The sequence below is a fragment of the Romboutsia lituseburensis genome (genome assembly GCF_024723825.1).
Lineage (GTDB): Bacteria > Bacillota > Clostridia > Peptostreptococcales > Peptostreptococcaceae > Romboutsia_F > Romboutsia_F lituseburensis_A.
The window spans coordinates 1-56182 of sequence record NZ_JANQBQ010000002.1; the positions used below are offsets into that span (position 1 = coordinate 1).

Below are 56182 nucleotides of genomic sequence, written 5' to 3' on the forward strand. Positions count from 1 at the left end.
ATGGGTAAAATAAAAGAATATAAGAAGGTAAGTTTATTTTTAATTATTGCTATATTATTGATAGCTTTTTTTTATACAACTAAAAATAATAAAGAGAAGGGAACTTTAAGTAAAGATACTATACTAGCTCAAATTGAGAACAGTTACAATAAAAACGATTTAAGTAAAAACTATATATCTATGGTAAACAATTATTTGAAAGATTCAAATAAAGATAGTAAGTATTATTTTATAAAAGGTTACTTGAATTATACAGCTAAAAACTATAATTTAGCTATTGAAGATTTTACAACTGCAAAGAATGCGATTAATAAAAAAGATCCTAGCTTTATGAAAATATACTCATGCATATTATTAAATAAATCGCTAATAAAAATTAACGAAAGTTACAATTTAGTTGACAATGCTGAAGTAGCTTTTAAGTATATATCTACTGACAAAAAATATAAAAATAACAATGATTTAATATGGGAGAACATAAGCACTTTGATTTATTATGATGAAACTATAAATTCAAGCATTAGGTTATTAGATGATTATTTAAATCAAGCAAAGGGATTAAGTACTAAATGTAGGGTTGAATTAACTAGTAATTTAGGATTTCTATATAGTTTAAACTTTAAATACGCAAAAGCTATTTATAAATACTTAGAGGCAATAGATACATTGGAGGAAAATCAAAATATAAAAGGCTATGAAATATATAAAGCTAAGATAATGGTGAATATAGGTGACATCATTTTTATGATAGGAGATTATGATAATGCAATAAAATATTACAATAATGCAATAAATATAGACATAAAAGATAAACATAAAAATGCAATAGCAAAATCGATGGCTTATGTAAATCGAATGCAATTATATATAGAAATAGGGGAGTATGATAAGGTTATTAGTGATTCTAAAATAGTATATGATGAATTAAAATATCACGATAAGGATTCAGTAGATGACATTAAAATATTAATGCTTAATGGACTAGGACTAGCATATACACACAAACATGACTTCAAAAAAGCAAAAAAATTATTAGATAAATCAACAGATTTATTAAAAAAAGATAAAATAAAATGTGTAATTCACAAAGATTCATTCGTTAAATATTCATATGCTAAATACTATCAGGAAAACAAAGAATATAACAAAGCCTTAGAGTTATATAACAAATTATTAACTGAATCTAAGGAGAGAGGTTTAGGATTTGAAATTGAAATATACGAATCATTATGTGATATATATTTAAGTAAAAATGATATCCAAAATTATGATAAGTATGAAAAATTATTATTAAAAGAAGAAGATACGTTGAACAATAAATTAAAAAGAGATTATATAAAGTATGCAACTAACTTGTATGAAAGCGATAAGTTAAAAGAGCAAAATCATAGAAAGACAATAAAGGTGATAATATTAGTTTTTGGAATAATTATTATGAGTATTGATTTAATACATAAAATTAAATCTGTAAAAACTCTTAAAAAATCAAATTTTACTGAAGGTATGACAAATCTATATAACAGAACTTATTTAGATTACTACATCAAAAAAAATAAGAAAAGTATTATAGATACTAGTATTTCTATAATATTAATAGATATAGATTATTTTAAAAAATATAATGATAACTACGGGCATATAAAGGGAGACGAAGTAATAAAAAAAGTTGCAAATTCAATAAAAGAGAGCATAAAAAAAGAAGACATAGCAATTCGGTATGGAGGAGAAGAAATGGTAATTATTCTTCCGCATACTCATATAGAAGAAGCAAAAGATATAGCAAAGAATATACAAATAAATATTAAAAATAAAAACATAGAGCACAAGTACTCAGATGTTTCACAATATTTAACTATAAGTATTGGAATTTATAATGATATATATAAAGATAAAAATAATATATATTATATGATAGATAAAGCAGATAAAGCTTTATACAAAGCAAAGAATAATGGAAGAAATAGATATGAAATATATTAAATAAAAATTCCCTATATAGTATGATTATTTAATGAATTATTACTCTATAGGGATGTATTAAATATCGTATAAATGATTTATATAAAACATTAGATTTGCAAATTTAATGTTACTTACTATTTTAATTTAAATGTATCACAGCTAGTTTCTGTATAGATATTAGCATTGCCACCTGAAACAGATATTGAGTTAGCTGTACATAATTTATTATCGTTGTAATGACAGTTTATAGCATCGCAAACTAAACAATCACAACTTCCTTCAGAATTAGCGTTATTTGTTAAATTAGAATAATGCTTTTTATCTAAGAAAGATCCACAACATGTATCACAAGGGTTCTTAGCACTTCTTCCACCTACATTAACTCTATTAGCATAACAAACACTACTATTATTATGAGAACAGCTTTCTACACTACAGTTTATTTTATCCATTTAAAAGCCTCCTAGTTGTAATTTTATTTAAATGTTTTACCATGTATTGGCTTATACTTATACACTTCATGTACTATATCATGGATTTCATCTAAATTATCAGTAATAGTATTTCATTATATAGATTAATTATTCATAAAAAATTTATACTATAATGTTAAATATTTTATTACAAGAGTTATATATTGTATATGTTGGTATTACTTAGATTTAATAAATTTAAAGTAGATTAAAAAAACATTAAATATATATTTAATGTTTTTTTAATCTTTAGAGAGTTTATGAAAATATGCTTGTTATAAGCGTATATTAAAAATTATTTTATATTTAAATTAATAATATATTTATAGTCCCTAATTTGTCGTTTTTAAATTTTAACTGTAGAGTAATAATTAATATAGAAATACAGTTACTTTTACTTTATGCAACTAAACTTTATTTTTTTGAGCTATTTTTTCTGTCGTTTTTTTGTCTATTTCTTTCTTCAGATCTTTTAAATAAGATGAGAACTCTACTTTATCCGCACCATAAGTAAACTGTAAGTCATATTCTAGTGGAATCCAAGTACTAATATCTGCCTCGTTATGCTGAATGACTGCTTCTAAATTATCTAATGCTTTATAAAGTTGTGCCTCATCAGTTTTACGTTCATTCATTTCCTTTAAAAGATCTGTAAATTCATCACGATAAGGAGCAGGGAAAGTTGAAATCCACTTAAAAAATATCTCATCCTCTTTTTCACTATCTTCTTCTTTTTTTTCAAAAGTAGGAATATCACCAGTAAAGGCTTCCCCTAAATCATGAATCAGACACATACGAATTACCTTGTCCATATCAATCTCTGGAAATTCATCACGCATTAATAATGCCATTAACGCGATACGCCAGCTATGTTCTGCTACACTTTCATGTCGACCATTTGATGTCCATGAGTGCCTAGTATTGCATTTTAATTTTTCTGCTACTGTTAATATTTCTAGAAATGTTAATGTATTCATATAAAGTTCCCCCTAACAAATTCATATTTATCTATATCATACCTAAAATATCTTTACTTCGCATTATATTATAATTATGAATTTTGATTAGATTATATATTTTTTGTTTTTCATGTAACATCTGTTACTGAAATTTTTTTAGCGGGATTTTACTTTATTTTTTAGATTTTTTAGATTTTTTCTTATATTTTTCTTCATAAGCCATAAGTGCTTCTTCATTTAACTCTATTGAGTCAAAAACTTTACCGATTACATCTTCTAGCACTTCAGATACTGTCATGTTATTTTCATATGAAAAAGATTTTACCTTATCAGCTATATCTTTTTTTAACTTTATACCTATCATAGTTTTTTCTTCTTTTGGCTTAGGTTTGTTTATTAAATCTAGCACATTTAGGTTACTATTTTTGTTTTCTATAAAGTCTTCTCCAGTTGATTTTTCTTCTATTTTTTGCTTTATATTAAGTAGTCCATTTTTTTTATTTAACATTGGATTTTCAACACTCATAGTCATATCTCCTTATATTTAATATAGATTAAATATATATTTTATTTATATTAAAAAAATTAAATCTATTTTTAATAATAATTTAATATATATTTTAGAGTTATTAAATTATTATTAATCCTTCTTCTATGTATTCATTTATAAGATCTGTAATCTCATCACCTATATCTGTTTTTATCTTTCTTTCTTTGACTTTTACATACTCACTTATTGCTTCATTATATAAAATACAATTTTCATAATGTACAGATTTTCTCATAGTTTGTTTGAATGTATTTCCGATTATGCCTTTTTGATTTGCACATTCAAGCCACATTTTTATCTTATTATTTTCTTGTTTTTCAAATTTAGTTATTACAGGTTTTCTTATATCATCTTTATCAATTCTAAGAGCCTTTTTGATATCACTATAAGTTTTAACTAAAAGGTTATAACCTGTTAGAGTACTATAACATCCATAGTTCACTATTGGAATTATATCTGTACAGCATATAAATACATTTGTATTTAATACAGATATTGCTGGGTTTAAATCAAATACTATTAAATCATATTCTGATAATACATCTATGTTTTTATCATCAGTTAAATAATTTAATAATGTATATTCTTTTCCAGGCTTTGTATTAAGTATTAATTCAAGTGTAACCATGTCGATGTTACTTGCAATTATATCTAGATTTTTAAATTTATCTAATGGTGATTTTATTATTAATTTATCTAGGTCTACATTACTTTCTAGTCCATCTTTTAATGTATATATATCAGATTGAATGACGTCTTCTCCTAGTAGAAACACAGATGCATTTGATTGAGGGTCTGCATCTATAAATAATACTTTTTTTTCAGGATAATTAAGGCAAAATTGATGTATAAAATTTAAATTTAAACATGTTTTAGAGCTACCACCCTTAAAACTCATATGTGTTAGTATCGTTTGATTTTTAGCCATTTTTTTCAACTCCTTAGAATATTAAAAAAGATTAAATATACATTTAATCTTTTTTTAATGCTTATTTAATGCTTATTTTATCATATATTTAATGATAATTAAATATAATTTATTTTTTTTGCAAAAATATCTTATGATCTATAATAATTTATTATAAAAATTTTGGTATGTAGTGCTTTTATTATCTATTTTATACTTTTGATAGTAGTATACTTTTTCATTGTTAAAATCAATAGAAAAGTTATACATATATAATTGTTCATTCTTTTTTTCAACAAACTCTAAAATATTATTTTTTAGACTAGGATATTTCAAACTATTTATATTTATTCCCAATTCATCTGTAAGCGGTTTTAATATTTTTTTTAATACCTCTTCATTAGGCATATCACTATCTACCTTATTATTTACTGATTTATCATAACGAATAAAAGTAATTTCTCCATTACTAGCTAAAATATTGCAGTAATATTTTACTGGATTTGAACTTTCAGATAGTGTAATTGACCACTCATAACCATCATTTGTATTATATAAATATACATTTTCTGAAAGATTTTTTCTATCTAACTCTATTTTAAATCCATTTTTAAAAATGTCTATAGCTTTATTGATAGCTTTTTCTCTACTGATATAATCTTCTCCTACAAAACTATTAGGAATATCTTTAATAGCAGATTTTTCTGAGTAAAGTTTATTAATTTCATATTTATTAGGAATTGATATAATAGTAATAAATACTATTAAGACTATACCTATCAATACTAATATCTTATATTTTATATTCATATATTGTTCCTACCTTCAGTATATCATAGTGTTATTAGATAACTTAATTGATTGTTTAAAATAGTAATAGCCAGAATACATCTAAAGCTACTATTTCTAGATATGAAAGTACACTACATATAGTAGTATGTTTTTATATTTTAATTTTATGAAACTACGCTTATTTAGCCGTAAAAGTCCATAAGTTTTTAGTTTCTTTCATAAATATATCTATATTCCAAGTTTGATTACTTTTTATTTTGCTGTTAGGATCATTTATTATTATTTTGTTATTTCTATCAATTCCAGATAACACTAAAAAGTGTCCTGTGCTAGTAAAAGTTCCTGGACCCATAGCTGCTATGATAGGCTGTCCATTTTTCAAAGTATTTATTATAACACTTTTACGTAGAGATAATTCTTTAGATTTTAATCCGAAATTTTTAGCTCCTTCGCTCATAAGAGTCCAAGTTGAGCCTTGTCCTTTTATTACATATCCATTACGTTCACTAAAATCTGCTACATATTTTGGATTTATTTGTATATTTCCAGTTAAACCTACAGCTACCATTGCTAAAGATGTCGGCCCACAGCCATTAATAGCCATAAACTCTGAACCATATTTATCATATCCCCATCGATCATCCCATTGTATAAAATGTGGAATTTCACCTTTTATATACTCATTGGTTATAGATATAGGTTCACTTGATTTTAAATCATGCTTTGGGTAATTTGCTACATAATCTATAAGTTCATCTTTTTTAGATGCTAATTCTAAAAGTTCTTTTGGGTATAAATCTATATTACTTAAAATCATAGCAACTTTAGGATTGTTATTTGCTTTTTCTAATAAAGCTTGTATTATTGGATCATTTGAGTTTACTGTGTCATCTGAGATTTTATTTAAATAATTGTCGTTATCATTTTTTTGTGTTAATTTATGATTTATAGTTAAATTGTATATACTATTAACTGATTTAAAAATTGAGTATCCAACTAAGCATAAAGCTATAAAAATTATAATACATTTTCCATACCTAACTCTTTTTTTATGTGTCCTTCTACTTGTATAAATTCCTTTCGATGTCATATCATCTCTCCTTATTTTTTATATGTACTATTTATTTGTTTTAACATTTGAAAGTTTTTTAAACAAATATATTTAAATTTGTTTAAAAAACTTTTACTATTTAAATTTACTATTTATTTTTTTCAAGGATTCATATTATTTGTTTCTTAGTTGTAAACTTTGATTTTAGAGAATTTACAAGAACTGTTTGTAATTAATTTGGATTGGAAAAAATAGATAGTATAGTCATTTATTTAATGAAATAAAAAAAGACTGTTTCCGTTACAGTCTTTTTTAAAGGGGATAAATATAGCATTCATTACATTAAATTTGTCAATTGGAGATTATTATGAGGATCTTTAAAAGCTCCTCTATTTACGTCTATTCCTATTGTCTATCAAAATATGTCATTTTTTGCTGTCTATATAATATAATGTCATTTCTTAAAATTGTCTATAATATAAACTAAACTTTATAAAAAAACAACATTATATCTCATAAATTTATTTTTTTATATACTTTAAACTTTAAAATAAAATGGTTTTGAAAAATATTTAAAACTAATACTGTTATAAAAATCGATACTCATTATTTGTTAATCATATAGAAAATATAAAATAAGCATTAAATAAATTAGTATTTAATGCTTATTTTATATTTGTTTTATCATATATTTAATGTTGATTAATATAGAATTTATTTTTCTTTTAATATATGTTCAAGTTTAATAAGATCATCATTATTTTTTGTGTCGTGGATTTTTTTATCTTCATAAGTTATTCGATTAGAGTTATGTACATCATTTTCTTTTGAGTTTAACATACTTAATAAAAGTGTTTCAGGATCTGGAATCACTATGTTGTTATTTTTAAATTCTTGTTCTTCTTCAGTAAGCTTTTCACCTTTTGCTTCTTTTTCAGTGATACTTTTTGTTAATAGCATTTTCTTTATAGCCTCTAATATAGGATCCTTATTTTCTTTTTTTGATGTAAAAAGACCGTTGTTACTTGATAAACTAAAAAGGTTACTATTTGTTGATATATTAGTAATCATTATCATATTTCTCCTGTTCTTTAAGATTATATATATTTTAATATCTGTAGCAGATAATATTAATGTTTTTTATCTTAGATATTTTACTTCTTTATATCTAAATTATTTGAGTAGTTACTTTCACTAAAATCATTAGAATAAGTCTCAGAGAGAGATTTTTTTTTAGTCATAAATGTTCCAGGAACAACTATTCCTCTAGTATTTTTAAATTCTTGCTCTTCATTTGTAAGTTTTTCTCCGCTAGATACCTTTTGTGATACTTTAAAATGCTTTAGTATTTCATCCATTACCTTTGAAATAAAGTCTAGTTTTTCTATTTCTTCATGCTTAACAAGGAGATCATACTCTTCTTTTGGTAAATCTTCTGCCTTTACTCCTTGTGATAGTTTTTTGTTAATCTCATCAATTGATAATGGCTTATTATTTGCATTTAAATGAGGTTTTTTGCTGGTTTTACTATCTTTATTATTTTCATCTGATGAAGATATCTCTGTATTTTGTTGAGAGGGTTGTTTTTTATCAATTTTATTAATAGTTATATTTTGTCTATAAGTATTATTATTTAAAGTATTAATCACATCAATTCCTCCATTAAATTTATTATTGCCTATAAATTTAATTATCGGCATATACATAGATGTTTTGATAGTAATTAAGGAATTTAGAACTTCTTGCTTAGTTTTAAATTATTTAAGAAGTGACGTTATAAAAAATACATGAGGGATATCAATAGTTAAGTATAACTGAGCATTGTTAGAGGTGGAGATTAATGTTTAAAAATGATACTATAAATTTAAAGATTATATTTATAGCAAAGATAATAAAGGGAGGGAATTATATGACTGCACAAGTTAAGGAAAGTATAAATATTGATTTACTGAATAAGATTGATATTAGGGTAGGGACTATAAAATTAGTTGAAGATGTTGAAAAGTCAGACAAGCTAGTTAAGCTTTCTGTTGATTTTGGAGAGTTTACAAGAACTATATTAGTAGGTATGAAGGGTGAAAGAGATAATCCTAAGGAAATTGAAGGACAACAAGCACTATTTGTAGTTAACTTAGCTCCAAAGAAAATGGCAGGTGAAATCTCTGAAGGAATGCTTTTTGATATTGGATATGCTGATGATATTGTGCCTGTTTTAGCTCAGCCAGAGAAACCAGTACAAAATGGCACGAGAGTTGGATAGTTATAGATAATATGGGTTATATATCCATTTGATTGATGAAATAAAAAAAGACTGTTTCCGTTACAGTCTTTTTTTAGGGGATATATAGTATTTGTTATATTCATCAATTGGAAAGTATTATGAGGAGCTTTAAAAGCTCCTCTATTTATGTCAATTCCTATTGTCTATCAAATTATGTCATTTCTTACTGTCTACATATATAATATAATGTCATTTATTAAATTTGTCTATAATATAAAATAAATTTTATAAAAAAATAACGTTATATCTCATGATTTTATTTTTTAGTATGTTTTCAATAATGAAATAAAATAAATTGTAAAATATTTTTAAAAATATTATTCAATAAATATTGTTATAAAATATACAAACTTATAAATTAAACTAATACTATTGTACTAATTATAGATAAATCCTATTTTATTTTTATATCAAAACCTGATGAAATTGCTCCTTTTGAACATGATTTTTTACAGTCACCGCATCGTATACATTCAGCAGAGTTGCAATTCTTTGTTACTTCTATATCCATTTTACAAGCTCTTTAACAAGCTTTGCATCCATTGCATTTAGTATTGTCTATGTCCATATTATAGAAACTTGGTTTATTAAAAAATGAATAAAATGCTCCTAGTGGACAAATCCACTGACAAAAATGTGGTTGAGCAGTTCCAAACTCATTAGTTAAAAATATAGGTAATATAATAACTGGTATAATTAAAACAATATATTTAAGATATCTTATCTTTATTATCTGCACTATCTGTACTGATGCAAATGAAAGCAATGAATCTTTAAACTTAGCCAAAGAAATTAAGAAAAAATCAAATTTAGAATTTATGACATTAATTCCAGATGATATTTTATTTAACTTCTCTAAAAGTCTTTCATAAAACTCTTTTTATTTATATTTAATTATTATATTACTAAAATAAAACTATCTAAATTTGGATATAGTCATTGTATTACAACGTTTATTATTATAATATTAAAAATAATAGTCGAATAAAGTTGTATTTATTTGAAACACTGGATGCATTAAACTTAAAAATGTTATTTTAATTATATAGTGTATAACTATATGAGTTGATAAATAATAAGGAGGAATATATTTAAATGAGTAAAAATTTTATAGATGCCCTGTTAGAAACAAAGGATTTTAAAAACTCCTTATACAGTATTTTAAAGCATAGCTTTTTATATCACTCAAATAAAATAGAAGGAAGTACTTTTACAACAGAAGCATTAGCGCTTTTATTAGATAAAAATGTAGTAACAGGAAAGCATACTTTAGATGATGTACAAGAAACTGTAAATTCTAGTTATGTTTTTGATAGAATAGTTGAAACATTAGATAAAAAAATTGATGATCAATTTTTAAAGGATCTTCATGCAAGGCTTATGTTTAATACTACTATGCATCAAAGAGGATATGCAGGTGTATATAAAACAATACCTAATATGATTATAGGAACTAAAGTAAAAATAGCTCAACCTTTTGAGGTACAATCTAGACTTGATGAATTACTTGAATGGTACTATAGCTTAGATAAGATAACACTAGCAGATATAGCTAGTTTCCACTATAAATTTGAAATAATACATCCTTTTCAAGATGGTAATGGCCGTATTGGAAGATTTCTTATGCTAAAGCAAATGCTTGAAAATAATTTACAGATAAAAATAGTTTCTTGGGATAGTGAAGATTTATATAGAGAAAGTTTAAATTTATGTGACTTAGATACTCAAGAACCTTTAAGTAAGTACCTAGAAACATTTGAAGATTTTAGAGAAGAATACAAAGAGCTTTGGGAATCAATGTAAATCAAGTAAGTTAATATCAAAAGGGGCATTATTATATTATAGTATTAAAAATTAGTTTAGTAAGATGCTTTTACTATATTTAAAATTCTAGTTTTTTAATAAAAAGCTATACATCTAATTAACATTAGTATGTATAGCTTTTTTCAATTTAACTACGGTATCATCATAGCTATTTAGTATTTTTAAAGTATATCTATAATTTTAGTAGCTATATTATTACCAAAATATTTATCATGTTCAACAAATAGCATAGTGATGCTTTCTTCAATAATCATATTTTCTATTTGTATACGAGAAATTACATCTATAAAGTTTAGTGGTTCATCCCAAATGTAAAGTTCTGCTTTCTCAGATAAACTAGCTGCAATTAGCAACTTTTTCTTTTGTCCTTCACTCCACTCTTCTATGTTTTTTTCAAATTGTATATCTATCAATCCTAGCTGAATTAAACTACTTTTTAATACTGTTCATCTATATCTTTATTCTTTGCAAATTCCTTAATTTTTCCATTTAAAAATCCAGTATCTTGTGAAACATATGATATTCTTTCTATCTTATCAATATGGCCTGTGTGGCAAATTTCTTCGCCCATTAGGAGCTTTATTATGCTAGATTTACCACATCCATTTTTACCTCTAAGCCAAATTCGCCCTCCTTGTTTAATTTTAAAACTTATTGGTTTTTCAAATATTTCATTTTTATATTTTATCTGCAAATCTATCACGTTTATCAAGGTATCATAATTTGATGTTATATTATTTATATCCAATTTATCTACTGTTTCTATATTTTTTAGTAATTTTGTTTTTTCTTCTATTGCTTTATTTTGACGCTTTTCTAAGCATTTAGATCTTTTCATCATTTTTGCTGCTTTATGTCCAATATAACCTCTATCTTATCAGACCAGCTAGATTTTTGTTTGGCTGTTGTTTTTAACCTTTTTATTTCTTTCAACAATTTTTCATTTTCACCTTTTTCAAAATCATCTCTTCTATCATTATTTAGTTGCCAAGTTGAGTAGTTTCCTTTTTGGATATCAATATTACTTTTATTTATAGATAAAACATGATCAATAATTTTGTCTAAGAAATCTCTATCATGAGAAACCAGTATAAAACCTGTATTCTTATTTAAATATTTTGCCACGCATTCTCTACCTTCTGCATCTAAGTGATTAGTAGGCTCATCTATTAGCAAGAAGTTATTTTTTTTTAGAAATAATGCTGATAGTAATAACTTAGTCTGTTCACCAGAGCTTAAAATATTGAACGCTTTATCTAATATTTCTGGATCTAGGCCTATTTTTCTAACTTCTTTTTCTATTAGTTCATTGATAATATATCCATCATAACTTAGATATTTATCTAGCACTTCACCATACTCTTTTATATATCTAGTATCTTTAGAATATACATCTAGCTCTTGTTCCCACTTGGCAAATGGTGCAATTGTTTCTCTTATTACTTCTATAGCTATTTTTGTATTGTCCTCAACTTACATAGGAAAATAATCAAAGTTAACAGTGCTTAATATTTGACCACTATATTTATAATCTCCTTTTAGGATTTTAAGAAAAGTAGTCTTTCCACGGCCATTTCTACCGATTAGTCCTAATTTCCATTCTGTGTCTATATTTATTGATACATTTTTAAATATATCATATCCATAAGAATCGTATTGAAAACTTAAGTTATTTATTTTAATTTGTGCCATAATTGTCATCTCCTTTGGTTAAGGGCATAAAAAAACTCCCTTAATCTTAAATAGTATTTTTTACTACCAAAAGATAAGAAAGTTATTATATACAAAATTATGGTACATAAATAAAGCAACGCATGCCTTTGTTTACATAATTAATATAGTTATAACATATAATCTTATTCTTAACTTCAAGTAGTTTTTAGGTTCGATTAATAAGGCATCTATTTAGATGCTAAAAATCGTCTTAAACTAATTTTGTTTTTTTGAATAAGATTAATTGTTCATTTCTATACATTCACCTCTTTTTATTTAATAAAAACATTGTACTCCAATTTAGCCTTTTTAGCAACCCAGGGAATAAGTCCCAGATATTTAGATACATTCTCTATTCATTTATGGCTAGTATTACTATTATTAACATCTTATGATTTTTTTATAAAAAATTTAAAAAATATTATATAAAATGGACTATATATGTCCTATTTTAGGTTTATGATAATTAAATAAATTTGATTTAAATAAGCAACTTATATATTTGTAATATGCAAAGAGTAAATTAACTTAAGATTTGAAGTAATTATTTTACTATAAATAAGAAAAAATATAAAATAACTAAAAATTTTACTAAGATTAGTCAAGAGGTGTAGACATGAAAAATTTTATAAAACAAGCTGAATTAATAAAAGATGATATATTAAGTTATAGAAGAACAATTCATAATAACCCAGAAGTTGGAGATAAATTACCAAAAACGAAAGCTTACGTAATGAATAAATTGAGAGAATTTGGATATGAGCCAACAGAAATTTGTGAAAGTGGTATAGTAGCAACTATAGAAGGTAATAAGCCTGGAAAAGTATTTTTATTAAGAGCAGATATGGATGCATTACCAATGAAAGAGGCTACTGAGTGTGATTTTAAATCAACTAATGGATGTATGCATTCTTGTGGTCATGATATGCACACAGCAATGCATGCTTATTGTGCAATTCAGTGGCTAAAGAATAATAAGTAAATAAAGATCAGTGACTTAAAAGGAGAATGAGATGAGATTATTGGAAATACTATTTTATCTATTAAAGACTAATTCAAAGACTACAATCAAAAAATTAGCAGAGATGTTTAATGTATCTGATAAAACTATACAACGGGATTTAGATAAACTATCTCTTCTGGGAATTCCTATAATTTCATATAGAGGTGTAAATGGAGGGATAGAGTTAGATAGAAATTATATAATAGCTAAATATATATTAACTGAAAATGATTATAAAGACCTCATATTATCACTATATATATCTGAACATATAAACTCTGATTTAAAAAAGACAGACCTTATTAAAAAATTCAAGATGGTTGGCTATGATAGGTGTAATGAAATATTAGAAAAACTAGAGGAAAGATTTATAATAGACTTGTATGAAGTGCCTATAAGCACTAAAAAAGATGTATATAAAGTTATTGAAGATGCCATGGATAATAAGTTTTTTGTAAATATAAAACTTGAAGATAATATTATAGATGTGTTTCCTGTTTCTTATGTTTAAAAAAAGAAGGGCTACATTTATATTATTATGATGATGAATATAAATTAATATTAATGAATATGGTGATTGACGTTTGGGAATGTGATAGACGTTATGATGGACCAATAATTAAATATAATAGGACTAAATAAGATTTTATCTATATTAAATCTATATTAAAAATAGATTTAATATAGATTTAATTCTAATTATATTGATATGATTCTCTTTTTGATTTTATAGTTAATAAAATCATAGAAACTAAAAATAATATTGGTAATTCGATTAACGGACCGATTATAAGAGCTAATGATATTAAAGGCTTATCTGGAAATGTAGCAACAGCAATTGCCAACGCTATAGGCGAATTTCTAGCAAGCGTAGTTAAACTTAAAGAAACACTGTCTTGATAATTAAGCTTGATAGCCTTACCTACGAATCTGCCGACTATAAAGTTAATTGCAAAGAATAATAATATTGGTACTAATAGAATTAATAATACCTGATAGTTTTCAAGTAATACCTTACCTTGAGAAGCAAACATAGCTATTATAGCTATATTTAAAAAATATCCTTGATAATCACACGCCTTTGGAGATATCTTTTCATCAAATTTACTATTTCCTATTTTATCTATGATAAGTTTTCTAGCTATTATTGAGCATAAAAGAGGAATCATTAAACTAAATACAACCCCTTTGCCTAGACTTAAAATATCTATATCTACACTAGTCCCACCTATTAACAATATGTATACAGGCAACAGTAGTAATTGAAGTATTAAATTTAATGGAAGTATCGAAGATCCTAAAGCTACATTACCCTTAGCAATTCCTGTAAATATTAAATACCAATCAGTACAAGGCGTAACCATAAGCATAATAAACCCTATTAAAAGTTCTGGATGGTTACTTAAAAATAATCTACCTAAAACAAATACTATTATCGGTGTCCACACAAAATTTATGATAATTGATACTGATGTAAATTTTATATTTTTAAACGAACTTCCTATCTCCTTTAAAGGAACTTGAATAAATACTAAAAATAACATTATAGTTAATGATGGCATTATTAAATATTCTGAATAAGTTTGTATAAAACCTATCTGCCCTAGTAATATCCCAAATAAGACCATACCAAAAATGATAAAACTATGAAACTTATTTACCTCTTCCATGAATTCCCTCCCGTAATTATAATTAATATCAATTGAAATAAAATATCAACAATTGAATTATAACACATAAGTTAATAGAAAATGTTAATTAATATCAATATATAATAATAATTAATATCATATAAAATTAAAAAGTATTATATATGGTGTTTTTTTAGTATCAAATAAGTAGTAAATAAATTACAAATATACTACTTATCTGATAGACTTTTTAAATATTCAACAAACCATATACAACGTTTAATACAATCATATATAAGAAATATTGATGCCATAGCACTCAATAATAAAACTAACAAACCTAATAAACTCATAATTCCTATCTCCTTATTAAAAATATATATTTATATAATACTTTTTAGTTTAAATTTGTTTATTTTTCAACTCTTACATAGATTAAAAAATTATTTAAAAATAAATTTAATATAAATTAAATAAATATTAAAAAGTTATTTAATGTTAATTTGATAATTTTTTAATATACTTAAACATAATGAATTTAAAAATTTTATATAGCATAATTCATCTAAGATAATTTATTTATATTTAAATTTTAAGATATTAAATTAATCTGTATTTATTATGTAGTACTAATTTTATCATAAACTACAATAGTATTTATTACGTAGTTAGATATAATTAAGATTTAGTATTTGAGTTTACTTTTTATATATATTAGTCCATTTTTATGAAAAGTATAGAATTTAATGATAATATTAAACTGATATAATTATAAAAAATAGTGATATAAATTTTAAAAGTAGGATGAAAGTAGGAAAATTAAATGAATTTAATAAGAAGCTTTTATAAAAATAATACTATCAATTTTAATAATATAGTTTTTACAATTTGGATTATAGGCATATTATTAACACCTATAATTGAATATTCATGGATTATATCTATGATTGCTGTTATTGTCTTAAAAGAAGATGAAATTAATTAATTTTAATTTATAAATATAGGTTTTAATAACAACGTCAGAGGTACTCTAAAGCTTAAAACTTGTATGTTAAAAGCATATTGACATTGTTAAATTTCGCTGATAGAATATAACTTAATATTTAAAATAGGATATAATAATTAAAATAGGATATAATAATTTAACCAGGCAATAAATTTATTGCTGGGCTTTTATAGCAATGGACATAGATTCATGGGAGAGTGTAAAAACTTTCCCATGGATTTTTTAATTTTTAATTTTAGGAGGAATGCTATGGAAAATACTAATTACAAGAAAGTTAAGCAAGTTTTATTAATAATATTATTTGCAAATTTAGGAGTCGCTTTATTAAAAATTATAATAGGGAATTCTATTAAAAGTGCGAGTATGACCGCTGATGGATTTCATTCGATATCAGATGGAACATCTAATATAGTAGGTCTTATAGGTATTGCTTTAGCATCAAAGCCAATAGACAAAGAGCATCCATATGGTCATAATAAATTTGAAGTTATATCGGGTCTTTTTATTGGAGGAATGCTTTTATTTTTAGGTTTTAAAATAATTATAGATGCAGTTATGAGATTTAAAAATCCAGTTACTCCAACTATAACTATGGTAAGTTTAATCGTTTTGCTTGTTACATTATTAATCAATATACTTGTATGCACGTATGAGTATAGGATTGGTAAAAAATTAAATAGCTATATTTTAGTTTCAGATTCACTTCATACAAAGAGCGATATATTTGTATCTATAGGTGTTTTAATGACATTAGTGGGAGTAAAACTTGGCCTTCCTGCTATTATTGACCCGATAGCATCTTTAGTTGTTGCTGGATTTATACTTCATGCATCTTATGAAGTGTTTAAATCAACTATTGATGTTCTTGTAGATACAGCAATAATAGATGAAGATGATATAAGAGAAGTTCTTAAAAAATTTAAAACTATAAAGAGTGTTCATGAGATAAGAAGTAGGGGCAGTGAAAGTAATGTTCATATTGATATGCATATTATGGTTGATCCTAATTTAACAGTTGAAGATTCGCATGTACTAAATCATGATATAGAGGATTTGATACGAGAGAAAATTAATAAAAGTGCTCAAGTTATAGTTCATACTGAGCCTTATTATGAATAATAAAAAATAAGTTTACTGATTTTGTAGATATTATATGTAAAATAAAGAACACTATTGTCACATTCTGAATAAGATATATAGACATGTATCATTTTAAGGGAGGGGTTTAGTTGTTTAATTATAATTATCCAACATCAAAATCATTTATAAAGTCAGTAAACTTAATTCAAGATTCTGTAGAAGGTGAAAAATCAGATGCATTATTCTATGAATGGTTAATAAATAATATACCTACAGACATTTTAACTCAAAAGCAAGCAAAATATATAAAGGATACTATTGAATCAATAAGGGAAGATGAAATGTCTCATAATAAAATGTTTAAAGCAATGTATAAACAATTGACAGGAGCAGATGCAACTCCAGTAGAAACTGAGTTTGTAGCGCCAGAAAATTTTACAGAGGGTATACTTATAGCTTTAAATGGAGAGCTTAATGCTGTTAAAAGATATAGAACAATAATGAATGGAATGCCAAATCTTTATTACAGAGATATAGTGTTTAATATATTAACAGATGAATTAAGACATGCTAATTTATATAACTATATTTATACAACAATATTAAATAATAAGAAGTAATTTTATTAAAAAAGAGACTATTAAGTTAATAGTCTCTTTTGTTGATTTTCAAATGTTTTACGGTAATTAATAACTATTTTAAATATATTTAAAATATATTTAAAATATATTAAATAATTATTTAATGTATTTTTAATGATATATTTATAAGCTTTTTTATTCTTATATTCTTAAAACTGATAATATTTTTTCCTTATACTATTTTATTTTGCAAAAATATGTTTTATAACTTCTATAGGATCATAAAATATCAGCCTAGGTCCTGAAAATTTCATAACTTCCTTTATTTTTAATTTCATATCTTTTTTATAGCAATGTATTGGACATTTAGCACAAAATGTTTTTCCTTCACCGAACTTACAAGAATCTAACCTTTTATATGCATACTCTAGAAGTTCGGTGCAATCTTGGCATAGTTCTCCTTTTTTGTGTTCATGCTTTTTATTACAATATATATGTATCATACTATTTAAAGTCTTTTTTTCCTGATCTATCCTACTCATATTACTTCCTCCCAAATAGATATATTAATATATATCATAACTATTATTGCATCCTATAAAAAATTAGTATTATTCACAATCTATTGTTATATAATTCTTTTTAATAGCCATAAACTTTAATAAATAATTTAGAATCCAAAACACAGCCATATAATAAAATACAATGGTAGTTGGCTTTTTAATATTATAAATAATAATAATGCATAAAGCTATCAAAATACTATTAACTATACAAAATGATAACTGTAAACGATAATAAGCATCGTTTACAACCTTCATATTTTTATCCTTTATAGTGTAAATAATAAATTTCTTTTTATATGACACTATACTATATATAAAAAACATAACTGGTGCAGCTATACAAATTAGAAATACAATATCTCCCATTTTAAAAATCCCCCTTTAATCCTTATTAATCCTATTAGCTTTATTATAAGTATAGTCAGTAACAATTCTAGGAACATCAAAGCTAATTTTATTTTTTTCTTTTTTACCATCATATTTATACTTCCCAGTATAAATTGGGTTTTTAATAATATAAGTTATCCTTTGCCTTGTTGTATTATACTCTTTAGCTATTTTAGCATAACTTTTTCCTTTGCATCTCATTCTAAAAATAGTTTTTATCTTATTAGCATCTTCATTATTTATAACAAGTTTCTCATTATCTATTAATGTATAACCAAGAGGAACTCTACCCCCAACATAAAGATGTTTTTCTCCTTTTGCTTTTCGGCCTGCGTGTGTTCTTTCATTTATTAGTTTTCTCTCAAACTCTGAAAAACTACCTAACATCTGAAGAAATAAAAGTCCTTGAGCTGTTGAGGTATCAAATTGTTCTGTAATACTTAAAAATGAAACTTCTATTTCATTTAAGTAGTCTATCATTATCATAAGATTTTTTAGACTTCTATGTATTCTATCTGCTTTATAAACTATTAGACCATCTATATTATTTTCTTTATCTGATACAAAGTCAATCATTTCATTATAAGCACTTCTATTTATTGTTGAAGCAGATAACCCCTCATCCTTAAATATCTTTTTAAGGTTAATATTATATAAGTTACAATACCCATGAATTTTTTCTACCTGCATATCTATCGAAGTATTATCTATTTGTGAAGCGGATGAAACTCTAACATAAGCTACTATATTTTTCATCGTCTATTAAAACTATCCCTCCATTGTAAATTATAGGGGCAAAAAAACGGAAATTTTTTTGCCTATTTATGATTAGTTTATTATCTGTTTCTATTGTAGCACAACAGGTATAGGATTTTAATTTTAAATTTTTTTTAAAATTAGCAATTTAAAAACAAGAAAAAAATCTATTTTTTTATAAAAAAATGAAATTCTTTAAAAATATTACTACTAAGTTACTACTTTGAGAAACGAATGAAGTCGTTAGCGACATGAAGTGTAGTGCTCACGAAGTGAATTAAGCAAAGTGAATTTTTTATTCTTAATGAACTACCAAAATATGTTTAAAAGTAGTTTATAATATACTTATAAATATATTTGAGGTGGAGGAATATGATTAGAAGAGATTTTGATAAATTAGAAGTTGTAAAGCAAGTAGAGTATATAAACAAAAAACTTATAGAAGGCTATACACTAACAAACCTATGCAAAGATATAGGTATCTCAAGATCAACAATAAGAGATAGATTTAAAAAGATATCTTACGAATACAATAAAGAAACTAATCAATATGAAAGCATAGTTGAAATAGTAGATGCTGACCCAAGAATATTAGCAAGATCAACTAAAATTATAAAGGATGATATTAATGAAGGTATATTATCTATGCAAAAAAGTAGTAACAAAGTAGTTGGAACGGATAGTGAGATTTTAACCAACATGATAAGCAGCTATGATGAAAACTTAAGTAAGCTAAATGAGATGTATAATTGGTATAAACTACAAAGTAGTAATAAAGTAGTTGAGACGGGAAAACTTAAAATAGAAGACTTTAAAGGTGATTTAGTAGTTAGAAGTTATAAGCTATATGAGCCTATACAAAAGGAATTTACAGATTTTTGTAAGGCAAATAATAAATATAAGGTGCAAGATATATTGTGCCAGGCTATTAAAGAGTTTTTAGAAAAATATAAATAAAATTTTTTATATTTTATAAGTAGTTTTTTTAGCTTACATTAAGGTGTAAAATAATACCAAAAGATGATGATAAAACGACTGACGGGAGATTTAAAGAAGAAAAGGAAAGTGAGAAATAATGAATACCGTACTAATGATTGATGATGACAAAGAGCTCTGTTCGCTTATAAAGAAGTGTTTAGATAATGAAGAAATGTCTACTCTTCTAGCATTCAGCGGGAGTGTGGGACTTAAAGTTTTAGACAAAAACAAAAAAAATCTTTCTCTTATCATTCTTGATGTGATGTTACCTGATTTAGATGGATTTAGTATCTTAAAAAGAGTAAGAGAAATAAGTAATGTACCTGTTTTAATGCTCACTGCAAAAAACAGCGAAGAAGATAAAATAATAGGTCTTAGAATAGGTGCCGATGATTATTTAACGAAACCATTTAGTATAAATGAGTTAACCGCGCGGGTAAACTCTCTTATACGCCGCTTTACAACACTCAACAATACACACGATACACAAAAGGGGAATTTAGCCTTCAAAGGAATGACAATAGATATAGATAATCGTATTGTTTTTGTAAATGATAAACAAATCAATTTAACAGGAAAAGAATTTGACTTGTTGATATTCTTAGCGAATAATAAAGGTCGTGTCTATACGAAAAAGCAGATTTATACGCAAGTGTGGGAGAATGACTATGCCTTTGATGACAGTAATATCATGTCATTTATAAGCAAACTTAGAAAGAAAATTGAACTAAATCTTGATAATGCTTTTTATATTCAAACTGTTAGAGGTGTTGGATATCGCTTTAATAGGGAGGTTTAGGAATGGGGATGATTGAATTTCTTATAATGTTATCTGGTGTGTTATTGATTGTTGTTTTTTATCTCGGTTCAAAGCTATACAGAACAAAGCAGCAAATCAGCGTGATACAAGAAGTGGTAACGGACATTAAAGATGGAAATTTAAACCGGAAAATACTTACAAGAGAAAATGATATGACAAGGCAGATTTGCTATGACTTAAATTCAATTACCACAGAAATGCAAGCAATGATCATAAATCATAGACAATCAGAACAGGCATATAAACGCTTGATGGCAAGTCTTTCTCACGATGTTAAAACACCATTAACATCTCTTGTAGGTTACTTAGAAGCGATAGAAAAAAACATTGTCACAGGAAAAGAAAAGGACGAATATATTGAAGTTGCAATAGGTAAAGCACATAATCTAAAAAGGTTTACAGAACGACTTTTTGAATGGGTAAAACTTGATGCAAGAGAGCAAATATTTAAATTTGAAGTATGTGATATCAACGAACTTTCTCGAAGTATTGCCGCCGATTGGATTATTATTATAGAAAATAATAATTTCGACTATGAAATCAATATCCCTGAAAAAGAATGTCTTACTCGAATTGATGCAAACTCTTATACTAGAATTTTGAATAATCTTTTTCAAAATGTTATTGCTCATAGTAAAGGCGCAAAACTTGTTTTTGATTTATATGAAGATGAAAAGCAAGTCACGATAAAAGTTTCTGATAACGGGATAGGTATGCCGAGTGATGAACAGTCACATATCTTTGAAAGAATGTATAGAGGCTATAAATCTCGAATGACTGCAGGAGCAGGACTTGGATTATCTATCACGAAAGAACTTGTATCTGTTCATAAGGGGAATATTGACGTGGAGAGTATTTTGAAAAACTCTACTACATTTACCATTACTTTGCCAAAAGCTCTATAATATTAATAGATAAAAGCTCTGTCTTATGCAGTTTTTTTTTACGCTTAATTGAAGCGAATTTTTTGGTAAACTATAAAATCAAGAAAAGAACAAGATTACGGCAAGGTTATGACAAGGTTAATATAATATAATTTAATTGTTATTATTTATACCGTCCTATTCGTTATTATATTGATAAAGTAAAGGTATTGAAAGTGAGGAGATTTTATATGAATGATTTTATAATTGAAACAAAACAGCTAACAAAAAATTATGGAGAGCAGACACCAGTTAATTCAGTCGACCTGCATGTAAGAAAAGGTAGGATTTATGGATTGTTAGGACGCAATGGAGCAGGAAAAACCACTCTTATGAAAATGATTTCAGGATTGACTTCAATCACTTCTGGAGAGGTGGATGTATTCGGGAAGAATGTCAAAGGCCGAGAAAAACGAGTATACCCTCGTATCGGTGCTATGATTGAAACACCAGGTTTTTATCCAAATTTAACAGGAACAGAAAACTTAGAAATTTTTGCAAAGCTACGTGGTACGGTTGGGCCAAATGCAGTTGAAAATGCATTGAAAGTAGTAGGATTACCTTATAAAGATAAAAAGTTGTTTGGGAAGTATTCACTTGGAATGAAGCAACGTCTTGGTATTGCTAATGCTATTATGCATGACCCTGAACTACTGATTTTGGACGAACCTACAAACGGTCTTGACCCTATTGGTATTGCAGAAATGAGAGATTTTATTAAGCATTTAAGTGTTGAACGAGGAAAAACAATCCTTATTTCCAGTCACATTCTTTCGGAAATCTCGTTATTGGCTGATGATATTGGAATTATTGACCAAGGGGTTCTTTTAGAAGAGAGTAGTATTAAGGAACTAGAAAATAAAAATCGCAACTATATCATGTTGCAAGTTTCAGATATTCCTAAAGCTGCATTGATTTTAGAACGTGAATTTAAGACTAAAGATTATTCTGTTCAAGATAATCAAACCCTGCGAGTTTATGACACTACTCTGGATATAGGTAAAATCAATAAATCTTTTGTAATGCAGAATATAACTGTTATTAGCTCTGTATTGTGTCATGATACCTTAGAAGACTACTTCAAAAAAATTACAGGAGGTGAAGGCATTGCTTAACCTTATTAAAACAGAATTTCTTAAATTACACCGTAAGAAAATTATTTGGATTATGTTGTTAGCTGCTCTTATTATGCCGTTTTTCGCACTATTTTTCGTGGATAAAGGTGTTGACCCCAGAGCGTATTATAAATGGTCAGCATTCAATTTTACTGTTTTAATTATCTTACCTGTTATTTTGGGAATACTTAGTACCATGCTTATGCACGAAGAAAATCAGAATAATACGTTAAAACAACTTTGGATTGTCCCTATCAGCAAAATAGGATACTTTTTCAGCAAATTTTTTGTGGTTTTAGTTTACTCTATTTGCTTTATGTTAGTTACATTCGTAGCTTCGGTTATGGTTAGTGTGCTTTCAGGATATGTTGTATTTGAATGGGTGAGCGTATTATATTTGCTGCAAAAATGTTTAGAGTATGGTTTTTTAACTGCTTTTGTAATGTTGCCAATTTTAGCAATAGCATCATCGCAAAAGGGATACATTCTACCAATTTGTATCACATTGGTTTATGCCTTTTTTGCATTATTTATATGGTCTGTAAATATGTATATACATCCATTAACAAGTATGGAAGTTATAGTTAATCGAAATAATGATATACCGGGCATTGTTTGGCAGCAAGAAATTAACGCTCCGTTAGCATTTCTTTGTATTTTCCTTTGGGATATTATTGCAGTATTTTTTGCAAATATCACATTGAAAAGAAGTGAGGTGTAAAGAATGGGAAATTTACTTTGGGCTGAAATTAAAAAGATTCGCCGTTTAAATATTGTTTGGATTACAATTTTTGCAACAGTTATGGTAGCAGGTATTGTTTTTATATCGGGATGGTTGACATACAATGGTTCTCGGGATATAGATAGTGCAGGATGGTATATGGAAATGGCTCAGCCCTTGGCAACACTTTTTGTTCTTCACGCTGTCATTTCTCTTTTAGGAAGTTATATGATTTGTCGTGAAGAAGATGATGATACTATAAAATCCTTGCTACTTATTCCTGTAAATGAGGCAATATTACACTTTTCTGATCTATCGGTAGGAATGGTTTTAGATTTTCTGAAAATATATTTTCTTCAAGGTGTTGGAATATTCCTTGCTATCTCGCCTATTATTGCCTTAGTATCATATATGAAAAAAGGCTATTGGATTGCATTAGTATTAACTGAAATCTACTCTTTTGTAGGAACATTTATGTGTAGGTCAAATACTCTAAAAACAATCTATCCTATTTCTGCAGTATTTGGGGTTTCTGGTTACTATGAAACTCCTTGCCAAAATCGTATTTGTAGTATTATAATTTTGTTACTGTGTGGTTGCCTTTCTGTTTTCATACTCAAAGGTTTTAAATATAGTGAAAAAAATTAGCTATATGATTAAAGTTGTAAATTAACAAAAATACCTATAAACTAGTAATTACAATGTATTTAAAATTAGGTCGCTGATTTTTAAACGTATTTAGTTGTCCTAAAAATTAAAAACAGATATTTAGGAGATTGTTTATTATGAAAATTAAAAATAAGGCTTTTTTTATATCAGGAACTATAAATTTAATTTTATTAATACCTGCACTGAGTCTATTTAAATGCAACTTTATAGAAACAAATACTAAAAATTTAGTGATAGTAGGTTCATTTCTTGTTGTTTGTGAAATTATAAAAAATAAAATAATAGAAAAAAGTATAAATTATAAATCATTTTAATCCCTATTTCATGTATTTCAGTCTAGAGTTCTTGAAATTATAAAGCATTAAATAGTATGATAAAAACGAAATGCTATGTAAATCAGGGAGAGGGATACATGAAAAATTTTATAAGTACATTAAAGTTTATTATAAATTTAGTAGTTTTAAATATTTTTAGCTCTGGAATTTCAATACTATTCACTTGTATTTTTTTTAAGAATCCTATAAAGTCTACATTGATATCAATAAGTTTATCTTATTTAATTATGTTTTCTTTACTATATTATTTTTCAACAAGTTATAAATACTTAATAAGTAAAGATGATTTTAAAAAAATCAGTATAAAAAATGTATACTATATAGCCTTATTTGGATTCGGATTCAGTGTAATCTTATCAATTTTAACAATTTTATTAGATAGTATATTCCCTAGTTATACGGAAATAAGCAATAAAATGCTTTCTCAAAGTACTTCAATAATTAATTTGATCTGTAGTGTAGTATTTATTCCTATATGTGAAGAAATAATCTTTAGAGGAATGATATTTAATTTTTTAAAGCGTTATTATAGTTTGATAGGAGCAATTTTCTTACAAGCATTGTTTTTCGGAATTTCACATGGGAATATTGTTCAAGGTATTTATACTTTTATAGGAGGTATAGCACTTGCTTTAATATATGTATACTGTGGTTCTATGATAGGGAATATTATTTTACATATGATATATAATTTATGTGGATTAGTAATAATGCCAGAGTACCTTTTTACAGATGAGTCTATAAATTATTTATTTATGATAATTGGAGTTATAGTTTTTATATTTTCATCATTTAAAATGATTTCTAATTATAAAAAAGATTCTAGAATTAGAGTATTAAATGATCAATAGAAATACTAACTGTAAAAAATTATTTATGGTATAGTAGATTTTTATAAAGTAGTATGCAGACTTAAAATTATAATAAGGAAGGAGTAAGTATCATGATTGGAGTTACAAGGGAATTATTTTTTCAAGTATTTAATACTATTTGTAGGGTACAAACTTCTTTGCTATTCTAGCGACTTTTTATGCAAAATAGTTAAAGGTACTAAAAGTAATTCTAAATAATTAGATATAAAATTAGGGAGTGATTTATTTGGAGGAGCAATATGGAAAAAAGTCATAATAAAAAAGTACCAAAAATAATTACCGTTGTATTGATAATTTTATCGATAGTTAATCTTATAAAAATATTTTATCATAAGGATAATACAGGTATATTTGGATATATAAGTTATACTGCTAATGTATTAGCAATTATTTTAATAGTGGTTGATTGGATAAAAATTAAATCAAACAAAGAAAATAAACATAATATATAGAAATAAGTTAGGAACAAGTATTTTATGAAAAAGATATTAAGGTTTACGATACCTATATTTATTATTAGTATTTTATTTTTAGGGTTAGTTTCCTACTCTTCTAAAATTAAAAATCCTTTTATACCTTTGAAAGCTCTCATTCAATTAGAGACCAGCAATGAAAATGTTATAAGGTTTTCAGATAAACCATTACGCTATATGAGTAGGAGTGTAGATGACTTTAAAAATCGTATGGAATATGATGGATATACTGTGGATCAGCTAGGCAGATGTTTTGTTTTAGAAAAAAATTCTGAAACAACATCATTAATATTTGAAGGATTCGTGGGGAGTTATGAAATATTTAGTAATGAATTTGAAACTAAAAACACCAATGAATAAAATAATTCATTGGTGTTTTTAGTTTCGCTTTATAAAATTAGGCTATTATAAGTATTTTTCTATATTAGATTTTATTGATTCCTTTGGTAAGAAACCAACCATAGTTTCTTGTTTTTCACCATTTTTAAATATCATCATTGTTGGTATAGTTGATATACTATATTCTCTAGCTATATCACCACATTGGTCAACATCAACTTTTAAGAATGTAGCTTTTCCATCCATTTCTGATGATAATTCTTCAAATACTGGAGCTAATATTTTACAAGGTCCACACCAAGTTGCGAAAAAATCTACTACTACTAATCCTTCATTTACATTACTTCTAAACTCTTCTGAATTAACTATCTTTGCCATTGTATTTCCTCCTATGCCTATGCACTTTTTCTTTTTTGTTTATCTAAATATGCAACTGCTGATAAAGCTGCTATATTACCTTCACCTGCTGCTTTTATATATTGATATGGTGCTCCAACAATATCTCCTGCTGCAAAGCATCCTTCTATATTCGTCTTCATAGATCTATCTACATCTACTTGACTTCCATCTAGCTCTAATCCTGGTACTAACTGACCTGGAGAAATACTATCTCTAAGTATGAATATTCCATCTGTTTCTATTTCTCTATTTTTAAGTATTAATTTACTTACTAAAGTTTCACCTTGTATTTCTAAAGGTATATCATTTACTATTTCAATTGAAGAATCAACTTCTACTTCTTCCTTATACATAGGCACATAGTATACTTTAGATGCAATTGATGCTATAAAATTAGCCTCTGCTTCTTCATGTTTGTTGTATGCTACTATTGTTACTACCTTGTCTCTGTATAAAGGAGCATCGCAAGTTGCACAATATCCAACTCCTTTACCTAAGAACTCTTCTTCTCCTTTAAATAGTTTTCCGAAGTTAACTCCTGTAGCTAAGATTATAGTTGTTGCCTCATAAGTTTTATCATTAGCCATTAGTGTAAAGTAATCTCCCATTGCATATATATTATTTATTTTTTCTTCTGTTATATCTATATTCATTTCTTCTAAATGTTTAGCGAACTCATCTCTTATTTCTTTTCCGCTTTTTCCATAGAATCCTAAATAATTGTTTACTTTATGAGCTTTTACTAACTTATTACTTATTTCTTTAGTTCCGAATACAATAAATTTTTTATTTCTTATACTTGCATTAAGAGCTGCTGATAAACCTGCAGGTCCACTACCTATAATTGCTATGTCGTATCTTTCGTTCATGATAATATCTCCTTTTATCTTAAGTCATTATTTATTTAGTATATCTTCTATATCGTTTTTTATTTTTAAAGGTGATACTGTTGGTGCATATCTCTTTATTACATTTCCTTGATCATCTATTAAAAACTTAGTGAAGTTCCATTTTATTTCTTTACTTAATAATCCTTTAGATTCATTTTTTAAATATTGGTATAAAGGATGTGCATTTTTTCCATTTACATCTATTTTCTCAAACATATTAAAGCTAACACCATAGTTTAATTGACAAAACTCATGTATTTCTTCATTGCTACCAGAATCTTGTTTTGCAAACTGGTTGCAAGGGAATCCTAATATTTCAACCCCTTTATCTTTATACCCTTGATATAGCTCTTCTAACTCTTTAAATTGTGGAGTTAACCCACATTTGCTTGCAGTATTTACTACTACTACTATCTTTCCTTTAAAATCTTCCATACTTACTTCTTGTCCATTTATTTTTTTTGCTTTAAAGTCATAAAATTTCATATTAATATTTCCTCTCTAATTTTGATTTATGTAAATTTAATTTAACTCAATTAATTGTAATATACTTTAAAGTTAAAACCATTACTGATTTTAACTCTAAAGTATACAGTAACTATATTATTAATCTAATATTTGTAGTAAACTATCTAACTGATTTTTTAAAGAAAGTAAATTTAAATCATTACCACCACAGATGTGATACATTTTCTCTGGCACATCTAGTACTTCTTCTTTTAATAATTTACCTTTTTCAGTTAGTTCAACTGTAACTAGTCTGTCATCTTCTTTATTTCTGTATTTTGTCACTAATTCCATAGATTCTAACTTCTTAACAACTGGTGTAAGTGTTCCAGAATCTAGATGTAACCTCTTACCTAACTCTTTAAAGATTATTTTTTCCTCTTCCCACATTACTAGCATAGCTATATATTGTGTGTATGTTAAGTTATGTCTATCTAGCAATGGCTTATACAATTTGATTATCTCTCTTGATAAAGCATATAGTGAAAAACATATCTGATTATCTAGTTTTATTTTATCATATTTATCCATATTAACTCCGATTGGCTTGCATAAATTTAATTGAACTAAATCAATTTATAAACTTATTATATATCCTAGTATTATCTTTGTCAAATACTTTTATAACTTTTTTTATTTAATTATAGCAAATTAAAATAAACGTTAATAAATGTATTTGAGTTAGGTGTAAGATAATTTAATAGATTGTATAATAGAAAAGGGGATATTATTGAAAAGTTAGTTAAATTATAAATTCTATGATATGGAGGGGGATTTATGGAAATAGCACAAGAGATGACTTCAAATGTAGCTAATACAGGCATTGATATTAACTTAATTGTATTAAGCATTATAAATATTTTAAACGTAGCTCTTAATCTTGCTATAAAGGCATTAGCTGTATATACTATGTTTTTATTAATACGTGCTTTAAAGAAATATTTAAATATGTAATTAATAAATAAAAAAACAACGTTATATTTGTAAAATATAACGTTGTTTTAATTTAAAGTAGTAAAAAAGTAGTTAAGGCGTAACAGATAAATCTATATTCTTTTTAATCTTATATCAAACTTTGTACCTAAACCGACTTTGCTACATATTTTTATATTTCCTTTTTATCTTCTTGTTGATCTGGATTTAATCTATCTTTTAATTGTGTTTCTAGTTCTATAATTTCATTAAAGGTATCTTTTAATTTTTTAATAAATGGGTTATTACGAGTATCATAAACTTGTTTTAAAACTGCTTCTTTTTCTGCCTTTTTAAAAATATCATTACCATATATCTTTTTAAACGTAGATATTTTCTCATCAATCAGCTCAGACTGTTTACTCAACTCTTTACCTAAACCTCTAATCTCCTTTAACTCACTATTAGTTTCAGATATTTTCTTGTTTATATCTTGAAGACTAATTTGTTCATCTTCACTAAGTAATGTTTCTTCTTTATCCTTAACTTCTTTTGTGTTCTTGATATAACTAATAACTTTAGTATCTTTTACTGAATCATCTATTACATCATTTTCTTTGTCTTTACTTTCAATCATACCCTTCATTTCATTAAGCTGAGATAATTTATGTTCTAAAGATTCTTGAAATTGTTTATTGATATTTGAATTGTATGTAGCATCTAAGTTTTCTCTAGCTAAAATTTTACCTTTGTTAATAGCTTTTAATTCTTTTAATGATTTGTCTATATTTTCATTATGATTAGAAGTATTGATGTGTATTTTTCTTAAAGAGCTATTATTGTAACTTCCCAATAAGCTACTACTGATTTTATTTGAAATATTCATACCTTTCCCCCCCTTTCTCAAATAAACCTCAATATAAATATACGGTTTATAAAAATGCACCTTTAACTTAAAGGAAACATAGGAATTGACGTGATATTGTTTAAACGATATGATAAGAACTCATATACTTAAACTATAGTTTCTATTTGATACGTATCAAAAGATACATTTTCAGATAACATCGTTGTGTTGAAGAAAGTATTATAAGTTTTTATTGCGTTTACACAATAAAAAAGAGCATTAAATATTTAATGCTTTTTTTTTAATATTATTTATTTTAATCTGTTATTTTCATATCATCTAATGTTTTGAGTATAGCATCTTTTGAAATATCTAGGTTTTCTTTCTTATTGTTAAATAACTCTTCTGTTAAAGGACCATATACCTTTATTTCCATAGTGTTCATTATATAATACTGATTTAAATTTGTTTTAGCTACTATATATCTATCTTTATCATGTCCGACTTCTATTACATATTCACCATCTTCATAATTATCATACGTTGGTATTAACACCTTTTCATAGCTATATTCGTGAGAACTAATACATATTTTTTCACTTGAACTTCGGTTTACTGTAAACCCATTTATAAGCTCAATTTCATAATCTCCAGCACCTTCGCACCCAACAATTGCTATAGCAGAAAATACAGTGATTAAAATAATTTTAAACTTCTTCATTTTACTTATCTCCTTATTAAATTATAAGTTATGGCTCAGAATGTAATTTTACCATATATTACAATCTATTTATTAGATAGTATTAATTACCTTGATTTACGTAAGCAACCCACTCCCTGTAGTTTTTACAATCATCATATTTTATAGCATACTCTGCATACTTTTTTGCAAGTAGCTCTGAACCAAATGGTGTCTCTATTATAAATAAGTAATAAGATATTAGATAAGATAAATAGGCAACTTCTTTGTAATTCTTTTTATCTAAATGTAAGTAATAAAGGTTTAATAAATAAAAGTATGCATTATTTATATAAAAATCATCTTCATTAGATATTTCACTTAAAGTATTTTCAGTTATCCAGTAAATATCATATATTTCATCTACATAAAATAAATCTATTGCTTTCTTTAAGTTCATATTTTTACACCTCTATTTTATTTAATCCATGCAATCAATAAAGCATCTATGTGAAATTTTTAAGTATACATCCATTTTAATAAAAATCTTGGTAATTCTGATGGCTTATGTGTGTAACAGAACTCCAATATAGCAAAGAAAATTACTATCACACAAACTATTAAAATTTTTTTGAAATTAGAATTCATTTTAAGTCTCCCTTAATATTTTTCTTTACTCGTGAGTATACCCAATAGATCTTATAAATGTCAATAGCTTTAAGTTGTCACAATCTAAACTTGAACTTGTTCTTTAACTTCTAAGCAATTATCTTCTTTTGATAATTTATTAGATAAATAAATTATCAAAAGAAGATATACATAAAATAATCTGAATAAAAGTAGACATCGGAGTAGCAAGACCAACATTAAATAATGAAACTGGCTCTAGTTTACTCATTATAAATGATACAGGGATTCTAACACAAAATGCACCTATAATTCCTTGGATCATAACGAAGGTAGTTCTACCACAACCATTGAAGTAACCAGCCATACTAAACATAATAGCAGTGAATAAGCAATCAATTATTATGATTTTATTATGAAATAACTATTCATATCTAAAATATGCCCACTAAGGCAATATGTATTGATTAAATTTTACTCCAATGATAATTTAAAAAATAAGTAATATAACCATCAAGATATAAATTTTTAACAAAATATAAATTTTCTGTAACGAAATAAGTTTTTTTCGGATATATGTCTGAAGGAGGTGATGCTGTGCATGAAATGGACTGCATATATGAAGAACATGCACAAATGGTTTTTAAATACTTAATGGTTCTTTGTAAAGAAGAACATCTGGCAGAAGAGCTTACACAAGAGACATTTTATCGTGCAATAAAATCCTCTAATAGATACGATGGTACTTGCAAAGTATCAACCTGGTTATGTCAAATTGCAAAACATATTTGGTATCAAGAAATCGATAAAAAAAAGAGAAAAGAAACATCTGAATTAAGTGAAGAGATTGTGTCTAATAATATTTGCATAGAAGAAAAAATTTGTTTAAAAGAGCGCAAAATGGAACTTATAAAACAAGTATATAAATTAGAGCAAATCTCAAAAGAAGTAGTTTTACTTCGTATCACAGGAGCGTTCTCATTTAGAGAAATTGGAGAACTATTTAATAAAAATGAAAACTGGGCTAGAGTTACCTTTTATAGAGCTAAGCAAAAAATAGGAAAGGGAGTATAAAAATGAAATGCGAAATAATAAAAGATCTTTTACCAAGCTATATAGATAATCTTACAAGTGATGAAAGTAATAAAGAAATTGAAAATCATATAATAACTTGTAGTAAATGTAAATCAGAATTAGATAATATGAATCAGGATATAAATATAGAAACGTTAGAAATTAATAAAAAAGATATTAATCCATTAAAAAAATTTGATAAAAAATACAGAAATGTATTTAAAAATATCTCTATATGCTCTTTAATCATATATTTAATAGCACTTTATTACACACAATACTCTTTTAATGACGTGTATGATACTAGAGCTAGATTAGCAATAGATTTACAGACAATATCTGAAAATCATGATATAAAAAATTCAAATTCATATTCAGCTGAATTGCAAAAATTGTTAAACCAAAATTATAAAAATGTTCTTTCTTTAGAAATACATGGAACTGATTATAAAAATATCCTATATACATATAAAAATAAATCAAATACAGATACAAATACAAATATAATCTCAACAAATATAAGTGCAGATATTTTTAATAAACAGAAAAAAAATATTGGTATGTTTCATGTAGGTATAGACTATAAACCTGTAATTATGGGAAATGCTATTTTAAAGTATAGTGCTTTAATTGGATGGATATCTTTAATAACATATATAATACTGTTATTAAAATCTAAATTTGTAAGTAAATTATAAGCAAAGATTTAATTCTAAAAATCTTATTTAAATGTATTAAACATATATTAAGAAATAAAATAATGCCTAGATAAGTCTAGGCATTATTTTATATTAATTAAGGATATCATATAGCCATTCCATATCTTTTATTATGTTCCTATTCTGAGTACCTAGGCATTTTGATTTATCCTTTTTAACTTTTTATTTGAATAACTTCCAACAATAACTGGTACTTTTTCAACACTTATTATGAAGTTATCTCACTTAGATAAATTTGTATTATTAGGAAATGTTTCTTCTAGCATTACAAATTTAAAATCCCCTACTGTGACTCTATTTTCATAGTTCATCCAGTACTTTTTAGGAGTTATCTAAATTTCATTATTTTTTAGAAATTGTGTATTAATGTATAATTTTATATATGTCATAGATTATAATTAATTAAAGCTATTTATTTACATAGAAAAGGGTGGAGTACATATGAAAAAAATTAGAAATAAATAAAGAATTGCCTATTCTAGGATATATAATAGGTGATGAAGTTAAAGGATATGATCGTAGACTTGATTTTCAAAAAGATATGAGAAGTGGAATGAACTTTTTAATAGAATCTCTACTTATGCTGCCTAAGGAAGCGATACAATATTTTAAGAAAAAAGATAAACATAAAAAATACTGATTACATTGAAATTGCATACATATTAAAACAAGAGTATTGGGGAGATGGGTACGCAACAGAAGGTATAGAGGGTTGTATATCTTACGCATTCTCTACATTTAATGCAGATAAAATTATTGCTCAAGTAATTCCTAAAAATAAAAGCTCTATTAAGGTTTTAGAGAGGCTTGGTATGAAATTTATAGATGAATATGTTAGAGATTATGGTGATAAAAAGTCACTTCACTTAATTTATGCATTAACAAAAGAACAATATATTAAAAAGCTCTGTACCAAACCTTAAATTTATATTCTATAACCCTAAATATAAATTTGCCAAAGCAAATAAAAATCCCAAAACAATTAAACTTAATTTAATATCTTTTGATTTACTTAACTTAAATCCAATAAAAGATATTATAAAAAGCAAAGTTGATAGTAAAATAGAACTATCTAGCTTAAAATATACATTTAAAAATATAATTGGGAGTATTATAATCATTAAAATTCTATGATATCTTATACTCATATTAATTCACTCCAATCTAACCTAATCTTAGTTAAGTTTTATGATTCTTTGCCAACTATATGATATTATTTATGTAAATTATTATAACAAATTTTGATGGAGGTTACATATGAAAAAGGAAAAAGAGTTTTGGGATGGCTTTAAAATTGGATTAGGTATTCCCAAAAAAGGAACAATTAATTTAACTCTAGATGAAGCATACTATAATATGGATGAACTATCTCAAAAACTAGTTGAATATTTTACTAATAAAAATCATCGATGTTCATATTTAGGTCTATCAGCAGGAAATTATATCCTATTATTAGATGGACATAAATATAATATAAAAATTTCTACTTATGGTGCTGCTTTTTCTTATATTCCTTGTCAACAGATATGCTTAATACCTGAAGATTAATAATTGATATTTTCAATATTAAATAATTAAAATAACTGTATCTTATATTTTGTATTTTAAGAATATAGATTCAGTTATTTTTTTGTTTTTGTTATTTTTTTGCACATTTTAATGTTTAAAATTATTATACATTATGGGGAGGTGATGATACGGGTGAAAACCCCATCAAATCAGTTAAAAATGGTAATTTTGCAGAATGCGTACGTTACCCAAAATAACCTTTAAATAAGAGATTGTTGGAATTATATTCCAACAATCTCTTATGCTTAGTTAGATTTTATCCGTAAGTAAATAAATAAGCGAGATAAATAGATATAAAGGAGGAGCACTATGAAAATATTACAAACTATAAACTTGAAAAAATACTACGGGGAAAAAGAAAATATAGTAAAGGCAATAGATGATACTAGTATATGTATAAATCAAGGCGAATTTGTTGTTATAGTAGGAAAAAGCGGTTCAGGAAAAAGTACTTTGATACATATGTTAGGAGGTCTAGATAACCCAACAGATGGAAAGGTATATATAAGTGACAAAGATATATCAACATTAAAAGAAGAGGAATTAGCAATATTTAGACGCAGAAATATAGGATTTATATTTCAAGACTATAACTTAATACAAAGTTTAAATGTATGGGAGAATATAGTATTACCATTGGGTCTTGACAGTAAGAAAGTAGATATAAATTTTGTAGATGAGATAATCACAACTTTAGGGTTAGAAAATAAAAAGGAAAACCTACCTAGTACATTGTCAGGAGGTCAACAACAGAGAGTAGCAATAGCTAGAGCATTAGTATCAAATCCAACTATAATACTTGCTGATGAAGCAACTGGAAATCTAGACTCTAAAACTAGTGAAGAGGTTATTAATTTAATAAAAATGATGATAAAAAAATATAGCCAAACCTTAGTAATGATAACCCATGATGAATCTATAGCACAAATGGCAGATAGAGTGATATTTATAGAAGATGGTAAAGTTGTAAAAGGTGGTGCTACAATTGATTAATATAAATAAAATTGCAATAAGCAATTTAAAGCATTCCAAATTAAAAAGTGTAGTAACTTCTATAACAATAGTATTAACAACTTGTCTTTTAGTATCTGTTGGGATAATAACCTTAAATATGGTAAATCAGTTTAAAATAGATGCAGTTAGAACAGCAGGAAACTCACACGCATCTTATACAAAACTTGATGAAAATCAAATAGATATGATTAGTAAACATAGTGAAATTGAGAGTGTAGGAGAAAATAGTTCAGATATTGGAAAAATTACTGTAGGAAAAACAGACCTTACCTTGTTTTACTCTGATGAAAATGGGTTTAAATTTTCAAATCAAAATATATTAGAAGGTAAATTACCTAAATTAAAAAATGAAATTGCATTAGATAAGGAAATGATAACAGACCTAGGAAGTGAAGCCACTTTAGGTAATAAGATTAAATTAAAATTTAATGATATAAATGGAAATATTATTGAAGAAGAATTTGTATTAAGCGGAATTATTGAAAGAAGTGAATATAACATTATTAAAAATGATTCAGAGGGTGTTATTTCAAAAGAATTTATATTACAAAAAGATTATGATACTTCATATAAAGCAATTGTAAGATTAAAAAATGAAGAAAATTTAAGTTCTCAAGAAATAGAATCTAAGGTAAATCACATAGCTAAAGAATTAAATCTTTATAATGATTCAGACAATATAAAAATGAATAAAATATATTTAATGAGTAAAAAACCTGATTTAGCAACAATAGTAGGCGGAGTAGTTACGACTTTAATAATTATACTTACATCATGTATAGTTATATATAACATATTTTATATATCTGTAATAAATAAAACTCAGGAAATAGGGAAATTGAAAGCTATTGGAGCTACAAAAAAACAAATAAAAAATATTATTTTAAAAGAAGGATTAATATTATCAATAGTATCTATTCCAATAGGACTTATATTGGGGTATATCATATCCAACTTAATACTTAAATTACTTATGTATGATATTAATATTGATATAGAGGATATTTTATTGATTATAATATCTACAACAATACTTACTATAATTACAGTATACATTGGTATTATAAGACCAATGAAATTAGCATCTAAAATATCACCAATAGAAGCTATGAAATACAATGAAAGCTTTGTACCTACAAGAAAAAATAGAAAAGGATATTTAGAAATAGATATAAAAAAATTAGCTTATTCCAATCTTTTTAGAAACAAGAAGCGAACGTATTTAACGCTAATATCAATTAGCTTAAGTGGGATATTATTTGTAAGTATATCAACAGTACTTCAAAGTGTTAACGCTGAGCAAGCTGTAAAACAATCTATGACTAATGATTTTGAATTTAAATTAAAGTATGCTACTTATGACTATCAAAATGAAAGGGCAAAAATAGCCACTAACAATCCATTGAACAGTAGCTTTATAAGTGATATTGAATCTATCAAAGGTGTAGAAAATGTAAATGTAGTTAATGTAATAACTTGTGATATGAATATATTTGGTAAAGAACACAAAGAAGGAGAGTTAGCTGGATTTGATGATGATATGTTAAATAGGGCAAATGAGAGTGTTGAATCTGGAAAAATAAACATAGAAAAAATCAAGTCAGGAGATGAAATTATAATATCGACTTTAGTTCATGATATTCTAGGATTAAATGTAGGTGATAGAATAACTTTAAAATATAATAATCTGGAAACAGCTATAACTAAAGAAGTTAATATAGGTGCTATTATACCTATATATATAGGTTCAACATTTATTACTAGTAATGACCTAATTAAAAATACAAATAACAATAACTATACACAATTAATACAAGTAGAAGCAATGGATATATACTATGATTCAGTAAATAACGTATTAAGAGATATAGCGCAAAATTACAATAATTTAGATTACAATGATTTTAAAGGCGAATTAAAATTATATACTAAAGCATTCTTTGGAGTAAAAACAATGGGTTATGGTTTAGTAGGGATAATAGGTATAATAAGTTTAGTTAACCTTGCAAATACAATAATTACAAGTGTAATATCTAGAAAAAAAGAATTCGGTATGATGCAAGCTATAGGTATGAGTAATAAGCAACTTAAAAATATGCTACAAATAGAATATTTATTTTATATAGGAATAAGTATAGTTATATCATTCGTTATAGGTAGTGTTCTTGGATACTTTATATACTTAGAAATTTACAATATGGGAATTGATTATGCAGTTTACAAATATCCACTAATACCAGTGATAGTATTAATTTTATCATCTGTATTTACTCAAATGGGAATAACATACTTTATAAAGAAGCATTTTAAGATGGAATCTTTGATAGATAGAGTTAAATATAGTTAATAATTATTTCATATAAATTTAACATTAATATATACTAAGTAGAATTAGATAAAAAACAATTACTAAACCACTTAAGGAAACTGAGGTAAAAGCTGTTTTAAGATGTATACCAAAGTCTATTGAGAAGTTTATAGCTTATGAGCAAGGTCTAAGAAGAGGAGAACGTAAAAGATTTTCTAAAGGGATGAGAGATAAAGAAGGTTATTGGTATAAAAATAAAACATTAATTGATAGATTAGAGGTTATAAGATTAGAAGAAAAGCGCTTATATTTTATAAAAACTGGAATGTGTTGCTTTTTTACATTCTACTATTTAATTTTTTAATATTTGAGCTCAAGGAATTTATACTTGAACTTAGCCCATCGAGCTTTTCTTCGGTTCGTACCAATAAATACATGGTCACGATATCAGGAAATCCTAAATTAGCCACTAATTGCATTAAATCTAGTTCCATTGATATTTTTTTACTCTTAACAACTTTTAAAATTTAAAAAATTATTTAAATAAATAAAGAAAACTCTTAATTAGATTAAAAAATTATTAGGTTGACTTAAATTTAAGAAAGTAAAGTTTAGAAAAAACATGCCAATAAAAAAGATTGAATCTGCTATGAACAAGTAATTTCAATAGATTCAATCTTTTTATTTTTAATTATACTTTAAATAGCAATTTAATGATTAGTTATTTATATTTTTTATTAGGTTGATAGGGGCCAGTTTAATACTATCTTTAGGTAGAATCAATTTTATTCTAACTGCCTTATTTTTTATAATTTAAAATATTGTTATTATTTTTATGTATCCATCTTCAATAAGTTGTTTAAAAAAAATATCGTTAATCTTTGAATTACTTAAAAATAAATCTACATCGTTATAATATGTTGTTATGGATTCATTTTTATTATCAAAAATACATCTACCTTCATCGTAACTACCAATAAAATATACTTTGTTAGCATACTCAAATTCAATTTCTCTTCCAGTTTCTAATACTTTTATCCATGTATACATAATAATGTAACCTCCTATTTAAACCATTTCCATCTTTTTTCATTAGCCAACTTGTTACAACAATCCCAGCAGCAGTTATAACTACTTCTCCTACTCACGGGATAGCTAGCAGTCCCGGATAATCTACTAGTTAAAATCTTTATTATACTGATATACAGATGCAACAACTCCTGAAAGAAGAGTTAAAGATATAACTAGGCTTAGATGTTGCCTAAAGTAAGACCCATCTGACCAATTCATAAGAACTGCTAATAAGAAAAATATGGTAACAAACATTACCCTGTATATCTTTAAATGAATTATATATGTTCTTTCATCTGGGTTACCGATTTTGTATGCAAAATAAAATATAACAATAAGTGACAATATCACTATACCCATTGTAATACCTACAAACGTATTGAAGTTACTTATACTACTACCTAACCAATTGTTTAACATATCAATCATTGCTTTCATCCTTTCCTACATAAGTAAAAATTTCTTTAATATCAACTTCAAAAAAATTAGCAATTCTATAAGCTAAAATTAATGATGGAGAATAGTTATTCTTTTCCATTACAAATATCGTTTGTTTGGATACTCCAACGGCTTCAGCAAGTTCACTTTGACTCATTCTCTTAAGAACTCGAAACTCATAAACCTTATTTGTTATAGAATCACCAAAGGTATCTTTTTTCACTTTAGTACCTCCTAAATTGTATTCCATTTATATTTATAATATTAAACTATTATTAGCAAAAAGTAAATTAAACTTATATTTTTTACATATCAACTTATACTGTATATTATATGAAATACTACAACTTTTCTCTAAAAACTTGTTTAAAGAGTACTAGTAAAAAAGCCCTTAGAATCTAATTAAATGGATTCTAAGGGCTTTAACTTTTTATTTTTAGTATTGTAAGCATCTTATATTTCATAAGCAAGTACCTATATATGTAATTTTAACGAGATAGATTTCCTTATAAAGTAGGTATATAATCACTATAAGTGCAAATATTTTAGATAAAGTAGTTTTGTTTATAAAAGACATAAAATATTACTTCTCTTTAGATACCTTAGCAGCTCCAGATATAGAACCTAAGATGAAAATTCCACCTGCTATCGCATAACCAGCTTTAATAAGACCATAAACAAGCTGTGGTGGAATTTCACAACCATTTATATTTTCAAATTCGTAATTTACTAGTGCACAATAGATGCGATATTCTAATTAACATATCTTCTTCAGTAAAAAGAACTGCAAAAAAACTTTCTCCGGAAGCTAAAAGAGGCTATGATAAAGCTATAGAAGGACTTGCAACAGGAAATTTAACAGGCACATGGAAAGGACATAGGGCTGTAGATATAAGAGGAATGGGATAATTTACTTGAAAAATTTAAATATTGGATTAAAGATATTATGAAAAGCTAGTCATAAATGCGCAGCACCCTAATCTGAATATATAGCGTATGCAGTTATACCTAATATAACAAATGTTTCTATATCATAAGCACATGATTTTGATTTTTCTACTAACATGATATTTCTTTCATCTTTAAATTCAATTTGTTCATTAGTATATGTTTCTGATCTTTTGATAAAAGTAAAGATTCTTTTTACTTGGAACAGCGAAAGTCCAAGAGATGATGCTGAATCCCCTAATAGGGTCGATGAAATATAAGTTTCGCTTTTTCTTTATGTAACTTTACAGTTTTCATTTTTAATCCTCCTCATAAATAAATATTTCTTCAATAGACATTCCAAAATATCTGGCAATTTTAAATGCCAATATTATAGATGGATTATATCTACCATTTTCTAACGACCCTATGGTCTGTCTTGATACTTCTAGCGCAGCTGCTAATTCCTCTTGAGTTACTTTATTTTGTTTTCTAACTTCTTCTAAACGATTCTTCAAAATCTTCTCTCCTTTTCTTTAAGAAAAGTTAGCTATCCATTTCTTATTAAATTCATATGTAAAGGTTACTTTCCATTAAATTGTATAGTTGTATTTATATATTGTCAAGTTTACTTTCCTTTTTTCTATATAAATATAAAGTAATATGTATAAACTTAATTATATTTGAACAAAAAAATAAACTATACACTCTACATGGCTACTTGTAGGAATGTTAGTTTATTAAAAAATATTTTAAGATTTAGTTTAAACCACAGATATTGATTTACCTTAATTATAGCACAGTGAGATTAGAATTTGGGTATATTCATAATTAATATTGATATCAATAAAAAGTATAGATTATAGCTTATAAATTTATTTATGTGTTTCTATTATTGTACGTGTACTAAGTGCTAATTTAATTAATATCTAAATGCTAATTATCTTATCAAAATAGATAATTAGCATTTAGATATTAGGAATGTCACCATATAGATCATATGACTTTCGAAAGGGAGTAAAGCTAAATTCTGAAATAGATAGAATGAATATACTCGATTTATAATAAAACTGGTAATAAATAAAAACTAATAATTTAAATAAAAGACTATCTATTATTTCTAATATGTGATATAGTATTATTTGTAGCAATACACAAATAAATTTAAGAAGACCTATTAATAGGTTACAGGAGTATTTTTAATGAATAACGGAATAGTAAAATGGTTTAACAATGAAAAAGGATTTGGTTTCATATCAGTAGAAGGTGGAGATGACGTATTCGTACATTTCTCAGCTATACAAACTGATGGTTTTAAATCATTAGAAGAAGGACAAAAAGTAAACTTTGATATAGTTAAAGGTGCTAGAGGTCCTCAAGCAGAAAACGTAACTGTATTATAATATATATATAAGTTCGTAAAAAAGACACATTTTGTGTCTTTTTTTATTGCAATAAAACTCTTACTAATCAAACAAAGGAATTTTGTAAAATTTTTTATTATATTTTTCACTCTATAGTGGGCTACTATCATCTTAAATAAATTAAAAACCAAGGAAGAATTTAAAATGGCTGTAGTAGCAACTAAAAATCCAAGTGGATTAAAATTAAGACTTTCAGCAGGCAAAGATCCTGAAACTGATAAGTTAATAGTAAAATCAAGAACTTATGGAAATGTTAATCCATCTGCTTCTAATGATGTACTATATGAAGTTGGAGAGATAATATTTAATCTAATGGATAACACTAAGTTCTCATTATTAGAGGTTTCAAGAGTAGATAATACAGTATTGTCAGCTTAATTTTAAATAAGGAGGAAAATGTAAATGGAAACTAAAAAGAGATTAGTTATGAGTTTTAAAACAGAATTAGGTAAAAAGGTTTCAATATCAGTTGATGAACCTAGAGAGGATATAAGCCAAGGTGAAATCAAAAATGCTATGCAAGTAATAGTTGATAAAAAAGTCTTCTCTGATAATGGAGATGATTTAACAGCTTGTATTGATGCTAGAGTAGTTGAAACTAATACACAAGAATTTGATTTAGCTTAATATAAAATAAATGTGAGAGGAGATGAAAAGCTTAATAAATAAACCTCTCACATAAAAACATAAAAAAGGACTTTAATATTAAAGTCCTTTTTTGCGTGTATTTCTATAAATCTCTTGACTTTATATTTCTAGGCCAAGATAATAATAGTTTTCTATCTATTTTTAAATCTTTTTCACCAGGGAAATTTATATCGCAAAAATAATTATGATAATTTGCAGTCCATACATATTTATCCCATACTCTCATATTAGTACTATGATCACATAGCATTTCTTCTAACTTATTTTTATGTCTCAATAGTAAAGCATATTGTACTCTTTCAAATTCATACTCATTGCTACATTGCGTATAGTACTTGAATATAGTATTTAAATAATTTAAGAACCATCTACCATCAGTATCTATCAGAACTTTTGCAGTCTGAGGTGCCACATCATAGTATTTAATATGTTTTTTTAATAGATTGGTTGTCTTATCGTCTATTACAATCCTTGGATAGCATGCTAGTTTACTTTCTACATTGTGCGCCTCAAGTAATGCCGGTCCAAATACTATATCCTCATTTATATAGAAATCACCTGTACTAATTCCACCTCTTACAAATAATCCTTCTAAAGCTAAGTTGAATTGATATTCTGATACATTATCTAGTATTTCATCTAACTCTTGTTCTGCATCCCCTGATATTGGGTATGCCACTACCATATTATCAGTAAATATTTTTATCCTACCTTTGCTATATTTATTCGGTATTATACAACTTTTATTTTTATTTATTAGGTAGTTTATTTCTGCTAATAAATTATTACCATATCCTTGTTCACATGATTCTTGTATCATTTGTGAAAATCCTAGTATATCTATTGCACATACTATTGAATTTATTAATGCTGGTTTTTCTTCATTATATTCTTGTATACTCATATAACACTTCCTATAAAATAATAATATACTTTATTATAACGTATATTATTATTATTTGAAAAGTAAATATATATATTTACTTTTTAAATAATATGCTTAATTAACTATAATAAAAAATATATAAAATATGTCTTTTTAACGAACTTACTTCGCTATAAACTTGAATCTATTTAGTTTTGTATGCTAAGATAAACTTAAGTTTATAAAATATATAAGGGGTAAAATAATGAAAAATAAAAATATATTAGGCATCGTTTTATGTAGTGTTGCAATATTTTCATTGAGTGTTTTTTTATATTTAATATTCATAGGTGAAATCAATAATCGTATTTATAATAATAACTATGCAATTATTTGATTTTTATTTTAATGGTCAGAATTGGATCATATTCACATTATTATCTATTTGGATAATTTCTAAATCTATAAAAATTACATGCTATCTTAATATGCTTAAAAAGCATTAATTAAATTAGAGTCATGTATACTTACTTTCTACAATTAAAATACCCTTAGAGTCCAAATGAATGGATTCTAAGGGTTCTCATTATCTACATCAAAAGTATTACTCCCAATCCAGCTGTAAACTGTTAGGTATTTTTGTTACATTGATTTCTTTCATTAGCACAGAATTGTCCATTTCTCCTGATTTATAAAATTGAATTAACCTATCCATTTAAACATTGAAAATGCCTATTGAGGTAAATCATATTGTTTATCTTTTAAATTTATGATAGCTTATACAAACAAAGATTTTATATAAAAATAAAAAAGTATTAGAGACTAGATAATGATGTAGGTTAAGTAGGTACAAATATGATGTGTACTATATTATGTAAAAGGAGAGACTTAAAATGTCTTTGAATAAAAAATTTTTAATCTATGGAGATGATTTAAACAAATCAAGTATCTTAAGAGAATTTGAAGAGATTCAAATAAAAACTATAAAAAAATATTTTGGAATAGAAAATTTAGATGATTTAAATGAAGATAGATTATTATTAACTTTAGAAGAAATATCTATAGATATATTGGATTTAAATGAGAATTTATATTCAGATATGTCTTATATTTTTTACATTGATAAAAGTGAGTTAAATGAAGTTTTGAGTAAAATAAAAAAATACAATATAAACATATATGAATATATAGGACATGCACATCCATATTGCTGTATAAATGGTATTGATTTTGATGGGTATTCCTATAAATTATTGGATGAAACCAATATATTATTTTATATAGAATGTAATAATGAAATTTTAAATGAAAAAATAAAAAATAAATTAATTATGTCAGATGAAAAATATAAATACTTAAAGATATATAGCAAAAATATTAAATGGGATAATTTGCTTAAAGTATTTGAACATTGGATTAATGATATCTTTGAGATTGATGATTGGGCTAATTAATTTATGATAATTAACATTTAGTAAATCATAATACGTCTAGGATACGTGGATGAAGTATAAAGCTTTAATTTAACGGAGGTTGATAGATATTGAAATATATGAAAGTCATAGAAGATAATGATATAGGTGATAATGAAAGTTTTATATATTTTTTACATGAAGAATGGAACTTTAGAAAAGATAAATTTATAGAATTATGTGAATCTATAATTGAAATAACTAAATATGATTTAAGTCAAAGCAATATATCTGTAATTGATCGTCATATAGCAAGTAGAATCAGTCATATTCATGAGTACATACTAGGCATATTATTATGCGAAAGTCTTTTTTATGATATGAAATCTTTTCCAACTTATGAAGATAGACTAGAATACGTAGCGACTTTAAATAAGGTTGTAAGTTATTACTTTAAGGGTTTAATAATAAATGAATCTATAGAAGATCAATTAGATAAAAACCTAAATACATTTAAATCTAAGTAAAGTTAAATTCAAAAATTCTAGTCCCTAAAGGTACATTTAAAAACATTTTTTTAAAGAAGATGTTTTTCTATTAAATAACTAATATTCACGTTTAAGTGAAATTTAAAATATATTTTGTGAGGTGATTTTGTATGGGAATGCATTTCAAGTTATCAGAGAGTATAGATAGCGGATTTGGAAAAGAAAGATTTGCTTATCTTGATGATTATATGGATGATTTAATTTATAAAAATAAAGAGATTTTTAATGGAGAAGTAGATATTTTTATTGAGTTGGATCCTTATGGTGATAAGCTATTAACATTCGATGAAATTAAATTATTAATTGATGCATCTAAAGTAATAATCCAAAAAGATACATTGGATTATTTAGATTCTATTAATAAATTTGAAAATTGCGAAGTTGAAAAAGAAGAATTTATAGAATTTGCTAACACTATGATAAAAACATGTACATTTGCATTGGCTAACAATAAAAAAATTGTTAGTCAAGGAGATTAAACAAAGCTACACATCTAAATTAGGTGTGTAGTTTTTGTTTAGTACGTTTTATGTTATATTCCTAAAGCACTTTTAGAAGTGCCCTAATTTGAATTAAGCAACTTTAATATAGAATGCACTTACAAAAGTTGATACTACTTACGCTAATAAACTTTAATGGATTTTTCATAAATCTACTATGAAGGTCTATAATATTTATTTATATATTAACAATAATTATTTCAATATTAATTTTTTCAATATATTTTATATTAAAAATCAATATTTTAAATATAAATATTAAAAATATCAAAGTTTTTAATGACATTTTTAAAGATATTTAATATACTAATATTAAAGGAAGTGATAAAGTGCATAAAGTTATAACTAAGTGTCCGGTTTGTACGGAAGAGATGAAGATTATGAAATTAAAATGCAATCATTGCAACACAATTATAGAGAATGAATTTTCAATTTCAAAATTTGATAGATTATCAAAAGACCAACTAAATTTTGTAGAAGTATTTTTAGCATGCAGAGGAAATATAAAAGACGTTGAAAAACAACTCGGCATATCTTACCCAACCGTAAGAGGTAAGCTTGATGAAATTAATAATGCATTAGGTCTAGTGATAAAAAAAGATACAACTAAAGAAAAAGAAAAAATAATGGATATGTTAGAAAATAAGGAAATAAGCTCTGAAGAGGCTGTTAATCTTTTAAAGAAATTATAAATTTAAATATAAAGGAGAGTTTAAGATGGAAGATAAAAAGAGAATCTTAAAGATGGTTGAAGAGGGAAAAATAACTGCTGAGGAGGCCATCGGGTTATTAGATGTATTAGATACTAACAAAAAGTGTGAAGTTGTTGTTAAGGATGAAAAATTTGAAAATGATGATTTCTTTGATATAAAAAATGATGGCAATAGAGGAAAAATGTTATTCGTAAGAGTAAAAAGCCAAGATGGAAGTACGGTTAAGATTAATATACCGTTAGAATTTATAAAAATAATGGGTGGAATAGGAAGTATGTACAGTGACCAACTAGAAAAACATAACATAGATATAGCAAAATTAATGGATGCAATAGATAATGGATTTGTTGGAAGAATTGTAGAGGTAGAAGATGGAAAAGACAAAGTTATAGTAGAGATACAATAGGTGTTTGGATATGAAGATAACAGTAAAAAGCAAAGAGGATAAAGTTAATATAAATCTAATAGTACCTATTGGTGTCCTAACGACTTTACTTCGAGTATCTAAGCCATTTATAAAAATAGATTTTAGCAAACATCTTAAAAATAGTAATGCAGATTATATATTTGGATCTAATGATGTAGATGTAATTATTCAAGGTCTGAAATACCTAAATAAAGGACATAAGGGGCTACATCTAGTAGATATAGAGCAAGAAAATGGAGATATTGTAAAGATCAAGATTTAAGATTAGAATTTTCAAATGATTTTCTAGTTCAGTTTAAATTGAGATTGAGGTATTTAAGGATTATTATCTATTTAAATAAAGCAAGGGGGATAAAAATGAATTCATATTATTTAACAATTCCATATTGGGTAATTGCAGTATTAGGAATTGCAGTAATTGGAACTGGTATATTTTTATATAATAAAAATATGCGTAATAAGTAATTTATATATGTATATTTTAAAAATTTACTTACATCCTTTTCAGTATGTTTAAACAGTAAATTTTTAATAATATTCATGTAGAAAATTAAACTCGATTAAGTATTCTATTAAGCTTAATCGAGTTTAATTAAAAAATATGTTTTTATAAAATTCTAATTAATATAATTACAGCTCATTTATCATCTCTGTTACAGATATGTTTCGAATTCGTTTTGATGGAGTATAAACCGCTGCAATAGCTGCAATGAAAACAAATAGAATTATAATTAATAACGGTATAACAGGCACACTCCAAGTAGCGTAGTTAAAATGAGATGTAATAAGATTGTCATATAAAAGTTTACTAATCAATAGACCAACTATACAGCCAACAACACAGCCAGATAAAGCATAGGTAAATGCTTCAGCAGCTATCATCTTTGTTATTTGATGTTCATCCATACCAATCGCACGCATGGCTCCATACTGCTTTATTCTTGCAGATACACTCATAGAAATACTATTCATAATATTTAATACCGCAACTAAAGCAATAATTGCTAAAAATCCATATATAAAGAATAAAAATGCCATATATGTGCTCGCAGTCTGTTGGTCACGTTGGTCACTAAATTTGTACTGTCCACCAACTACATTACGAATTGCTTTGACATTCTCGTCCGTCACATTTTTTTTAGTTTGTATCATAACAAGTGAATAATCATTTACACCAGTCAGGTTCCTAAATGTTTCTCCAGAAGTAATGATAGTTATTTTTCCATTTGTATTGCCATCACTGCTGAATGGGTCAAATTTTAATAAACCTGCAATTTCAAGTTCCTTACTGCCTACTCGTATTTTATCACCAATCTCTAACGTACTTTCTTTATCCCATGTTGCAAGTACATATTTGCTATCCCCATATACCTTTGAAATATCACTACCTTTTTTAAGCTGTTTATCCTTCGTAAGGCAATCTAAATCAAATTCATCATAGGATATGATATCAATCGTATTTGACGGCGTATTAGATTTGTTTAATTCTGCTGGAATATCAAGATAGTTCCTACGACCAAAAACCCGTTCTACACCTTCCATTTTACTAATCTTATAAAGTAGTTCATTCTTTATAGAATTTGAATTTTCATTGCTTAAAATGTTAATTTCAGAAGCATTGGATGACTGAGGCATAAGACAATTAACAAATTCTATCATGACAGAAAAACTCAAAAAAAGTATAATACTAAGCGCAAATGAACTTGTCATAAGTATTAAAGTTTTCTTTGCTGATACTGCATGATGAATACCAAGGGCAGTTTCAATTTTTAAGAAACGTGTATTCACACCATAAGTCATATTTTTTGTATTTTGTGAATTACCTGATACTGCTGTTATAGAAGATACTTTAGCTGCGCGTTTAGCCGGAACACTTGCAGCAATGAGAACCGTAACAACACCAACAACAATTCCACTAATAATACCAATTGGGCTGATTCCAAAAACGGGCATATCAGAAAACTCCTCAACGACGACAAAGCGTAATAGAGCGCATAACCCCCATGTGATTATAACTCCAAGCATAACACCTATCGGTACTGCAGTTTTACACCAGTTAAGGGATTCCAATCTTACAAAACGGATAATTTGTTGTCTGCTCATTCCAATACATCGCATCATTCCAAAAAACTTTGTCCTTTGAGCAACAATACTGTTTATGCTGCTTGAAATCATAAGTACTCCTGAAATAAGTATCAGAGCAAACAGTACTACAGCAGTAGAATACAGTGTATGTGCCGTTTCATTACTGCTTAATCCTTGAAGTGCCATACTACCATGCTTATTCAATAATCTTATTTTCTCCATTCTAACGCCCATGTCTGCCATACTAAACACAGCCGTTACCAAAAATACAGCAAAAATTATACATAGAAGAGTCATACGATTCTGACGTCTGTGTACTTTGGCCGAAATCGGAATTAGACTAAGATAGCTCTTCATTCTTAGCACCTCCCAAAATCAGTCAGTACACCGTCTGAAACTTGCAGTATTCTGTCTGCAGTCTGAGCTATACTTCGGCTATGTGTAATCAGAATAATAGTCTGTTCATACTTTTTCGCTGCCTCTTTTAGTAATGCAATTACTTCACTGCTATTTTGCGTATCTAAATTACCTGTTGGCTCATCCGCAAGTATAATCGATGGTCGTGTAATTAAAGCGCGCCCTATTGCTACACGTTGCTGTTGACCACCAGATAATTGACTTGGTAAATGATTGCGACGTTCTTTCAAATTAAGTACTGTAAGTAATTCTTCCAGATATTTTTTATCTGGTTTCTGGTAGTCAAGTAATACAGGAAATATAATATTTTGCTCAACTGTTAATTCTGGAATTAAATTAAAACTTTGAAAAATAAATCCAATGTTCCTACGACGAAATATTGTTAAGCTACTATCTTTCATTTCAAAAATATCATTTCCATCAATAAACACCTTTCCAGAAGTAGGAGTATCAAGTCCACCTACCATATTCAAAAGTGTACTTTTGCCAGATCCTGATTCTCCGATGACTGCTACAAACTCGCCTTTAGGGACGGAAAAATTGGCGTCTTTTAATGCATGTACGGCAGCCTCACCACTACCATATGTTTTAGAAATTGATTTAACTTCTAATAAATTCATAGTCTAAACACCTCTTTCTGTATTTATATAGAAAGATTATCATGTCAATCTTACTGTAAAATTACACTAAGCCTACAATTCTGTAGGAATTAAAAAATTGATTGTAAATGTTGTTCCAATACCTAATTCGCTGTCAACTTCTATTGTTCCGCTATGTGATTCTATAATAAGCTTTGCAAGGGGCAAGCCAAGTCCAATACCTTGTGTATCTTTAGAAAAACGGCTACGATAGAACCTTTTAAAAATATGATGTAAATCCTCTATATGAATACCGCTTCCGTTATCTTTTATAGTAATTTGAATAATAGAAGCGAATTGTTTCCATTCTATACAGATAGTATTTCCTTTTTTTGTATGGTCAAAGGCATTCTTAACAATGTTGCTAATTGCTTCAATTAACCAGTTACGGTCACATAATAAAGTGATAGTGTCATCTCCTGAAAAATTTAGTATCTTTCCTTCCTGCTCGTTACGATATGTAAAGTGTCTTTGAATATAGCCCATCATTTCAGATATATTTTCTATAGATTTTTCTATTACAATTGTTCCTGCATCAAATTTTGTAATTTTTAAGAGATTTTGTACAAGTATTTCTATTCTATCAAGTTCCTGCTCTGAAAGATAAGTAAATTCCTTTATTACCGGTAAATCATTTACTTCGTCCTGCATAATACCGTTATATATGTTAAGATTCGTAAGTGGGGTTTTTAATTGGTGCGAAATATCGGATATGGTATCTTTTAAAAATTTTTTTGATTTCTCTTTGTTTTTAGCATTGGAGCTCAAAATAGAAACTAAGGAATTTACTTCATGAAATAGTCTATATAGCTCACCCTCATCATTACATTCAATACGTGCATCTTGATTTCCAGAAATATATTCCCTAATTTGTGTTGTGGCATTTTCCATAATTTTATTTTGTTCCTTAAAGTACCAATACCCAATTGCCAATATAAAGATATCCGTACACAAAGAAAATAGAAGTATATATAATGCTGCATTTTCTAATTTAAAACCTATGAAAACAACTGAAATAAGGGTAAACACTATTATGAATAACAGTACTAAGTAAAAAAGTAATTTAATTTTTCTATTTGCTAATATTTTCATATTGTACCTCAATTTATAGTCTTCCATTTATATCCCATGCCTCGAACCGTCACTATGTTTCGTGGTTGACCTGGGTTATCTTCAATTTTTGTACGCAGCCTACGTATATATACAGTAAGGGTATTGCCATCTATATAATTTTCGTTGCAGTCCCATAGTTTTCCTAAGATTTGTTCTGGTGAAAGAACATTATCTGGATTTTCCATAAACAGGCATAGTAATTTATACTCGCTTGCTGTTAAGTCAAGTTGTTCTCCTTTTTTATAGACTTCTCTTTTTAATAATTCTACTTTTATATCATTAGAATTTAATTCGGTATCTAATTGATTAAAATTATCGCTTCTACGAAGCAATGCATTCATTCTCGATAAAAAAACTGCTAACTTGAAAGGCTTTGTAATATAATCATCGCCTCCGATATCAAGTCCCATTATAATATCAGTTTCCTCATCAGCAGCAGTAAGAAACATAATCGGTACCTTTGATACTTTACGAATTTTTTTACATAAATCATATCCGGATCCATCTGGAAGTGATACATCTAAAATTACTAAATCATATTTTCCATTTATCCATAATGTTTCTGCTTCAATACTCGTACGAGCAATATCTATTTCATATCCTTGCTTTTTGATAGCAAAAGATAAACCATTTATTAAATTTAAATCATCTTCAACAAAGAAAATACGTTTCATTTGCTTTCACCGCCCTTCAAAAATCTATACGATATTATTATATACAGTCAGTCAATTAAGTACAATAAACAAACTGTGGTCACTATAATATTTCTGCTAACCTCTAAATAATAAGATATAATTAAAAATGTAATTACTAACTAAATAAAAGGAGCCTATCTTATGAAAAACTATATTAATACTAACATACCTAATTTCAAAATTAGATTTGCAACAAAAGAAGATAATAACTTAATACTTACATTTATTAAAGAATTAGCAGATTATGAAAATCTATTAAGTGAAGTAGTTGCAACAGAAGAAATATTATATGAATCTTTATTTGTTAAAAAACAAGCTGAAGTAATAATAGGTGAATATAATAATGAACCAATTGGATTTGCGTTATTCTTCCATAATTTTTCTACATTCTTAGGCAAAGCTAATTTATACTTAGAAGATTTATATGTAAGACCAAGTATGAGAGGTCTTGGCGCTGGAAAGGCATTACTTTCAGCTTTAGGAAAAATAGCTATAGATAGAGACTGTGGCAGATTAGATTGGTGGTGTCTTGATTGGAATAAATCTTCTATAGAATTCTATAAAAAAATGGGAGCAATTCCTATGGATGAATGGACTGTTTATAGAGTCGAGAATCAAGCTCTTATCGATTTAGCTAATGGCCTAAATGGGTAAACGTTTTATTTTTGATATTAACTATATATCTAATATTCTTTAAATTTAAAGATATAAATAAAAATAAGGCTTAGTATCAGCCTTATTTTTTTCATTCACTAAAATATTTTATGACATCATAATTACTTTAATCTACAGAACTACAAGCTCTAGTAGTTACTAAATCACAAACTTCTTTTGGACTGCTAAAACTCAGTGTTGCTTCTGCACAAGAAACTCCTGAACTATTCCACGTTACTAACCCTGATATAATTCCTGCATTATTTGCACACTGTATGTCAGTTGGCATATCACCAATGTAAATACATGAATCTTTATCTACTCCTGTTAGTTCAATATATTTAAGTAATGGTTCTGGATTTGGCTTATGATTCTTTGTATCATCTTCCAAAACAATAGTCGTGAAAAATTCTTCTAAATTAAATGTCCCAAAGAATTTTTCGTACTCATTTTTGCTCCTCGATGATACAGCTCCTAAAGAACATCCTTTTTCTTTTAGATATCTAAGCATCTCCTTTGCCCCATCGAAAAAATCTGCTTTTGAAGAATACTTCTCATAATTTTCCTGCCATTTGTATGTATATTTCTTATCCACATTAGCATTCAATCGTTGCAGGCCTATATCTGTTGTAACGCCTAGTACCACTTTTACTTCATCTAATGTATATTCATGACCATATTCTTTTAATGTATCTTGCCATGTTTTTAATATAGCATGTTCAGTATCAATTAATGTTCCATCTAAATCAAATATATAATGTTTTAAATTCATATCTATTCCCCCTATAAGTTTCCGTTTTCCAACTTATTTGTTATGTTAACTATAGCATAATTTTATTGTTTAATATAGCTGATATGGATATGTACTAACAAAAGTAAAACGATAATATGATTTATACCATTAGGTCTAACCACATATACCATTAAGGCTTTCTAAATAACTATTCACGCATAGCTTATTTACAATTCATTTAAATATAATTAAACTGAAATTAATTTTATTTCTCAACATATTAAAATTTTAAATAAAAATAAATATTAGACTAAAAATATAGTTTATTATTGGGAGGGAATCAGATTTTATGAGTGATACAGAAATTAAAAGAAATGTATATGAACTACAAAAATTCAACTTAATTGGGCCACAACTAACTAATACTCTATTGATGTTAGTAATTTTTTTGCCTAGCCTTTTTAAAGAATTAAATATATCAGTCTATACGCTAGGCTTATTAGTTCTAATCGCAGCGTCAAACTGTTTTACAGTACTTTATTTTAACAGACAATTAAAAAAATATGATTTAAATAAGTATGGTAATAAAACAATCACAAAAATTCAAACAACAATGTGCAGCTTATTTTTTATTTTTCTAATACTTGTTACTATAAAAAATATATTTTTTAAATAAAAACATAATATATCAACAAGTTTTGTAGGAGGTATCTATATGAAAAATATTTCTAAAAATTTTAAATTGAATTTACCTATAATAGGATTTATATTAATAGATTTATATTTAATTGCATCTTCTAGTAGTAATGTCCAAATTGCACTATTAGTTATGTCCTTAGCACTTTTTATTAGAGCCTTATTTAATTCTAAAAATAAAGCTAATTAGTTTGAACTATTCTTAAAATTAATATTTTGAACTCATTAAAGTGAGTTTAGTGTGGTAAATGAATTTATACTAAAAAAAATATAGTTAAATTAGAGGTGTTTTTTCTAAATTAACTATATTTTTTAAATTTATAATATAACTCTATTCATTTATATTACTCATATCTTTATTATTTTCTTTAAAGTAATTGAGTAGATAATCTTTAAAGTTTGAACTATTTTCTGCATCTACAATAATAACCATCCCTTCATATCCCTCAGTATACCAAAATACATTAGTTACGATGTTTTCTTCAATAACAATAGCAACAAATGAAAACTCATCTAATTTTATAAATTTTTCTATATCATCTATATTTTTAGGTACATAAAGTAATCCAATTGAAAAATCTAAATTCATAGTTGTTTCATTTTTAAGTCTGTAAATCTCACTTTTAGGTAGTCTTAATTCTTCAAAATAGTTTTGTCTTATCTGTGAAATAAATGAATCAACATCATAATCATGAAAATCATCTATATAATAATCAAGGGGTAAATCAACACCCAAACCTAACTTTTTTTCATTAGCAAAATTCCCTAATATATTTACAAATTCTTCTAATCTAAATTTATCATTGATTATAATGTAACATTGCTTACTTAACATTTTAGTACATCCTCTCAATTTAATGAGTTGAAATATCCATTTAAACTCTTTTTTTACTTTAATAAATTATCATTAAAGTAAAATTTAATCAATAAATATTACCTTAGTGGTAATATTTCATGTGTGAATGGTCATTTTACCGTAAAAGCTAACTCAATTAGTGGATTTATCAAGATATTAATTATTGCAATATCAGTAAAAAAATATAGCTTTTAATTATTTCTTATAAATTCATAACAATCATCTACTCCATTTATATAATTTTTAAAGTTCGGCTCTATTTGTACATCTGGTTTGTATCCACCTTTATATCCTGGGATTTTATTTATGAAATCTTTAGAGCAATTTACTGTTATTTTGGAATTTGGTAGTTCGAAATCATTGTCTCTTATCGTAGTCATATTTACATTGGATCCCGTTTCTGTACCCACCACTACTGCATCTAAGTTATTTACAATGTCAACCACAGCTTGAGTTGCAGATGAGAATGTATTTTCACTCGTAATTACATACGTTTTTGCATTTTGTTTAATATTAGTTAAACCTTACAATTCTATAAGTAGGTAATTAGTTAAGCCTAGAGTTCCGCCTGGATTGTTTCTTAAATCTATTACAAATTTATCAAAAGAGGTAGAATTTATTGAGGTTATAAGGTCATCTACGAATTTATAGAAATCAGGAGCTTTACGTTTTTCTTCATCAGTTAGCCAAGATGAATTATTATTTATACATTTATTGTATTGAAAATAAAGGATATTATCTTTTTCTATATATTTAAACCAATAATCATCATAGGATCTGGTAGGCTTTGTAGATATTTCACTTTCATTTTTTATTAATGTTGATAAATTTATATAGTTTACATTTTTAAAATTCATTGTATCTAAATTTGTAATATATTTATCACCATTTTCTTTTTCAAATACAAATTTAGCAGAATTATTATCTACTATATCTAGAAATTTAAGTATTTCATATACTGAAATATATTTTGTAATTCCAGATTTTAATCCAGCATTATTATCATAAGA

At 26.2% G+C, this 56182-nt stretch carries 78 protein-coding genes and 1 pseudogene (1 of these 79 cut by a window edge); 38 read left to right on the plus strand and 41 right to left on the minus strand.

What is annotated here, in order from left to right; genetic code table 11:
* Positions 1–1980: diguanylate cyclase (locus tag NWE74_RS18265; RefSeq protein WP_258244490.1), on the plus strand; the 1980-nt coding region annotated here is incomplete at its 5' end.
* Positions 1981–2096: 116 nt separating this feature from the next.
* Here the strand turns inward: NWE74_RS18265 and NWE74_RS18270 are convergent.
* From NWE74_RS18270 to NWE74_RS18305, 8 genes are all read right to left on the minus strand, one after another.
* Entirely contained in the window at positions 2097–2414 is a 318-nt protein-coding gene (locus NWE74_RS18270; protein WP_258244491.1) for a DUF1540 domain-containing protein, read from the minus strand.
* 428 nt (positions 2415–2842) lie between these two features.
* Positions 2843–3412 carry an HD domain-containing protein gene (locus NWE74_RS18275; protein ID WP_258244492.1) on the minus strand — a complete coding sequence of 190 codons (570 nt, stop codon included), beginning with the start codon at positions 3410–3412 and terminating at the stop codon, positions 2843–2845.
* Between the two features lie 154 nt (positions 3413–3566).
* A complete protein-coding gene (locus NWE74_RS18280; protein ID WP_258244493.1) occupies positions 3567–3920 on the minus strand; it encodes a hypothetical protein in 354 nt (117 codons plus the stop codon).
* A gap of 103 nt (positions 3921–4023) precedes the next feature.
* The gene (locus tag NWE74_RS18285) at positions 4024–4872 is read right to left on the minus strand and encodes a ParA family protein (RefSeq protein ID WP_258244494.1); all 849 of its coding nucleotides are present in this window, start codon (positions 4870–4872) and stop codon (positions 4024–4026) included.
* 138 nt (positions 4873–5010) lie between these two features.
* On the minus strand, positions 5011–5661 hold the full coding sequence (locus tag NWE74_RS18290; RefSeq protein WP_258244495.1) for a hypothetical protein: 651 nt from the start codon (positions 5659–5661) through the stop codon (positions 5011–5013).
* Positions 5662–5821: 160 nt separating this feature from the next.
* Positions 5822–6733: a C39 family peptidase gene (locus NWE74_RS18295; protein ID WP_258244496.1), complete on the minus strand. Its 912-nt coding sequence runs from the start codon at positions 6731–6733 to the stop codon at positions 5822–5824.
* A 675-nt stretch (positions 6734–7408) separates the two neighbouring features.
* Positions 7409–7765 (minus strand): hypothetical protein, encoded by a 357-nt coding sequence (locus NWE74_RS18300; protein WP_258244497.1) that lies wholly within the window; start codon positions 7763–7765, stop codon positions 7409–7411.
* Positions 7766–7848: 83 nt separating this feature from the next.
* Positions 7849–8343, minus strand: coding sequence for a hypothetical protein (locus NWE74_RS18305; protein WP_258244498.1), 495 nt, complete (start codon positions 8341–8343; stop codon positions 7849–7851).
* Between the two features lie 191 nt (positions 8344–8534).
* Here NWE74_RS18305 and NWE74_RS18310 point away from each other — a divergent pair, with 191 nt between their 5' ends.
* A complete protein-coding gene (locus NWE74_RS18310) occupies positions 8535–8954 on the plus strand; it encodes a tRNA-binding protein (RefSeq protein WP_258244499.1) in 420 nt (139 codons plus the stop codon).
* 544 nt (positions 8955–9498) lie between these two features.
* Here the strand turns inward: NWE74_RS18310 and NWE74_RS18315 are convergent.
* Complete coding sequence (locus tag NWE74_RS18315) at positions 9499–9762, minus strand: hypothetical protein (RefSeq protein ID WP_258244500.1); 264 nt, start codon at positions 9760–9762, stop codon at positions 9499–9501.
* A 308-nt stretch (positions 9763–10070) separates the two neighbouring features.
* Between NWE74_RS18315 and NWE74_RS18320 the strand changes: the two genes are divergently transcribed.
* On the plus strand, positions 10071–10778 hold the full coding sequence (locus NWE74_RS18320; protein WP_258244501.1) for a Fic family protein: 708 nt from the start codon (positions 10071–10073) through the stop codon (positions 10776–10778).
* A 182-nt stretch (positions 10779–10960) separates the two neighbouring features.
* On the opposite strand, the gene NWE74_RS19160 is transcribed toward NWE74_RS18320, so the two are convergent.
* The 4 genes from NWE74_RS19160 to NWE74_RS19175 form a co-directional block, all read right to left on the minus strand.
* Complete coding sequence (locus NWE74_RS19160; RefSeq protein ID WP_309137315.1) at positions 10961–11212, minus strand: ATP-binding cassette domain-containing protein; 252 nt, start codon at positions 11210–11212, stop codon at positions 10961–10963.
* Between the two features lie 23 nt (positions 11213–11235).
* A complete protein-coding gene (locus NWE74_RS19165; RefSeq protein ID WP_309137316.1) occupies positions 11236–11637 on the minus strand; it encodes an ATP-binding cassette domain-containing protein in 402 nt (133 codons plus the stop codon).
* The gene (locus tag NWE74_RS19170) at positions 11637–12149 is read right to left on the minus strand and encodes an ATP-binding cassette domain-containing protein (RefSeq protein ID WP_309137317.1); all 513 of its coding nucleotides are present in this window, start codon (positions 12147–12149) and stop codon (positions 11637–11639) included. Before NWE74_RS19170 ends, NWE74_RS19165 begins: the two co-directional genes overlap by 1 nt.
* Before the next feature lie 123 nt (positions 12150–12272).
* Complete coding sequence (locus tag NWE74_RS19175) at positions 12273–12491, minus strand: ATP-binding cassette domain-containing protein (RefSeq protein WP_309137318.1); 219 nt, start codon at positions 12489–12491, stop codon at positions 12273–12275.
* 637 nt (positions 12492–13128) lie between these two features.
* Here NWE74_RS19175 and NWE74_RS18330 point away from each other — a divergent pair.
* Positions 13129–13494, plus strand: a complete 366-nt coding sequence (locus tag NWE74_RS18330) for a M20/M25/M40 family metallo-hydrolase (protein WP_330666446.1) — start codon at positions 13129–13131, stop codon at positions 13492–13494.
* 31 nt (positions 13495–13525) lie between these two features.
* Positions 13526–14026 (plus strand): helix-turn-helix transcriptional regulator, encoded by a 501-nt coding sequence (locus NWE74_RS18335; RefSeq protein WP_258244502.1) that lies wholly within the window; start codon positions 13526–13528, stop codon positions 14024–14026.
* 184 nt (positions 14027–14210) lie between these two features.
* Here NWE74_RS18335 and NWE74_RS18340 read toward each other — a convergent pair whose 3' ends face one another.
* Together NWE74_RS18340 and NWE74_RS18345 are read right to left on the minus strand one after the other, a co-directional pair.
* Positions 14211–15185, minus strand: coding sequence for an arsenic resistance protein (locus NWE74_RS18340; protein WP_258244503.1), 975 nt, complete (start codon positions 15183–15185; stop codon positions 14211–14213).
* Between the two features lie 191 nt (positions 15186–15376).
* Positions 15377–15499, minus strand: a complete 123-nt coding sequence (locus NWE74_RS18345) for a hypothetical protein (RefSeq protein ID WP_258244504.1) — start codon at positions 15497–15499, stop codon at positions 15377–15379.
* A 470-nt stretch (positions 15500–15969) separates the two neighbouring features.
* On the opposite strand from NWE74_RS18345, the gene NWE74_RS18350 reads away from it, so the two are divergent.
* The 3 genes from NWE74_RS18350 to NWE74_RS18360 all read left to right on the plus strand — a co-directional run bounded on the left by NWE74_RS18350 (position 15970) and on the right by NWE74_RS18360 (position 17852).
* A complete protein-coding gene (locus tag NWE74_RS18350; RefSeq protein WP_258244505.1) occupies positions 15970–16131 on the plus strand; it encodes a hypothetical protein in 162 nt (53 codons plus the stop codon).
* A 270-nt stretch (positions 16132–16401) separates the two neighbouring features.
* The gene (locus tag NWE74_RS18355) at positions 16402–17271 is read left to right on the plus strand and encodes a cation diffusion facilitator family transporter (protein ID WP_258244506.1); all 870 of its coding nucleotides are present in this window, start codon (positions 16402–16404) and stop codon (positions 17269–17271) included.
* 110 nt (positions 17272–17381) lie between these two features.
* Complete coding sequence (locus NWE74_RS18360; RefSeq protein WP_258244507.1) at positions 17382–17852, plus strand: ferritin-like domain-containing protein; 471 nt, start codon at positions 17382–17384, stop codon at positions 17850–17852.
* 203 nt (positions 17853–18055) lie between these two features.
* On the opposite strand, the gene NWE74_RS18365 is transcribed toward NWE74_RS18360, so the two are convergent.
* The 3 genes from NWE74_RS18365 to NWE74_RS18375 form a co-directional block, all read right to left on the minus strand.
* Positions 18056–18355 carry a nitrous oxide-stimulated promoter family protein gene (locus tag NWE74_RS18365; protein WP_258244508.1) on the minus strand — a complete coding sequence of 100 codons (300 nt, stop codon included), beginning with the start codon at positions 18353–18355 and terminating at the stop codon, positions 18056–18058.
* 69 nt (positions 18356–18424) lie between these two features.
* On the minus strand, positions 18425–18745 hold the full coding sequence (locus NWE74_RS18370) for a hypothetical protein (protein ID WP_258244509.1): 321 nt from the start codon (positions 18743–18745) through the stop codon (positions 18425–18427).
* 15 nt (positions 18746–18760) lie between these two features.
* Positions 18761–19522 carry a recombinase family protein gene (locus NWE74_RS18375; protein WP_258244510.1) on the minus strand — a complete coding sequence of 254 codons (762 nt, stop codon included), beginning with the start codon at positions 19520–19522 and terminating at the stop codon, positions 18761–18763.
* Between the two features lie 372 nt (positions 19523–19894).
* On the opposite strand from NWE74_RS18375, the gene NWE74_RS18380 reads away from it, so the two are divergent.
* From NWE74_RS18380 to NWE74_RS18425, 10 genes are all read left to right on the plus strand, one after another.
* The gene (locus NWE74_RS18380; protein ID WP_258244511.1) at positions 19895–20479 is read left to right on the plus strand and encodes a DUF4250 domain-containing protein; all 585 of its coding nucleotides are present in this window, start codon (positions 19895–19897) and stop codon (positions 20477–20479) included.
* Between the two features lie 118 nt (positions 20480–20597).
* Positions 20598–21299: a response regulator transcription factor gene (locus NWE74_RS18385; protein ID WP_258244512.1), complete on the plus strand. Its 702-nt coding sequence runs from the start codon at positions 20598–20600 to the stop codon at positions 21297–21299.
* A 2-nt stretch (positions 21300–21301) separates the two neighbouring features.
* Positions 21302–22225 (plus strand): sensor histidine kinase, encoded by a 924-nt coding sequence (locus NWE74_RS18390; protein WP_258244513.1) that lies wholly within the window; start codon positions 21302–21304, stop codon positions 22223–22225.
* A gap of 209 nt (positions 22226–22434) precedes the next feature.
* Positions 22435–23358: an ABC transporter ATP-binding protein gene (locus NWE74_RS18395; RefSeq protein WP_258244514.1), complete on the plus strand. Its 924-nt coding sequence runs from the start codon at positions 22435–22437 to the stop codon at positions 23356–23358.
* Positions 23342–24079, plus strand: a complete 738-nt coding sequence (locus NWE74_RS18400; protein WP_334304171.1) for an ABC transporter permease — start codon at positions 23342–23344, stop codon at positions 24077–24079. The genes NWE74_RS18395 and NWE74_RS18400 overlap by 17 nt, the downstream gene beginning before the upstream one ends.
* 3 nt (positions 24080–24082) lie before the next feature.
* On the plus strand, positions 24083–24727 hold the full coding sequence (locus tag NWE74_RS18405; RefSeq protein WP_258244516.1) for an ABC transporter permease: 645 nt from the start codon (positions 24083–24085) through the stop codon (positions 24725–24727).
* 137 nt (positions 24728–24864) lie between these two features.
* A complete protein-coding gene (locus NWE74_RS18410; protein ID WP_258244517.1) occupies positions 24865–25062 on the plus strand; it encodes a hypothetical protein in 198 nt (65 codons plus the stop codon).
* A gap of 98 nt (positions 25063–25160) precedes the next feature.
* Positions 25161–25934, plus strand: coding sequence for a CPBP family intramembrane glutamic endopeptidase (locus NWE74_RS18415; protein ID WP_258244518.1), 774 nt, complete (start codon positions 25161–25163; stop codon positions 25932–25934).
* 260 nt (positions 25935–26194) lie between these two features.
* Positions 26195–26407 (plus strand): hypothetical protein, encoded by a 213-nt coding sequence (locus NWE74_RS18420; RefSeq protein WP_258244519.1) that lies wholly within the window; start codon positions 26195–26197, stop codon positions 26405–26407.
* Positions 26408–26431: 24 nt separating this feature from the next.
* Complete coding sequence (locus NWE74_RS18425; RefSeq protein WP_258244520.1) at positions 26432–26788, plus strand: hypothetical protein; 357 nt, start codon at positions 26432–26434, stop codon at positions 26786–26788.
* Between the two features lie 45 nt (positions 26789–26833).
* On the opposite strand, the gene trxA is transcribed toward NWE74_RS18425, so the two are convergent.
* The 4 genes from trxA to NWE74_RS18445 all read right to left on the minus strand — a co-directional run bounded on the left by trxA (position 26834) and on the right by NWE74_RS18445 (position 29094).
* Positions 26834–27145 carry a thioredoxin gene (trxA, locus tag NWE74_RS18430; protein WP_258244521.1) on the minus strand — a complete coding sequence of 104 codons (312 nt, stop codon included), beginning with the start codon at positions 27143–27145 and terminating at the stop codon, positions 26834–26836.
* 17 nt (positions 27146–27162) lie between these two features.
* Positions 27163–28035 carry an NAD(P)/FAD-dependent oxidoreductase gene (locus NWE74_RS18435; protein WP_258244522.1) on the minus strand — a complete coding sequence of 291 codons (873 nt, stop codon included), beginning with the start codon at positions 28033–28035 and terminating at the stop codon, positions 27163–27165.
* Between the two features lie 27 nt (positions 28036–28062).
* Positions 28063–28542, minus strand: a complete 480-nt coding sequence (locus NWE74_RS18440) for a glutathione peroxidase (protein WP_258244523.1) — start codon at positions 28540–28542, stop codon at positions 28063–28065.
* 120 nt (positions 28543–28662) lie between these two features.
* Positions 28663–29094, minus strand: a complete 432-nt coding sequence (locus NWE74_RS18445) for a MarR family winged helix-turn-helix transcriptional regulator (RefSeq protein ID WP_258244524.1) — start codon at positions 29092–29094, stop codon at positions 28663–28665.
* 246 nt (positions 29095–29340) lie between these two features.
* On the opposite strand from NWE74_RS18445, the gene NWE74_RS18450 reads away from it, so the two are divergent.
* Entirely contained in the window at positions 29341–29517 is a 177-nt protein-coding gene (locus NWE74_RS18450; protein WP_258244525.1) for a hypothetical protein, read from the plus strand.
* A gap of 151 nt (positions 29518–29668) precedes the next feature.
* On the opposite strand, the gene NWE74_RS18455 is transcribed toward NWE74_RS18450, so the two are convergent.
* From NWE74_RS18455 to NWE74_RS18475, 5 genes are all read right to left on the minus strand, one after another.
* Positions 29669–30361, minus strand: coding sequence for a hypothetical protein (locus NWE74_RS18455; RefSeq protein ID WP_258244526.1), 693 nt, complete (start codon positions 30359–30361; stop codon positions 29669–29671).
* 277 nt (positions 30362–30638) lie between these two features.
* Positions 30639–31043: a DUF3997 domain-containing protein gene (locus NWE74_RS18460; RefSeq protein ID WP_258244527.1), complete on the minus strand. Its 405-nt coding sequence runs from the start codon at positions 31041–31043 to the stop codon at positions 30639–30641.
* Between the two features lie 82 nt (positions 31044–31125).
* Positions 31126–31461: a hypothetical protein gene (locus NWE74_RS18465; protein ID WP_258244528.1), complete on the minus strand. Its 336-nt coding sequence runs from the start codon at positions 31459–31461 to the stop codon at positions 31126–31128.
* Positions 31462–31520: 59 nt separating this feature from the next.
* The gene (locus NWE74_RS18470) at positions 31521–31649 is read right to left on the minus strand and encodes a hypothetical protein (protein ID WP_258244529.1); all 129 of its coding nucleotides are present in this window, start codon (positions 31647–31649) and stop codon (positions 31521–31523) included.
* A 139-nt stretch (positions 31650–31788) separates the two neighbouring features.
* Entirely contained in the window at positions 31789–31995 is a 207-nt protein-coding gene (locus NWE74_RS18475; protein ID WP_330666448.1) for a hypothetical protein, read from the minus strand.
* Between the two features lie 239 nt (positions 31996–32234).
* On the opposite strand from NWE74_RS18475, the gene NWE74_RS18480 reads away from it, so the two are divergent.
* The 6 genes and pseudogenes from NWE74_RS18480 (at position 32235) to NWE74_RS18500 (ending at position 38351) form a co-directional block, all read left to right on the plus strand.
* Positions 32235–32702, plus strand: a complete 468-nt coding sequence (locus NWE74_RS18480) for an RNA polymerase sigma factor (protein WP_258244577.1) — start codon at positions 32235–32237, stop codon at positions 32700–32702.
* 2 nt (positions 32703–32704) lie between these two features.
* The gene (locus NWE74_RS18485; RefSeq protein WP_258244530.1) at positions 32705–33400 is read left to right on the plus strand and encodes a zf-HC2 domain-containing protein; all 696 of its coding nucleotides are present in this window, start codon (positions 32705–32707) and stop codon (positions 33398–33400) included.
* A 671-nt stretch (positions 33401–34071) separates the two neighbouring features.
* Positions 34072–34227: pseudogene (locus NWE74_RS19335) on the plus strand (GNAT family N-acetyltransferase); the annotation flags it as partial.
* A 451-nt stretch (positions 34228–34678) separates the two neighbouring features.
* On the plus strand, positions 34679–34969 hold the full coding sequence (locus NWE74_RS18490; RefSeq protein WP_258244531.1) for a hypothetical protein: 291 nt from the start codon (positions 34679–34681) through the stop codon (positions 34967–34969).
* A gap of 330 nt (positions 34970–35299) precedes the next feature.
* On the plus strand, positions 35300–35983 hold the full coding sequence (locus NWE74_RS18495) for an ABC transporter ATP-binding protein (protein WP_258244532.1): 684 nt from the start codon (positions 35300–35302) through the stop codon (positions 35981–35983).
* Complete coding sequence (locus NWE74_RS18500) at positions 35976–38351, plus strand: ABC transporter permease (RefSeq protein ID WP_258244533.1); 2376 nt, start codon at positions 35976–35978, stop codon at positions 38349–38351. The genes NWE74_RS18495 and NWE74_RS18500 overlap by 8 nt, the downstream gene beginning before the upstream one ends.
* 299 nt (positions 38352–38650) lie before the next feature.
* Here the strand turns inward: NWE74_RS18500 and NWE74_RS19255 are convergent, their stop codons facing one another.
* The 4 genes from NWE74_RS19255 to NWE74_RS18520 all read right to left on the minus strand — a co-directional run bounded on the left by NWE74_RS19255 (position 38651) and on the right by NWE74_RS18520 (position 40044).
* Complete coding sequence (locus NWE74_RS19255; protein ID WP_258244534.1) at positions 38651–38806, minus strand: YvrJ family protein; 156 nt, start codon at positions 38804–38806, stop codon at positions 38651–38653.
* Between the two features lie 319 nt (positions 38807–39125).
* Positions 39126–39362, minus strand: a complete 237-nt coding sequence (locus NWE74_RS18510) for a hypothetical protein (protein WP_258244535.1) — start codon at positions 39360–39362, stop codon at positions 39126–39128.
* A 126-nt stretch (positions 39363–39488) separates the two neighbouring features.
* Positions 39489–39812 (minus strand): hypothetical protein, encoded by a 324-nt coding sequence (locus NWE74_RS18515; RefSeq protein WP_258244536.1) that lies wholly within the window; start codon positions 39810–39812, stop codon positions 39489–39491.
* The gene (locus NWE74_RS18520; RefSeq protein WP_258244537.1) at positions 39805–40044 is read right to left on the minus strand and encodes a helix-turn-helix transcriptional regulator; all 240 of its coding nucleotides are present in this window, start codon (positions 40042–40044) and stop codon (positions 39805–39807) included. Before NWE74_RS18520 ends, NWE74_RS18515 begins: the two co-directional genes overlap by 8 nt.
* Before the next feature lie 509 nt (positions 40045–40553).
* Here NWE74_RS18520 and NWE74_RS18525 point away from each other — a divergent pair.
* A complete protein-coding gene (locus NWE74_RS18525; RefSeq protein ID WP_258244538.1) occupies positions 40554–40730 on the plus strand; it encodes a hypothetical protein in 177 nt (58 codons plus the stop codon).
* 338 nt (positions 40731–41068) lie between these two features.
* On the opposite strand, the gene NWE74_RS18530 is transcribed toward NWE74_RS18525, so the two are convergent.
* Positions 41069–41266, minus strand: a complete 198-nt coding sequence (locus NWE74_RS18530; protein ID WP_258244539.1) for a helix-turn-helix transcriptional regulator — start codon at positions 41264–41266, stop codon at positions 41069–41071.
* 684 nt (positions 41267–41950) lie between these two features.
* Between NWE74_RS18530 and NWE74_RS18535 the strand changes: the two genes are divergently transcribed.
* From NWE74_RS18535 to NWE74_RS18545, 3 genes are all read left to right on the plus strand, one after another.
* On the plus strand, positions 41951–42151 hold the full coding sequence (locus NWE74_RS18535; protein ID WP_092727533.1) for a cold-shock protein: 201 nt from the start codon (positions 41951–41953) through the stop codon (positions 42149–42151).
* Positions 42152–42316: 165 nt separating this feature from the next.
* The gene (locus tag NWE74_RS18540) at positions 42317–42550 is read left to right on the plus strand and encodes a DUF1659 domain-containing protein (protein ID WP_258244540.1); all 234 of its coding nucleotides are present in this window, start codon (positions 42317–42319) and stop codon (positions 42548–42550) included.
* Positions 42551–42574: 24 nt separating this feature from the next.
* On the plus strand, positions 42575–42799 hold the full coding sequence (locus NWE74_RS18545) for a DUF2922 domain-containing protein (RefSeq protein WP_258244541.1): 225 nt from the start codon (positions 42575–42577) through the stop codon (positions 42797–42799).
* Between the two features lie 103 nt (positions 42800–42902).
* Here the strand turns inward: NWE74_RS18545 and NWE74_RS18550 are convergent, their stop codons facing one another.
* Positions 42903–43724 carry a hypothetical protein gene (locus NWE74_RS18550; RefSeq protein ID WP_258244542.1) on the minus strand — a complete coding sequence of 274 codons (822 nt, stop codon included), beginning with the start codon at positions 43722–43724 and terminating at the stop codon, positions 42903–42905.
* Between the two features lie 854 nt (positions 43725–44578).
* On the opposite strand from NWE74_RS18550, the gene NWE74_RS18555 reads away from it, so the two are divergent.
* The 6 genes from NWE74_RS18555 (at position 44579) to NWE74_RS18580 (ending at position 47547) form a co-directional block, all read left to right on the plus strand.
* Positions 44579–45139 carry a hypothetical protein gene (locus NWE74_RS18555; protein ID WP_258244543.1) on the plus strand — a complete coding sequence of 187 codons (561 nt, stop codon included), beginning with the start codon at positions 44579–44581 and terminating at the stop codon, positions 45137–45139.
* An 89-nt stretch (positions 45140–45228) separates the two neighbouring features.
* On the plus strand, positions 45229–45624 hold the full coding sequence (locus NWE74_RS18560) for a hypothetical protein (protein ID WP_258244544.1): 396 nt from the start codon (positions 45229–45231) through the stop codon (positions 45622–45624).
* Between the two features lie 131 nt (positions 45625–45755).
* Positions 45756–46124, plus strand: a complete 369-nt coding sequence (locus tag NWE74_RS18565; RefSeq protein ID WP_258244545.1) for a hypothetical protein — start codon at positions 45756–45758, stop codon at positions 46122–46124.
* 350 nt (positions 46125–46474) lie between these two features.
* Positions 46475–46837, plus strand: coding sequence for a DUF2089 domain-containing protein (locus NWE74_RS18570; protein ID WP_258244546.1), 363 nt, complete (start codon positions 46475–46477; stop codon positions 46835–46837).
* Positions 46838–46862: 25 nt separating this feature from the next.
* Positions 46863–47264, plus strand: coding sequence for an SHOCT-like domain-containing protein (locus NWE74_RS18575; RefSeq protein ID WP_258244547.1), 402 nt, complete (start codon positions 46863–46865; stop codon positions 47262–47264).
* A gap of 10 nt (positions 47265–47274) precedes the next feature.
* Positions 47275–47547, plus strand: coding sequence for a hypothetical protein (locus NWE74_RS18580; protein ID WP_258244548.1), 273 nt, complete (start codon positions 47275–47277; stop codon positions 47545–47547).
* 368 nt (positions 47548–47915) lie between these two features.
* On the opposite strand, the gene NWE74_RS18585 is transcribed toward NWE74_RS18580, so the two are convergent.
* From NWE74_RS18585 to NWE74_RS18600, 4 genes are all read right to left on the minus strand, one after another.
* Positions 47916–49727 carry an ABC transporter permease gene (locus NWE74_RS18585; RefSeq protein WP_258244549.1) on the minus strand — a complete coding sequence of 604 codons (1812 nt, stop codon included), beginning with the start codon at positions 49725–49727 and terminating at the stop codon, positions 47916–47918.
* 2 nt (positions 49728–49729) lie between these two features.
* Positions 49730–50407 carry an ABC transporter ATP-binding protein gene (locus NWE74_RS18590; RefSeq protein ID WP_258244550.1) on the minus strand — a complete coding sequence of 226 codons (678 nt, stop codon included), beginning with the start codon at positions 50405–50407 and terminating at the stop codon, positions 49730–49732.
* Positions 50408–50479: 72 nt separating this feature from the next.
* The gene (locus NWE74_RS18595; RefSeq protein ID WP_258244551.1) at positions 50480–51517 is read right to left on the minus strand and encodes a sensor histidine kinase; all 1038 of its coding nucleotides are present in this window, start codon (positions 51515–51517) and stop codon (positions 50480–50482) included.
* 8 nt (positions 51518–51525) lie between these two features.
* The gene (locus NWE74_RS18600; protein WP_258244552.1) at positions 51526–52212 is read right to left on the minus strand and encodes a response regulator transcription factor; all 687 of its coding nucleotides are present in this window, start codon (positions 52210–52212) and stop codon (positions 51526–51528) included.
* Positions 52213–52374: 162 nt separating this feature from the next.
* Between NWE74_RS18600 and NWE74_RS18605 the strand changes: the two genes are divergently transcribed.
* A complete protein-coding gene (locus tag NWE74_RS18605) occupies positions 52375–52887 on the plus strand; it encodes a GNAT family N-acetyltransferase (RefSeq protein ID WP_092727521.1) in 513 nt (170 codons plus the stop codon).
* Positions 52888–53014: 127 nt separating this feature from the next.
* Here NWE74_RS18605 and NWE74_RS18610 read toward each other — a convergent pair whose 3' ends face one another.
* Entirely contained in the window at positions 53015–53659 is a 645-nt protein-coding gene (locus NWE74_RS18610; protein WP_258244553.1) for an HAD family hydrolase, read from the minus strand.
* Between the two features lie 310 nt (positions 53660–53969).
* On the opposite strand from NWE74_RS18610, the gene NWE74_RS18615 reads away from it, so the two are divergent.
* Positions 53970–54296, plus strand: coding sequence for a hypothetical protein (locus NWE74_RS18615; protein WP_258244554.1), 327 nt, complete (start codon positions 53970–53972; stop codon positions 54294–54296).
* A 39-nt stretch (positions 54297–54335) separates the two neighbouring features.
* Positions 54336–54506 carry a hypothetical protein gene (locus tag NWE74_RS18620; protein ID WP_258244555.1) on the plus strand — a complete coding sequence of 57 codons (171 nt, stop codon included), beginning with the start codon at positions 54336–54338 and terminating at the stop codon, positions 54504–54506.
* A gap of 141 nt (positions 54507–54647) precedes the next feature.
* Here the strand turns inward: NWE74_RS18620 and NWE74_RS18625 are convergent, their stop codons facing one another.
* The 3 genes from NWE74_RS18625 to NWE74_RS18635 all read right to left on the minus strand — a co-directional run.
* Complete coding sequence (locus tag NWE74_RS18625) at positions 54648–55151, minus strand: hypothetical protein (RefSeq protein ID WP_258244556.1); 504 nt, start codon at positions 55149–55151, stop codon at positions 54648–54650.
* A gap of 212 nt (positions 55152–55363) precedes the next feature.
* Complete coding sequence (locus NWE74_RS18630; protein WP_258244557.1) at positions 55364–55552, minus strand: hypothetical protein; 189 nt, start codon at positions 55550–55552, stop codon at positions 55364–55366.
* Positions 55553–55696: 144 nt separating this feature from the next.
* A protein-coding gene (locus tag NWE74_RS18635; RefSeq protein ID WP_258244558.1) for a S41 family peptidase crosses the window boundary here: on the minus strand, positions 55697–56182 show its 3' end. Its footprint extends 501 nt past the window's final position; only the last 486 of its 987 coding nucleotides appear in the window; the start codon falls outside the window, past its right edge — the gene reads right to left on this strand; the stop codon is at positions 55697–55699.

Coding starts and splice junctions, on each gene's coding strand:
- NWE74_RS18270 (WP_258244491.1), bottom strand. CDS start 2,414: ATGGATAAAATAAACTGTAGTGTAGAAAGCTGTTCTCATAATAATAGT.
- NWE74_RS18275 (WP_258244492.1), bottom strand. CDS start 3,412: ATGAATACATTAACATTTCTAGAAATATTAACAGTAGCAGAAAAATTA.
- NWE74_RS18280 (WP_258244493.1), bottom strand. CDS start 3,920: ATGAGTGTTGAAAATCCAATGTTAAATAAAAAAAATGGACTACTTAAT.
- NWE74_RS18285 (WP_258244494.1), bottom strand. CDS start 4,872: ATGGCTAAAAATCAAACGATACTAACACATATGAGTTTTAAGGGTGGT.
- NWE74_RS18290 (WP_258244495.1), bottom strand. CDS start 5,661: ATGAATATAAAATATAAGATATTAGTATTGATAGGTATAGTCTTAATA.
- NWE74_RS18295 (WP_258244496.1), bottom strand. CDS start 6,733: ATGACATCGAAAGGAATTTATACAAGTAGAAGGACACATAAAAAAAGA.
- NWE74_RS18300 (WP_258244497.1), bottom strand. CDS start 7,765: ATGATTACTAATATATCAACAAATAGTAACCTTTTTAGTTTATCAAGT.
- NWE74_RS18310 (WP_258244499.1), top strand. CDS start 8,535: ATGTTTAAAAATGATACTATAAATTTAAAGATTATATTTATAGCAAAG.
- NWE74_RS18320 (WP_258244501.1), top strand. CDS start 10,071: ATGAGTAAAAATTTTATAGATGCCCTGTTAGAAACAAAGGATTTTAAA.
- NWE74_RS19165 (WP_309137316.1), bottom strand. CDS start 11,637: ATGAAAAGATCTAAATGCTTAGAAAAGCGTCAAAATAAAGCAATAGAA.
- NWE74_RS19175 (WP_309137318.1), bottom strand. CDS start 12,491: ATGGCACAAATTAAAATAAATAACTTAAGTTTTCAATACGATTCTTAT.
- NWE74_RS18330 (WP_330666446.1), top strand. CDS start 13,129: ATGAAAAATTTTATAAAACAAGCTGAATTAATAAAAGATGATATATTA.
- NWE74_RS18335 (WP_258244502.1), top strand. CDS start 13,526: ATGAGATTATTGGAAATACTATTTTATCTATTAAAGACTAATTCAAAG.
- NWE74_RS18340 (WP_258244503.1), bottom strand. CDS start 15,185: ATGGAAGAGGTAAATAAGTTTCATAGTTTTATCATTTTTGGTATGGTC.
- NWE74_RS18345 (WP_258244504.1), bottom strand. CDS start 15,499: ATGAGTTTATTAGGTTTGTTAGTTTTATTATTGAGTGCTATGGCATCA.
- NWE74_RS18350 (WP_258244505.1), top strand. CDS start 15,970: ATGAATTTAATAAGAAGCTTTTATAAAAATAATACTATCAATTTTAAT.
- NWE74_RS18355 (WP_258244506.1), top strand. CDS start 16,402: ATGGAAAATACTAATTACAAGAAAGTTAAGCAAGTTTTATTAATAATA.
- NWE74_RS18365 (WP_258244508.1), bottom strand. CDS start 18,355: ATGAGTAGGATAGATCAGGAAAAAAAGACTTTAAATAGTATGATACAT.
- NWE74_RS18370 (WP_258244509.1), bottom strand. CDS start 18,745: ATGGGAGATATTGTATTTCTAATTTGTATAGCTGCACCAGTTATGTTT.
- NWE74_RS18375 (WP_258244510.1), bottom strand. CDS start 19,522: ATGAAAAATATAGTAGCTTATGTTAGAGTTTCATCCGCTTCACAAATA.
- NWE74_RS18380 (WP_258244511.1), top strand. CDS start 19,895: ATGATTAGAAGAGATTTTGATAAATTAGAAGTTGTAAAGCAAGTAGAG.
- NWE74_RS18385 (WP_258244512.1), top strand. CDS start 20,598: ATGAATACCGTACTAATGATTGATGATGACAAAGAGCTCTGTTCGCTT.
- NWE74_RS18390 (WP_258244513.1), top strand. CDS start 21,302: ATGGGGATGATTGAATTTCTTATAATGTTATCTGGTGTGTTATTGATT.
- NWE74_RS18395 (WP_258244514.1), top strand. CDS start 22,435: ATGAATGATTTTATAATTGAAACAAAACAGCTAACAAAAAATTATGGA.
- NWE74_RS18405 (WP_258244516.1), top strand. CDS start 24,083: ATGGGAAATTTACTTTGGGCTGAAATTAAAAAGATTCGCCGTTTAAAT.
- NWE74_RS18410 (WP_258244517.1), top strand. CDS start 24,865: ATGAAAATTAAAAATAAGGCTTTTTTTATATCAGGAACTATAAATTTA.
- NWE74_RS18415 (WP_258244518.1), top strand. CDS start 25,161: ATGAAAAATTTTATAAGTACATTAAAGTTTATTATAAATTTAGTAGTT.
- NWE74_RS18420 (WP_258244519.1), top strand. CDS start 26,195: ATGGAAAAAAGTCATAATAAAAAAGTACCAAAAATAATTACCGTTGTA.
- NWE74_RS18425 (WP_258244520.1), top strand. CDS start 26,432: ATGAAAAAGATATTAAGGTTTACGATACCTATATTTATTATTAGTATT.
- trxA (WP_258244521.1), bottom strand. CDS start 27,145: ATGGCAAAGATAGTTAATTCAGAAGAGTTTAGAAGTAATGTAAATGAA.
- NWE74_RS18435 (WP_258244522.1), bottom strand. CDS start 28,035: ATGAACGAAAGATACGACATAGCAATTATAGGTAGTGGACCTGCAGGT.
- NWE74_RS18440 (WP_258244523.1), bottom strand. CDS start 28,542: ATGAAATTTTATGACTTTAAAGCAAAAAAAATAAATGGACAAGAAGTA.
- NWE74_RS18445 (WP_258244524.1), bottom strand. CDS start 29,094: ATGGATAAATATGATAAAATAAAACTAGATAATCAGATATGTTTTTCA.
- NWE74_RS18450 (WP_258244525.1), top strand. CDS start 29,341: ATGGAAATAGCACAAGAGATGACTTCAAATGTAGCTAATACAGGCATT.
- NWE74_RS18455 (WP_258244526.1), bottom strand. CDS start 30,361: ATGAATATTTCAAATAAAATCAGTAGTAGCTTATTGGGAAGTTACAAT.
- NWE74_RS18460 (WP_258244527.1), bottom strand. CDS start 31,043: ATGAAGAAGTTTAAAATTATTTTAATCACTGTATTTTCTGCTATAGCA.
- NWE74_RS18465 (WP_258244528.1), bottom strand. CDS start 31,461: ATGAACTTAAAGAAAGCAATAGATTTATTTTATGTAGATGAAATATAT.
- NWE74_RS18470 (WP_258244529.1), bottom strand. CDS start 31,649: ATGAATTCTAATTTCAAAAAAATTTTAATAGTTTGTGTGATAGTAATT.
- NWE74_RS18475 (WP_330666448.1), bottom strand. CDS start 31,995: ATGGCTGGTTACTTCAATGGTTGTGGTAGAACTACCTTCGTTATGATC.
- NWE74_RS18480 (WP_258244577.1), top strand. CDS start 32,235: ATGGACTGCATATATGAAGAACATGCACAAATGGTTTTTAAATACTTA.
- NWE74_RS18485 (WP_258244530.1), top strand. CDS start 32,705: ATGAAATGCGAAATAATAAAAGATCTTTTACCAAGCTATATAGATAAT.
- NWE74_RS18490 (WP_258244531.1), top strand. CDS start 34,679: ATGAAAAAGGAAAAAGAGTTTTGGGATGGCTTTAAAATTGGATTAGGT.
- NWE74_RS18495 (WP_258244532.1), top strand. CDS start 35,300: ATGAAAATATTACAAACTATAAACTTGAAAAAATACTACGGGGAAAAA.
- NWE74_RS19255 (WP_258244534.1), bottom strand. CDS start 38,806: ATGGAACTAGATTTAATGCAATTAGTGGCTAATTTAGGATTTCCTGAT.
- NWE74_RS18510 (WP_258244535.1), bottom strand. CDS start 39,362: ATGTATACATGGATAAAAGTATTAGAAACTGGAAGAGAAATTGAATTT.
- NWE74_RS18515 (WP_258244536.1), bottom strand. CDS start 39,812: ATGATTGATATGTTAAACAATTGGTTAGGTAGTAGTATAAGTAACTTC.
- NWE74_RS18535 (WP_092727533.1), top strand. CDS start 41,951: ATGAATAACGGAATAGTAAAATGGTTTAACAATGAAAAAGGATTTGGT.
- NWE74_RS18540 (WP_258244540.1), top strand. CDS start 42,317: ATGGCTGTAGTAGCAACTAAAAATCCAAGTGGATTAAAATTAAGACTT.
- NWE74_RS18545 (WP_258244541.1), top strand. CDS start 42,575: ATGGAAACTAAAAAGAGATTAGTTATGAGTTTTAAAACAGAATTAGGT.
- NWE74_RS18550 (WP_258244542.1), bottom strand. CDS start 43,724: ATGAGTATACAAGAATATAATGAAGAAAAACCAGCATTAATAAATTCA.
- NWE74_RS18555 (WP_258244543.1), top strand. CDS start 44,579: ATGTCTTTGAATAAAAAATTTTTAATCTATGGAGATGATTTAAACAAA.
- NWE74_RS18565 (WP_258244545.1), top strand. CDS start 45,756: ATGGGAATGCATTTCAAGTTATCAGAGAGTATAGATAGCGGATTTGGA.
- NWE74_RS18575 (WP_258244547.1), top strand. CDS start 46,863: ATGGAAGATAAAAAGAGAATCTTAAAGATGGTTGAAGAGGGAAAAATA.
- NWE74_RS18580 (WP_258244548.1), top strand. CDS start 47,275: ATGAAGATAACAGTAAAAAGCAAAGAGGATAAAGTTAATATAAATCTA.
- NWE74_RS18585 (WP_258244549.1), bottom strand. CDS start 49,727: ATGAAGAGCTATCTTAGTCTAATTCCGATTTCGGCCAAAGTACACAGA.
- NWE74_RS18590 (WP_258244550.1), bottom strand. CDS start 50,407: ATGAATTTATTAGAAGTTAAATCAATTTCTAAAACATATGGTAGTGGT.
- NWE74_RS18595 (WP_258244551.1), bottom strand. CDS start 51,517: ATGAAAATATTAGCAAATAGAAAAATTAAATTACTTTTTTACTTAGTA.
- NWE74_RS18600 (WP_258244552.1), bottom strand. CDS start 52,212: ATGAAACGTATTTTCTTTGTTGAAGATGATTTAAATTTAATAAATGGT.
- NWE74_RS18605 (WP_092727521.1), top strand. CDS start 52,375: ATGAAAAACTATATTAATACTAACATACCTAATTTCAAAATTAGATTT.
- NWE74_RS18610 (WP_258244553.1), bottom strand. CDS start 53,659: ATGAATTTAAAACATTATATATTTGATTTAGATGGAACATTAATTGAT.
- NWE74_RS18615 (WP_258244554.1), top strand. CDS start 53,970: ATGAGTGATACAGAAATTAAAAGAAATGTATATGAACTACAAAAATTC.
- NWE74_RS18620 (WP_258244555.1), top strand. CDS start 54,336: ATGAAAAATATTTCTAAAAATTTTAAATTGAATTTACCTATAATAGGA.
- NWE74_RS18625 (WP_258244556.1), bottom strand. CDS start 55,151: ATGTTAAGTAAGCAATGTTACATTATAATCAATGATAAATTTAGATTA.
- NWE74_RS18630 (WP_258244557.1), bottom strand. CDS start 55,552: ATGACTACGATAAGAGACAATGATTTCGAACTACCAAATTCCAAAATA.